This window comes from Limobrevibacterium gyesilva, assembly GCF_025989185.1.
In the GTDB taxonomy this organism is placed as follows: Bacteria; Pseudomonadota; Alphaproteobacteria; order Acetobacterales; family Acetobacteraceae; genus Limobrevibacterium; species Limobrevibacterium gyesilva.
On record NZ_JAPDNT010000005.1, the window covers coordinates 115,344 to 170,231 of the forward strand.

The 54,888-nt window shown below is 68.6% G+C and carries 57 protein-coding genes, 2 tRNA genes and 2 pseudogenes (2 of these 61 running past the window's edge); 35 read left to right on the forward strand and 26 right to left on the reverse strand.

Annotated elements, in window-relative coordinates; genetic code table 11:
- Together OL599_RS09575 and OL599_RS09580 are read right to left on the reverse strand one after the other, a co-directional pair.
- On the reverse strand, positions 1-840 hold the 5' portion of the coding sequence (locus OL599_RS09575) for a DUF2336 domain-containing protein (RefSeq protein ID WP_264713484.1). It extends 381 nt beyond the left edge of the window; only the first 840 of its 1,221 coding nucleotides appear in the window; its start codon is at positions 838-840; its stop codon lies off the left edge, out of view.
- Positions 840-2,270 (reverse strand): sensor domain-containing diguanylate cyclase, encoded by a 1,431-nt coding sequence (locus OL599_RS09580; protein WP_264713485.1) that lies wholly within the window; start codon positions 2,268-2,270, stop codon positions 840-842. Before OL599_RS09580 ends, OL599_RS09575 begins: the two co-directional genes overlap by 1 nt.
- A gap of 256 nt (positions 2,271-2,526) precedes the next feature.
- Between OL599_RS09580 and dapD the strand changes: the two genes are divergently transcribed.
- Genes dapD through OL599_RS09605 form a run of 5 tightly spaced genes read left to right on the forward strand, consistent with a single transcriptional unit; the run spans position 2,527 to position 6,675 of the window.
- A complete protein-coding gene (gene dapD, locus OL599_RS09585) occupies positions 2,527-3,351 on the forward strand; it encodes a 2,3,4,5-tetrahydropyridine-2,6-dicarboxylate N-succinyltransferase (protein ID WP_264713486.1) in 825 nt (274 codons plus the stop codon).
- Entirely contained in the window at positions 3,348-4,490 is a 1,143-nt protein-coding gene (gene dapE, locus OL599_RS09590; RefSeq protein ID WP_264713487.1) for a succinyl-diaminopimelate desuccinylase, read from the forward strand. The genes dapD and dapE overlap by 4 nt, the downstream gene beginning before the upstream one ends.
- On the forward strand, positions 4,487-5,053 hold the full coding sequence (locus tag OL599_RS09595) for a hypothetical protein (protein ID WP_264713488.1): 567 nt from the start codon (positions 4,487-4,489) through the stop codon (positions 5,051-5,053). The genes dapE and OL599_RS09595 overlap by 4 nt, the downstream gene beginning before the upstream one ends.
- Before the next feature lie 8 nt (positions 5,054-5,061).
- A complete protein-coding gene (locus OL599_RS09600; RefSeq protein WP_264713489.1) occupies positions 5,062-5,631 on the forward strand; it encodes a hypothetical protein in 570 nt (189 codons plus the stop codon).
- A 3-nt stretch (positions 5,632-5,634) separates the two neighbouring features.
- Positions 5,635-6,675: a proline racemase family protein gene (locus OL599_RS09605; protein WP_264713490.1), complete on the forward strand. Its 1,041-nt coding sequence runs from the start codon at positions 5,635-5,637 to the stop codon at positions 6,673-6,675.
- Here OL599_RS09605 and truA read toward each other — a convergent pair.
- The 3 genes from truA to def are packed head-to-tail and all read right to left on the reverse strand — an operon-like array spanning position 6,665 to position 8,894.
- Positions 6,665-7,426, reverse strand: coding sequence for a tRNA pseudouridine(38-40) synthase TruA (truA, locus tag OL599_RS09610; RefSeq protein WP_264713491.1), 762 nt, complete (start codon positions 7,424-7,426; stop codon positions 6,665-6,667). The two genes, OL599_RS09605 and truA, sit on opposite strands and share 11 nt — an antisense overlap.
- A complete protein-coding gene (gene fmt, locus OL599_RS09615) occupies positions 7,426-8,331 on the reverse strand; it encodes a methionyl-tRNA formyltransferase (protein ID WP_264713492.1) in 906 nt (301 codons plus the stop codon). The genes truA and fmt overlap by 1 nt, the downstream gene beginning before the upstream one ends.
- 2 nt (positions 8,332-8,333) lie before the next feature.
- On the reverse strand, positions 8,334-8,894 hold the full coding sequence (def, locus tag OL599_RS09620; RefSeq protein ID WP_264713493.1) for a peptide deformylase: 561 nt from the start codon (positions 8,892-8,894) through the stop codon (positions 8,334-8,336).
- A 170-nt stretch (positions 8,895-9,064) separates the two neighbouring features.
- Between def and OL599_RS09625 the strand changes: the two genes are divergently transcribed.
- Both OL599_RS09625 and OL599_RS09630 read left to right on the forward strand, forming a co-directional pair.
- The gene (locus tag OL599_RS09625; RefSeq protein WP_264713494.1) at positions 9,065-9,565 is read left to right on the forward strand and encodes an Hsp20 family protein; all 501 of its coding nucleotides are present in this window, start codon (positions 9,065-9,067) and stop codon (positions 9,563-9,565) included.
- 46 nt (positions 9,566-9,611) lie between these two features.
- Positions 9,612-9,821 (forward strand): DUF1150 domain-containing protein, encoded by a 210-nt coding sequence (locus OL599_RS09630; RefSeq protein ID WP_264713495.1) that lies wholly within the window; start codon positions 9,612-9,614, stop codon positions 9,819-9,821.
- Between the two features lie 182 nt (positions 9,822-10,003).
- Here the strand turns inward: OL599_RS09630 and hpf are convergent, their stop codons facing one another.
- The 8 genes from hpf to OL599_RS09670 all read right to left on the reverse strand — a co-directional run bounded on the left by hpf (position 10,004) and on the right by OL599_RS09670 (position 16,729).
- Positions 10,004-10,594 (reverse strand): ribosome hibernation-promoting factor, HPF/YfiA family, encoded by a 591-nt coding sequence (hpf, locus tag OL599_RS09635; protein WP_264713496.1) that lies wholly within the window; start codon positions 10,592-10,594, stop codon positions 10,004-10,006.
- A 51-nt stretch (positions 10,595-10,645) separates the two neighbouring features.
- The gene (gene rpoN / locus OL599_RS09640) at positions 10,646-12,139 is read right to left on the reverse strand and encodes an RNA polymerase factor sigma-54 (protein ID WP_264713497.1); all 1,494 of its coding nucleotides are present in this window, start codon (positions 12,137-12,139) and stop codon (positions 10,646-10,648) included.
- Positions 12,140-12,341: 202 nt separating this feature from the next.
- Entirely contained in the window at positions 12,342-13,166 is an 825-nt protein-coding gene (gene lptB / locus OL599_RS09645; protein ID WP_264713499.1) for an LPS export ABC transporter ATP-binding protein, read from the reverse strand.
- Positions 13,163-14,140 (reverse strand): LptA/OstA family protein, encoded by a 978-nt coding sequence (locus OL599_RS09650; protein ID WP_264713608.1) that lies wholly within the window; start codon positions 14,138-14,140, stop codon positions 13,163-13,165. The genes lptB and OL599_RS09650 overlap by 4 nt, the downstream gene beginning before the upstream one ends.
- 17 nt (positions 14,141-14,157) lie before the next feature.
- Entirely contained in the window at positions 14,158-14,820 is a 663-nt protein-coding gene (gene lptC, locus OL599_RS09655) for an LPS export ABC transporter periplasmic protein LptC (RefSeq protein WP_264713500.1), read from the reverse strand.
- Positions 14,820-15,803, reverse strand: a complete 984-nt coding sequence (locus tag OL599_RS09660; protein ID WP_264713501.1) for a KpsF/GutQ family sugar-phosphate isomerase — start codon at positions 15,801-15,803, stop codon at positions 14,820-14,822. The genes lptC and OL599_RS09660 overlap by 1 nt, the downstream gene beginning before the upstream one ends.
- Positions 15,804-15,935: 132 nt before the next feature.
- Positions 15,936-16,592 (reverse strand): ribonuclease D, encoded by a 657-nt coding sequence (locus OL599_RS09665; protein WP_264713502.1) that lies wholly within the window; start codon positions 16,590-16,592, stop codon positions 15,936-15,938.
- Positions 16,593-16,642: 50 nt separating this feature from the next.
- A tRNA-Leu gene (locus OL599_RS09670) sits at positions 16,643-16,729 on the reverse strand.
- Positions 16,730-16,862: 133 nt separating this feature from the next.
- On the opposite strand from OL599_RS09670, the gene OL599_RS09675 reads away from it, so the two are divergent.
- The 5 genes from OL599_RS09675 (at position 16,863) to OL599_RS09695 (ending at position 25,322) form a co-directional block, all read left to right on the forward strand.
- Positions 16,863-17,816, forward strand: a complete 954-nt coding sequence (locus OL599_RS09675) for a complex I NDUFA9 subunit family protein (protein WP_264713503.1) — start codon at positions 16,863-16,865, stop codon at positions 17,814-17,816.
- Between the two features lie 197 nt (positions 17,817-18,013).
- Positions 18,014-19,450 (forward strand): NAD(P)-dependent oxidoreductase, encoded by a 1,437-nt coding sequence (locus OL599_RS09680; protein ID WP_264713504.1) that lies wholly within the window; start codon positions 18,014-18,016, stop codon positions 19,448-19,450.
- A 2-nt stretch (positions 19,451-19,452) separates the two neighbouring features.
- Entirely contained in the window at positions 19,453-19,989 is a 537-nt protein-coding gene (locus OL599_RS09685) for a DUF2059 domain-containing protein (protein WP_264713505.1), read from the forward strand.
- A gap of 13 nt (positions 19,990-20,002) precedes the next feature.
- Entirely contained in the window at positions 20,003-24,559 is a 4,557-nt protein-coding gene (gltB, locus tag OL599_RS09690; protein ID WP_264713506.1) for a glutamate synthase large subunit, read from the forward strand.
- A gap of 94 nt (positions 24,560-24,653) precedes the next feature.
- Positions 24,654-25,322 (forward strand): glutathione S-transferase family protein, encoded by a 669-nt coding sequence (locus OL599_RS09695; RefSeq protein ID WP_264713507.1) that lies wholly within the window; start codon positions 24,654-24,656, stop codon positions 25,320-25,322.
- Between the two features lie 217 nt (positions 25,323-25,539).
- Here OL599_RS09695 and OL599_RS09700 read toward each other — a convergent pair whose 3' ends face one another.
- Positions 25,540-26,376 (reverse strand): tetratricopeptide repeat protein, encoded by an 837-nt coding sequence (locus tag OL599_RS09700; RefSeq protein ID WP_264713508.1) that lies wholly within the window; start codon positions 26,374-26,376, stop codon positions 25,540-25,542.
- Between the two features lie 60 nt (positions 26,377-26,436).
- Between OL599_RS09700 and OL599_RS09705 the strand changes: the two genes are divergently transcribed.
- Positions 26,437-27,309, forward strand: a complete 873-nt coding sequence (locus OL599_RS09705; RefSeq protein ID WP_264713509.1) for a Rossmann-fold NAD(P)-binding domain-containing protein — start codon at positions 26,437-26,439, stop codon at positions 27,307-27,309.
- On the opposite strand, the gene OL599_RS09710 is transcribed toward OL599_RS09705, so the two are convergent.
- Positions 27,265-28,020, reverse strand: a complete 756-nt coding sequence (locus tag OL599_RS09710; protein ID WP_264713511.1) for an alpha/beta hydrolase — start codon at positions 28,018-28,020, stop codon at positions 27,265-27,267. The genes OL599_RS09705 and OL599_RS09710 overlap by 45 nt on opposite strands.
- A 44-nt stretch (positions 28,021-28,064) precedes the next feature.
- Between OL599_RS09710 and OL599_RS09715 the strand changes: the two genes are divergently transcribed.
- The 5 genes from OL599_RS09715 (at position 28,065) to OL599_RS09735 (ending at position 33,335) form a co-directional block, all read left to right on the forward strand.
- Positions 28,065-29,228 carry a glycosyltransferase family 4 protein gene (locus OL599_RS09715; RefSeq protein ID WP_264713512.1) on the forward strand — a complete coding sequence of 388 codons (1,164 nt, stop codon included), beginning with the start codon at positions 28,065-28,067 and terminating at the stop codon, positions 29,226-29,228.
- Positions 29,225-30,127, forward strand: coding sequence for a glycosyltransferase family 9 protein (locus tag OL599_RS09720; RefSeq protein WP_264713513.1), 903 nt, complete (start codon positions 29,225-29,227; stop codon positions 30,125-30,127). The genes OL599_RS09715 and OL599_RS09720 overlap by 4 nt, the downstream gene beginning before the upstream one ends.
- 41 nt (positions 30,128-30,168) lie before the next feature.
- Positions 30,169-32,121 (forward strand): threonine--tRNA ligase, encoded by a 1,953-nt coding sequence (gene thrS, locus OL599_RS09725; RefSeq protein ID WP_264713514.1) that lies wholly within the window; start codon positions 30,169-30,171, stop codon positions 32,119-32,121.
- A 115-nt stretch (positions 32,122-32,236) separates the two neighbouring features.
- On the forward strand, positions 32,237-32,758 hold the full coding sequence (infC, locus tag OL599_RS09730; protein WP_264713515.1) for a translation initiation factor IF-3: 522 nt from the start codon (positions 32,237-32,239) through the stop codon (positions 32,756-32,758).
- A gap of 208 nt (positions 32,759-32,966) precedes the next feature.
- Complete coding sequence (locus OL599_RS09735) at positions 32,967-33,335, forward strand: DoxX family protein (protein ID WP_264713516.1); 369 nt, start codon at positions 32,967-32,969, stop codon at positions 33,333-33,335.
- Between the two features lie 67 nt (positions 33,336-33,402).
- Here OL599_RS09735 and OL599_RS09740 read toward each other — a convergent pair whose 3' ends face one another.
- Positions 33,403-33,642, reverse strand: coding sequence for a hypothetical protein (locus OL599_RS09740; protein ID WP_264713517.1), 240 nt, complete (start codon positions 33,640-33,642; stop codon positions 33,403-33,405).
- A 223-nt stretch (positions 33,643-33,865) separates the two neighbouring features.
- On the opposite strand from OL599_RS09740, the gene ffh reads away from it, so the two are divergent.
- From ffh to OL599_RS09785, 9 genes are all read left to right on the forward strand, one after another.
- On the forward strand, positions 33,866-35,233 hold the full coding sequence (ffh, locus tag OL599_RS09745; protein WP_264713518.1) for a signal recognition particle protein: 1,368 nt from the start codon (positions 33,866-33,868) through the stop codon (positions 35,231-35,233).
- Positions 35,234-35,278: 45 nt separating this feature from the next.
- Positions 35,279-35,614 (forward strand): 30S ribosomal protein S16, encoded by a 336-nt coding sequence (rpsP, locus tag OL599_RS09750; RefSeq protein WP_264713519.1) that lies wholly within the window; start codon positions 35,279-35,281, stop codon positions 35,612-35,614.
- Between the two features lie 40 nt (positions 35,615-35,654).
- Positions 35,655-36,170, forward strand: coding sequence for a ribosome maturation factor RimM (gene rimM, locus OL599_RS09755; protein WP_264713609.1), 516 nt, complete (start codon positions 35,655-35,657; stop codon positions 36,168-36,170).
- A complete protein-coding gene (trmD, locus tag OL599_RS09760) occupies positions 36,167-36,907 on the forward strand; it encodes a tRNA (guanosine(37)-N1)-methyltransferase TrmD (protein ID WP_264713520.1) in 741 nt (246 codons plus the stop codon). The genes rimM and trmD overlap by 4 nt, the downstream gene beginning before the upstream one ends.
- A 27-nt stretch (positions 36,908-36,934) precedes the next feature.
- On the forward strand, positions 36,935-37,333 hold the full coding sequence (gene rplS / locus OL599_RS09765; RefSeq protein WP_264713522.1) for a 50S ribosomal protein L19: 399 nt from the start codon (positions 36,935-36,937) through the stop codon (positions 37,331-37,333).
- 22 nt (positions 37,334-37,355) lie between these two features.
- A complete protein-coding gene (gene leuC, locus OL599_RS09770) occupies positions 37,356-38,768 on the forward strand; it encodes a 3-isopropylmalate dehydratase large subunit (protein WP_264713523.1) in 1,413 nt (470 codons plus the stop codon).
- 7 nt (positions 38,769-38,775) lie between these two features.
- Positions 38,776-39,399, forward strand: a complete 624-nt coding sequence (gene leuD / locus OL599_RS09775; protein ID WP_264713524.1) for a 3-isopropylmalate dehydratase small subunit — start codon at positions 38,776-38,778, stop codon at positions 39,397-39,399.
- A 14-nt stretch (positions 39,400-39,413) separates the two neighbouring features.
- Positions 39,414-40,526 (forward strand): 3-isopropylmalate dehydrogenase, encoded by a 1,113-nt coding sequence (gene leuB, locus OL599_RS09780; protein ID WP_264713525.1) that lies wholly within the window; start codon positions 39,414-39,416, stop codon positions 40,524-40,526.
- A gap of 51 nt (positions 40,527-40,577) precedes the next feature.
- Positions 40,578-40,654 (forward strand) — tRNA-Arg (locus OL599_RS09785).
- Positions 40,655-40,948: 294 nt separating this feature from the next.
- Here the strand turns inward: OL599_RS09785 and OL599_RS09790 are convergent.
- Together OL599_RS09790 and OL599_RS26150 are read right to left on the reverse strand one after the other, a co-directional pair.
- A complete protein-coding gene (locus OL599_RS09790) occupies positions 40,949-41,266 on the reverse strand; it encodes a hypothetical protein (protein ID WP_264713526.1) in 318 nt (105 codons plus the stop codon).
- A gap of 38 nt (positions 41,267-41,304) precedes the next feature.
- Positions 41,305-41,526, reverse strand: a complete 222-nt coding sequence (locus OL599_RS26150; protein ID WP_408886928.1) for a transposase — start codon at positions 41,524-41,526, stop codon at positions 41,305-41,307.
- A gap of 353 nt (positions 41,527-41,879) precedes the next feature.
- Between OL599_RS26150 and OL599_RS09795 the strand changes: the two genes are divergently transcribed.
- On the forward strand, positions 41,880-43,709 hold the full coding sequence (locus OL599_RS09795; protein WP_264713527.1) for a PAS domain S-box protein: 1,830 nt from the start codon (positions 41,880-41,882) through the stop codon (positions 43,707-43,709).
- Positions 43,710-43,835: 126 nt separating this feature from the next.
- Positions 43,836-44,003 (forward strand): annotated as a pseudogene (locus OL599_RS09800) (putative zinc-binding metallopeptidase); the annotation flags it as partial.
- A gap of 119 nt (positions 44,004-44,122) precedes the next feature.
- On the opposite strand, the gene OL599_RS09805 reads toward OL599_RS09800, so the two are convergent.
- The 3 genes from OL599_RS09805 to OL599_RS09815 all read right to left on the reverse strand — a co-directional run bounded on the left by OL599_RS09805 (position 44,123) and on the right by OL599_RS09815 (position 45,146).
- Positions 44,123-44,437, reverse strand: a complete 315-nt coding sequence (locus OL599_RS09805; RefSeq protein ID WP_264713528.1) for a hypothetical protein — start codon at positions 44,435-44,437, stop codon at positions 44,123-44,125.
- An 88-nt stretch (positions 44,438-44,525) separates the two neighbouring features.
- Positions 44,526-44,915, reverse strand: a complete 390-nt coding sequence (locus tag OL599_RS09810) for a PRC-barrel domain-containing protein (protein WP_264713529.1) — start codon at positions 44,913-44,915, stop codon at positions 44,526-44,528.
- A 60-nt stretch (positions 44,916-44,975) separates the two neighbouring features.
- Positions 44,976-45,146, reverse strand: a complete 171-nt coding sequence (locus tag OL599_RS09815) for a CsbD family protein (protein WP_264713531.1) — start codon at positions 45,144-45,146, stop codon at positions 44,976-44,978.
- 260 nt (positions 45,147-45,406) lie between these two features.
- On the opposite strand from OL599_RS09815, the gene OL599_RS09820 reads away from it, so the two are divergent.
- A complete protein-coding gene (locus tag OL599_RS09820; RefSeq protein WP_264713532.1) occupies positions 45,407-45,580 on the forward strand; it encodes a hypothetical protein in 174 nt (57 codons plus the stop codon).
- Positions 45,581-45,640: 60 nt separating this feature from the next.
- Here OL599_RS09820 and OL599_RS09825 read toward each other — a convergent pair.
- From OL599_RS09825 to OL599_RS09840, 4 genes and pseudogenes are all read right to left on the reverse strand, one after another.
- Positions 45,641-46,939 (reverse strand): annotated as a pseudogene (locus OL599_RS09825) (NRAMP family divalent metal transporter).
- 67 nt (positions 46,940-47,006) lie between these two features.
- Complete coding sequence (locus OL599_RS09830; protein ID WP_264713533.1) at positions 47,007-47,420, reverse strand: hypothetical protein; 414 nt, start codon at positions 47,418-47,420, stop codon at positions 47,007-47,009.
- 172 nt (positions 47,421-47,592) lie between these two features.
- Positions 47,593-49,536, reverse strand: a complete 1,944-nt coding sequence (locus OL599_RS09835; RefSeq protein WP_264713535.1) for an AsmA family protein — start codon at positions 49,534-49,536, stop codon at positions 47,593-47,595.
- A gap of 303 nt (positions 49,537-49,839) precedes the next feature.
- Positions 49,840-50,013: a DUF3309 family protein gene (locus OL599_RS09840; protein ID WP_264713536.1), complete on the reverse strand. Its 174-nt coding sequence runs from the start codon at positions 50,011-50,013 to the stop codon at positions 49,840-49,842.
- Between the two features lie 167 nt (positions 50,014-50,180).
- On the opposite strand from OL599_RS09840, the gene OL599_RS09845 reads away from it, so the two are divergent.
- Complete coding sequence (locus OL599_RS09845; protein ID WP_264713537.1) at positions 50,181-50,645, forward strand: hypothetical protein; 465 nt, start codon at positions 50,181-50,183, stop codon at positions 50,643-50,645.
- Between the two features lie 113 nt (positions 50,646-50,758).
- Here OL599_RS09845 and OL599_RS09850 read toward each other — a convergent pair whose 3' ends face one another.
- Positions 50,759-51,151, reverse strand: coding sequence for a response regulator (locus tag OL599_RS09850; RefSeq protein ID WP_264713538.1), 393 nt, complete (start codon positions 51,149-51,151; stop codon positions 50,759-50,761).
- Between the two features lie 474 nt (positions 51,152-51,625).
- Here OL599_RS09850 and OL599_RS09855 point away from each other — a divergent pair, with 474 nt between their 5' ends.
- The 4 genes from OL599_RS09855 to OL599_RS09870 all read left to right on the forward strand — a co-directional run.
- Positions 51,626-53,572 (forward strand): AI-2E family transporter, encoded by a 1,947-nt coding sequence (locus OL599_RS09855; protein ID WP_264713539.1) that lies wholly within the window; start codon positions 51,626-51,628, stop codon positions 53,570-53,572.
- Positions 53,573-53,706: 134 nt separating this feature from the next.
- The gene (locus OL599_RS09860) at positions 53,707-54,123 is read left to right on the forward strand and encodes a PRC-barrel domain-containing protein (RefSeq protein ID WP_264713540.1); all 417 of its coding nucleotides are present in this window, start codon (positions 53,707-53,709) and stop codon (positions 54,121-54,123) included.
- Positions 54,124-54,360: 237 nt separating this feature from the next.
- Positions 54,361-54,660, forward strand: a complete 300-nt coding sequence (locus OL599_RS09865) for a hypothetical protein (RefSeq protein ID WP_264713541.1) — start codon at positions 54,361-54,363, stop codon at positions 54,658-54,660.
- Positions 54,661-54,752: 92 nt separating this feature from the next.
- Positions 54,753-54,888, forward strand: partial view of a ferritin-like domain-containing protein gene (locus OL599_RS09870; protein ID WP_264713610.1) — the 5' portion only. Its footprint extends 299 nt past the window's final position; 136 of the gene's 435 nt are visible here — the first part of the coding sequence; it begins with the start codon at positions 54,753-54,755; its stop codon lies beyond the right edge, outside the window.

Consider the following 54,888-nt stretch of genomic DNA (forward strand, 5'->3'; position numbering starts at 1 on the left):
CGCCGCCGTGTCCAACCGTGCGGACAGGCGCCGGCGCAGTTCGGCGGTGAGTGCCGGGTCCAGGTCGCCGCGGCGGGACAACGCGTCGAGGAACTGGGTGGCGACGATCTCGGACAGGGCGCGTGCCGCGCGTGTGGTCAGCACCGGGCGCCGGACCAGCGGGCCGTGCCATTCCGTGGCTTCGGCGGCGCGCGCGATCAGGGCGTCGAGCGTCGCCTCGCGAATCGCCGCCGAGGCGTTGGAGAGCAAGGCTGCGATGGCGCCGGTGTCCGCGGTGGCGGCGACGGCGTCGGCCACGCTCTCCGGCAGGCCCGGCCGGCGAGCGACGGCGGTTGCGGTGACCGGCGAGGGCTGGGCGGCCAGCAACGCCATCAGGTCTTCGGCGGTCAGCAGGGGCGACAGGCGGATCACCGGCTCGCACACCGACACGGCGCTGTCGCGTGCCAGCCGCAGGACCAGCTCGCGCGGCACCTCCGGCATGTCCTTCACCACGTCGGCGATGGCGGCGCGCACCCGTTCCGCCTCGTCCTCCACCAGGCCGGCCAGGGTCGCCAGCGCCTGTTGCTGCAGCCGGTCGCGCTGGGTCGGCGGCAGGCCCGGGATCAGGCTGGCGAGCTTGCGGGCCAGCAGCGTGCGTACGCGCTCGTCGGCATCGAGGGCGAGTAGGCGGTCCACCTGCGACGGTGCCGCGGTGTTCATGGCCACCGCGGCCCGTACTGTCACCGCCGGGTCGCTCGCCAGCGCCAGCAGCAGGTCGGGCGCGGTCTCAGGGTTCGCCCCTAGGCGCACCCGCGCGGCGACATCCGGCGCGGGGCGAGCCGCGCCCGCGATGTCCGCCATCAGATCCGCTCCGCCCGCGACACCCGCCAATGGCCGCGACCCGCCCGCTTGACCTCGTACATCACCTGGTCGGCGCGGTGGATCAGCATTTCGATGTCCTCGCCCTGGCCGGGCCAGCGCGTGGCGATGCCGATCGACATCGACAGCGCTGCGGGATCATGGCCCGCGGTCAGATGCGCCAGCGCCTTCGGCCCTTCGACACGCAGGCTCTCGGCCCGCTCGGCGGCGGTGAACTCGTCGGCGCCGTCCAGCCACAATGCGAACTCGTCGCCGCCCAGCCGCGCCACCAGATCCGACGGGCGCACGGTCTGGCGCAGCAGGTGGCCGGTGATGCACAACGCCTCGTCGCCGGCGTCGTGGCCGCGGCAATCGTTCAGTGCCTTGAAGTTGTCGAGGTCCACGAACATCAGCGTGCCCGGCAACCCGTCCCGTTCCAGGCGGTCGACGCGCCGGGCCATCTCATCGAGGAACGCGCGGCGGTTGAACAGGCCGGTCAGCGGGTCGGTTCGTGCCTGCCGCGCCATTTCGCGCTGGATCGCATCGTGCTCCAGGATGACGCGGATGATCCCCGTGGCCGACGACGCCAGCACCAGCTCGTCGGTGTCCCACAGCCGTCCGCCCGGCTGCCGCCACAGCACGAAGCCGGCCTGCTCGCCGAAGCGGGACCGGCTGGGGCAGACCAGCACCAGGCGGCCGTCCTGGGCGCTGGCCTGGCTGGGCGCGTCGGTCCCGCTCTCCAGCAGCGTCATCGCGGTGTGCAGCACATGCGGCAGCGACGCGCCGATCTCGTGCAGCACCATCGGCGCCACCCCGTCGCCGATCATGTCGACCACGGCGCATCCCTCGGCGCCCAGCGCCGTCACCAGCGCGTCCAGCGCCGCCTGCATCATGCGCGGCGCCAGCACTTCCTGGCGCATGCGCCACAGGATGTGGTCCAGCAACTCGCCGCGCCGCAGCGCCGCGGCGACCTGGGTGTCGTAGCCGTTCTGCTCGGTGACGTCCTGGCCGATGCCGCGGGCGCCGACGATCCGGCCCTCGGAGTCCAGTAGCGGCGCGGCGGCGAAAGTCAGGCACACATGGCCGCCATCCGGCCGTCGCAGCCAGCCGCGCCGCCGGCGGACAGGCGCCGTCGGCCGGAACGGATTGAACCCGGACGCGCCGCCCGCATCGGCCAGCAGCAGATCCGCCGGCTGGCCGAGCAGAGCGGCGGCGCCCCAGCCCAGCGCCGGGTCGGGGGCGATGAACACCAGCCGCCCCTGCGCATCCGTCTCGAAGGCGAAATCGGCGGCCATGGTCACCAGGTCGCGCCAGCGCTGCCGGCTGTCCAGCAGCGCCTCCCGCAGGGCCGCCTCCGGCAGCGGCGCCGGCATCGCCTCGCTCACGCGCGTATCGGCGGGCCCGGCGATCGCAGCGGTGCCAGCAGCCGTCATGGGCGCGACATGAGGGGCGCCTGGGCTGCGCCCGAGCGGTGCACTCGCCTGGTTCATTCCGTCGCCGATCCCGTTGCTGCCGCGTATTCAAGGCCACAGACGTAAATGCCGGGTTATCATCCGCCCCTCCGGTTCGCGCCGCGTGGTGCGGGAGCGAAATGCGCCTGCCGCGAATTGACAGCCATCGCCGCGCTGCGCATGGTCCGGCGCGCGCGCGAGGCTGCGCGGCAGACGCGTGCGTGGAGGCGCGACAGGCATGACAGATCACCCGCTCCGTTCGACTATCGAGGCGCTCTGGGACGCGCGCGACACGGTGAATGCACAGACCGCCGGCGCCCCGCGCGCGGCGGTGGAACAGGCCCTGGCGCTGCTCGAATCCGGCGCCGCCCGCGTGGCCGAGCCCGGCCCCGACGGCTGGAAGGTCAACGAGTGGCTGAAGAAGGCGGTGCTGCTCTCGTTCCGCCTGCAGGACAGCGTGCCCATGCCGGGCGCCGGCGGCGCGCCGGTGTTCGACAAGGTGCCGATGAAGTTCGAGGGCTGGAGCCAGCAGCAATTCCAGGCTGCCGGCTTCCGCGCCGTGCCCGGCGCGGTGGTGCGCCGCTCCGCCTATATCGCCCCGGGCGTGGTGCTGATGCCGTCCTTCGTCAATGTCGGCGCCTATGTCGACAGCAACACCATGATCGACACCTGGTCCACCGTCGGCAGCTGCGCCCAGGTCGGCCGCAACTGCCATATCAGCGGCGGCGTGGGCCTGGGCGGGGTGCTGGAGCCGCTGCAGGCCAACCCCGTCATCATCGAGGACGACTGCTTCATCGGCGCCCGCTCGGAAGTGGCCGAGGGCGTGATCGTCGAGCGCGGCAGCGTGCTGTCGATGGGCGTGTTCATCGGCGCCTCGACCAAGATCGTCGACCGCGCCACCGGCCAGATCCATATCGGCCGCGTGCCCGCCTATTCCGTGGTGGTCCCCGGCACCCTGCCGGGCGCCAATGGCGGGCCGTCGCTGGCCTGCGCCGTCATCGTCAAGCGCGTGGACGAGCGCACCCGCGCCAAGACCTCCATCAACGAACTGCTGCGCGATTGACCGCGCGCGCAACGAACGCCGCGGCCGATCCGGTTCCGCTGGCGCAGGACCTGATCCGCTGCCCGTCCGTGACTCCGGCCGACGCCGGCGCCCAGGACATACTGGTCCGCGCGCTCGAGGCGCTGGGCTTCACCGTCACCCGCCTGCGCTTCGGCGAGATCGAGAACCTGTTCGCCCGCATCGGCACGACCGGGCCGCATGTCTGCTTCGCCGGCCATACCGACGTGGTGCCGGAAGGGGCAGGGGCCTGGAGCGCCCGCCCGTTCGCCGGCGAGATCCGAGACGGCCAGCTCTATGGCCGCGGCGCCTGCGACATGAAAGGCGCCATCGCCGCCTTCGTCGCCGGCTGCGCCGACCATCTCGCGGGCGGGCCTGCGAAGGGCTCGATCAGCCTGCTGATCACCGGCGACGAGGAAGGCCCCGCCACCGACGGTACCGTGAAGGTGCTGGAATGGATGGCGGCGAACGGCCAGATCCCGGATTTCTGCCTGGTCGGCGAGCCCACCAACCCCGCTCGCCTCGGCGACGTCATCAAGATCGGCCGCCGCGGCAGCCTCAACGCGGCGATCACCGTGCACGGCATCCAGGGCCACGCCGCCTATCCGCAGCGCGCCGACAACCCCGTGCACCGCCTGGTGCGGGCGCTGGCGGCACTCACGGCCGCCCCGCTCGACGCCGGCAGCGACTGGTTCGAGCCGTCCACGCTGCAGGTCACCAGCATCGATGTCGGCAACCCCGCCACCAACGTCATTCCCGCCTCTGCCGGCGCGAAGCTGAACATCCGCTTCAACGACCGCCACAGCGGCGCGGCACTCACCGCCTGGCTGCGCGCCACGCTCGCGCAACACGCCGAGCGGTTCGACCTCGACGTCTCGGTCAGCGGCGAGAGCTTCCTGACCACGCCGGGTCCGCTGGTGGACAGGCTCGCAACTGCCGTCGCCGCCGCCACCGGCATCACGCCGAAGCTCGACACCGGCGGTGGCACGTCGGATGCCCGCTTCATCGCGCGCTACTGCCCGGTGGCCGAATTCGGTCTGGTCGGCGCCACCATGCACCAGGTGGACGAGCGGGTGCCGGTGGAGGAACTGCGTGCCCTGGCCGGGGTGTATCGCGCTGTCCTGGACGCGTTCCTGACATGAGCGAGCGTGGCCCGGCTGCCAACGTGCTGCATGGCGTGGTCCGCCTCGCGCTGTTCCGCAGCGACGGCTTCGCCGCCTTCGGCGCCACGCCGCTGGCTTTCCTGAACAGCCTGGCGCCGCTGCTGGCGTTCCCGCTGGTGGGCGGCGCGATGCTGCTGCTGAGCGGGTCCTTGCGCGCGGCCGCGGCGGACCTGCTGGCCAGCATCGTGGCGTTGCTGGCGCCGGCGGTGTTCTCCCACACGCTGGCGGCGCTGTGGAAACGCGAGGCGCTGTGGCTGCGCTACGCCGTCGCCTTCAACTGGTGCCAGGCCGCGATCACGCTGGCGACCGTGCTGCTGGTGGCCTTGGTCGGAACCATCACGATGGGCCGCCCGGAGGGGCTGCAGACGGTGCTGGGATCGGTGGTGGCGCTGCTGTGCTACTGGCTGGTGCTGTGCTGGTTCATGGCGCGGCGCGGGCTGCAGATCTCCGGCCCCAAGGCCGTGCTGTTCGTGCTGGTGATGAATTTCGGCACCGCGGTCCTGGTGGTCGGACCGCGCGTGCTGCTGGCAACGCTGCGATGATCCGTTCCATGAGCGCCGGCCTCCACGTCGCAGTGCTGCTCGCACGCGGCCGGTCGGACGCGCTGGCGCTGCTCGAGTCCGCCGGCGACGAGATGCGGACGGCCGCCCGCAGCTTCTGGGCCGCCGCATTGTGCCTTCCTGCCTTCCTGTTCCTGCATCTGCTCGACTGGGCGCAGCAGGATGCAACCCTGGCCGGCGGCGCCCTGCAGCCCGCGCGCGGCGTGGCGCTGGACCTCATGGGTTATGCGGTGGGCTGGCTCGGCTTCGCGCTGCTCTCGCGCCGGCTCGCCATGATGCTCGGCCGCGAGCAGCATTGGCCGCGCTTCATCACCGCGTGGAACTGGTGCAACCTGATCCAGTACCTGATGCTGGTCGCCGCCGCGTTGCCCTTGCTGCTGGGCCTGCCGGACTGGGTCACGCAGACCGCGTGGCTGGTGGCGATGGGCTGGGCGCTGTGGCTGGAGTGGTTCGCCACCCGCCTGACGCTGGACATTCCGGGCGTCACCGCCGCCGGCCTGGTGGCGCTGGACGTGGCGCTCGGCCTGGTCCTCGTCGGGGTCACGGCGTCGCTGGGGTAGCGGATGCGCACCAGACGCACCATCACCGTGGTCGGCTGCCACGCCGAAGGCGAGATCGGCGACGTCGTCACCGGCGGGCTGATGCCGCCGCCGGGGGCGACGATGTTCGACAAGATGCGCGCCATGCAGCGAGACCACGACGACATCCGCCGCTTCCTGCTGTGCGAGCCGCGCGGCCATGTCGGCCGCCACGTCAACATCCTCACCCCGCCCGCGAACCCGTCCTGCCAGGCCGGCGTGATCATCATGGAGCCGACGGAATACGTCCCGATGTCCGGTTCCAACCTGATCTGCACCGTCACCGTGCTGCTGGAAACCGGCATCGTCGCCATGCAGGAGCCGCAGACGGTGGTGATGGTGGACACCCCCGCCGGCCCGGTGCGCGCCACCGCCACCTGCCGCGACGGCAAATGCGTGTCCGTCGAATTCGAGAACGTGCCGAGCTTCGTCGACCGGCTGGACGCGATGCTGGACGTCGAGGGCTACGGCACCATCGCCGCCGACATCGCCTTCGGCGGCATGTTCTATGCCATCGTCGACGCCACCCGCCTCGGCTTCGCCATCACGCCCGATGAGGCCCGCGACCTCGCCATCCTCGGCGAGCGCATCCGCACCGCCGCCCGCGCCCAGCTCGACGTGGCGCACCCCGAAAATCCCGGAATTGCCGGCGTCTCGATCGTCCAGCTCAACCGCCCGTTCGCCGGCGTGGGTGCCGCCACCCGCAACACCTGCATCGTCGCCCCCGGCCGCTCCGACCGCAGCCCCACGGGCACCGGCACCTGTGCGCGCATGGCGGTGCTGCACGCCCGCGGCCAGATGCGGGTGGGTGATGGCATGGTGCACGAGTCCATCATCGGCTCGCGCTTCGAGGGCCGCATCCTGGCCGAGACTCACATTGCCGGTCGCACGGCGATCCTGCCGGCGATTCGCGGCCGCGCCTGGATCACCGGCCTGCACACCTATCTGCTCGACCCCTCCGACCCCTATCCCGAAGGCTATGTGGTGGCCGACACCTGGGGCGTCTCGGGCGCGATCACTCAGTGAACGGGTCCACCGGATAGCGCACGCCAGTGAGGCTCAGCCCTTCCGGCGGCGCGGTCGGCCCGGCGGCGGCGCGGTTGCAGGCGGCCAGCGCCTGGGCCACCCGTGGCACCGGCCAGGTGCCTTCGCCGACCAGCTTCAGCGTGCCCACCATGTTGCGCACCTGGTGGTGCAGGAAGCTGCGCGCCTCCGCCACCACCTCGATCACCTCGCCGCAGCGGGTCACGTCCAGCCGGTCGAGCGTCCGCCACGGGCTGTTCGCTTGGCAGGCTGCGGCGCGGAACGAGGTGAAGTCGTGCCGCCCCAGCAGCCCCTGCGCCGCCCGGTGCATCGCCGCCGCATCCAGCGGCCGCGGCACGTGCCATACCCGCCCGGCCAGCAGCGCCGGGCGTGCGCGCCGATCGAGGATGCGAAACCGGTAGGCCCGGCCGATCGCGGAGAACCGGGCGTTCCAGCCCGCAGGCGCCACCGCCGCCTGCAGCACCACCACACGATGTGGCTGCATATGGAAATTCAGCGCGGCACACAGCGTCGCCGGCGCCATGTCGCGCGGCAGGTCGATCTGCGCCACCTGCGCCTCGGCATGCACGCCGGCATCGGTGCGCCCTGCCACCACCGATGCCACCGGAGCGCCGCGGTTCAGATGCGCCGCCGCCTCCTCCAGCACCTGCTGCACCGACAGCCCATTCACCTGCCGCTGCCAGCCGACGAAGCCGGCGCCGTCATATTCCAGCATCAACGCATAGAGCGGCATCAGCCCAGCCGCGTGCCCGGCGCAATGCGCCGGCCGCGCAGGAACGCCGCGGCATCCAGCGCCGCGCGGCCCGGCGCCTGCACCCGGGTCAGCCGCAGGGCGCCGGACCCGGCCGCCACCAGCAACCCGTCGTCCAGCACCGTCCCAGGTGCGGCGCTGCCCTCGGCCGGCGCAGCGGCCAGGATCTTCAAGACCTCGCCGTCCAGCGTGGTGAACGTGCCGGGCCAGGGGTTCAGCGCCCGGATCCGGCGATCCAGCGCAGCGGCATCGCGCGTCCAGTCGATCCGGCCGTCCTCGCGGGTGAGCTTCGGCGCATAGGTGGCGCCCTCCGCCGGCTGTGGCGCCGGCGCCGGCGCCTCGGCCAGCGCGCGCAGCACCAGCCTGGCGCCGATTTCGGCCAGCACGTCGTGCAACCCGGCCGCCGTCGTCTGCGCGGTGATCGGCACCGCCTCGCGCAGCAGCATCGGCCCGGTGTCGAGCCCCGCATCCATCTGCATGATGGTGATGCCGGTCTCGGCGTCGCCCGCCAGGATCGCCGCCTGGATCGGCGCCGCCCCGCGCCAGCGCGGCAGCAGGCTCGCATGGATGTTGAGGCAGCCGCGCTTCGGCGCCGCCAGCATCGCCTCCGGCAGGATCAACCCGTACGCCGCCACCACCGCCGCGTCGAGATCGAGCGCCGCGAACGCGGCCTGCGTCGCGGCGTCGCGCCGCAGCCGCGCCGGCGTGCGGACCGCAAGCCCCAGCGCTGCCGCCGCCGCATGCACCGGGCTGGGCCGCACCGCCTGCCCGCGGCCGGCTGGGCGGGGGGGCTGGCAATACACGGCGGCGATGTCGTGCCCGGCCCCGTGCAGCGCCCGCAGCGCCGGCACGGCGAAATCCGGGCTGCCCATGAAAGCAAGGCGCACGCCTATTTTCCGCCCCGGCGATGATCCTGGGTGCGCTGTTCCTTGACCAGCTTGCGCATGATCATGTTGCGCTTCAGCACCGACAGGTGATCGACGAACAGCACCCCGTCCAGATGGTCGATCTCGTGCTGCAGGCAGGCCGCCAGCAGCCCGTCGGCCTCGATCTCCCGCCTGGCGCCGGACTCGTCGAGATAGCGCACTTTCACCCGCGCCGGCCGGGTCACGTCGGCATACTGGCCGGGCAGCGACAGGCAGCCTTCCTCACGCGTCGCCAGCTCGTCGCTGACGGCGACGATGTCGGGGTTCACGAGCACGATCGGCGCCCGCTTGTCGTCGGGCATCAGGTCCACCACGGCGACGCGCAAGCCGAGCCCCACCTGCGGCGCGGCTAGGCCGATGCCCGGCGCCTTGTACATGGTTGCGAACATGCGCGGGAGCAGTTCGCGCACGGCATCGCCGTCGGCCGGCGTCACCAGCCGCGTGCGTGCCCGCAGCACGGGGTGCGGGGCGATCAGGATGGGCATGGTCTCGGCGTCGGCCGAAGGAAGGGTCCCGGTGGTCATGCACGCGATGTAGCTTCCGCCACGGGCACAATCAACGCACGCGGCATGGGAACCTGCTTTGGCCGGCGCAGGCGACCCCTTGCAACCGGCCGTGCCGCTGCCAAAATACGCAGCGTCGGGTTGCCATGACGGGGCCCTGCAAATGCTTCGCTCGAAGGAGGAGGCCCTCGATGACGACCAGGATGTTCACGTCTCCGCTGTTCCTCGGCTTCGACCATCTCGAGCAGATGCTCGAGCGTGCGTCCAAGACCTCGTCGGACGGCTACCCGCCGTACAATATCGAGCAGACCGGCCCCACCGGGCTGCGCATTACTCTGGCCGTTGCCGGGTTCACCATGGACGACCTGCAGATCACCCAGGAAGACAACCAGCTGGTGATCCGTGGCCGGCAGGCGGACGACAGCCAGGGGCGGGTGTTCCTGCATCGCGGCATCGCCGCCCGCCAGTTCCAGCGTACTTTCGTGCTCGCCGAGAATATCGAGGTGCGCGGCGCTTGGCTGGACAACGGCCTGCTGCATATCGACCTGGCCCGCCCGCAGCCGGAAAGCCGGGTCAAGACCATCCGGATCGGCAGCCCGGCCACCGAAGCCCCTGGCAGCCTTCCTGGAAACGGCACGACCAACGGCGCCTTCGGTCAGGTCGTCGACGCCAAGACGGACAGCAACAGCTAGCGGCAATGCGGCTTGTGCAAGCGCATATTCCGCGAGGAGATCGATCATGACCTTCGACATCCACAAGATTTCCACCGACGAATTGGCCAAGCTCGGTGTTTCCCAGATCGCCTATATCAAGCCGGTCGTGGTAGACGGCGCCGCCGCCTTCGCGATCCACGCCGCGGACGGCACGCCGATGGCCGTTGCCGGCGACCGCGAGGTGGCGCTGGCCGCCATCATCCAGCACGAGATGCTGCCAAGCCTGGTGCACTGATCCGGCGCCTGCACAAGCAAGGCCCGGGGACACTCCGGCAATACCGCCAACGCGCCATCGGGCAGGTCGCATGTGCCTGACCGATCGCGCCGCTTGGCAAGACCTTGTTACAGACGTTGCGTACACAATCAGGCCGGGGGACGCCCCCCGGCCTTTCGTTTGATGCCTCCGGTCCAGCCTCGCTAGTTCGAGGCGCCGGGATCGATCCAGCCGATATGGCCGTCGCTGCGGCGATACACCACATTCAGCTCGCCGGTTGCGCTGTTGCGGAACATCATCACCGGCTGGTCGGCCAGGTCCATTCGCATCACCGCGTCGCTGACGGTCAGCAACAGGATCTCGGTCGCGACTTCGGCCACGACGGTGGCGTAGGTGGCGGCCTGCTTGATGCCCCCCGCGACGCCGTCGATGGTTTCTTCCTCCTGGCGCAGGATGTATTGTCGCCCGGCCTGCGGACGTTCCCGCTGGGCCTGGTCGCGGGAATGCTCGTTGACGCGGCGCCGGTAGCGCCGCAGGCGCTTGGCGATATGCTCCGCCGCATCGTCGAAGGCGCTGTTGGCATCGGCCGCCTCGCCCTCGCCACGCAGCATCAGCCCGCGACCGGCGTGCACGTTGATGTCGCAGGTGAAGAAGCTGCGGGCGCGGCTGAAGGTCACGTTGGCCTCCAGCGCGTGGTCGAAATATTTGCCTGCGATCGTGTCAAGTTGCTGGGCAACGCGCGTTCGCAGCGCGTCCGACAGTTCTACCTGCTTGCCCGAAACCGTGATCTGCATGCGCCTTTCCTCAGGTCCATGTTCGGGACCGCCTGCCGGCGAAAGCCCTCGTCAGGCCGGCACGGCCTTCTCCCGTTTGCGCTGCACGGAACTCGGGATGCGCAGCGCATCCCGGTATTTGGCCACGGTCCTGCGGGCAATGTCCACGCCTTCCCTGCGCAGGATTGCCACGATAGCGTCATCGGAAAGTATTTCGTCGGGCAGCTCGGCTTCCACCATCTGGCGGATGCGGTGACGGACCGCTTCAGCACTATGGCTTTCACCCGACGTCCCGGCGATGGCCGTGGTGAAGAAATACTTCAGCTCGAACGTGCCGCGCGGTGTCGCGATGTATTTGTTGGCGGTCACGCGGCTCACCGTGCTCTCATGCAGCTCCACCGCGTCGGCGATGTCGCGCAGAATCAGCGGGCGCAGGAAACCGACGCCGTGGCGGAAGAATGCGTCCTGCTGGCGCACGATCTCGCTGGACACTTTCAGGATCGTCTGCGCCCGCTGCTGCAGCGATTTCACCAGCCAGTTCGCGGTCTGCAGCTTCTCCGCCAGAAACGCCTTGTCCTCGCGCGAGGCGCGCGGCAGCACGCGCGCGGTGAAGCTCTGATTCACCAGCAGGCGCGGCATGGTCTCGGGGTTCAGCTCCAGCAGCCAGCCGCCGTCGGGCGCGGGGCGCATCAGCACGTCGGGCACCACCGGCTGCGGCGGCGTCGCGTCCCAGCTTGCCCCAGGCTTGGGGTCAAGTCGGCGCAGCTCCGCAATCATGTCCTGCAGGTCGGCGGCATCCACCGCGCAGACCGCCAGCAACTGCTTCATGTCGCGCCGCGCCAGCAGATCGAGATGGTCCAGCAGCGCCTGCATGGCCGGGTCCAGCCGGTTCTTCTCGGCCAGTTGCACCGCCAGGCATTCCTTGAGGTCGCGGGCGAACATGCCGGTGGGATCGAAGCGCATCATCCGCGCCCGCACCGCCTCCACCCGCGCGTGTTCGGCCCCCATCGCTGCGGCCAGCGCCTCGGACGTGACCGACAGCCGGCCGGAGGGCTCCAGCAGCGCGATCAGATAGGCGCCGATCAGCCGGTCCACCGGATCATGGAACGAGAGCCGCAGCTGCTCGCTGAGGTGTTCGCGCAGCGTGGTGGCGTTCTCGGCGAAGTCCTCGATGCCGCGGTCGTCGCTGTCGAAGCTTTGCGAGCCGCCGTGCCCGTCGCCCAGGCGCACGCCGTCCGAAGCGCTGCCGGGGTCGTAGGTCTCCGCGTATTCCGGCGAATCGAGCGGGCCGGTGCCCTCGGCCGGCAACATGTCCGAGCGCGCGGCCTCGGCGGCGTCCGCCGGGCCCGGCGTCGCCGGGGCCACCTGGTCGGGCGCCGGCCGTTCGGCGGCCGCGAAATCGCCGGCCTCGTCGCGCTCGAGCAGCGGGTTGCGCTCAAGCTCCTCCTCGACGAAGGCGGCGACTTCCACGTTGGAGAATTGCAGGAGCTTGATGGCCTGACGCAGCTGCGGCGTCATGACCAGCGACTGGGATTGGCGAAGATCCAGACGGGGGCCGATCGCCATCAACGGTTGCTCTGCGGCTGCTTCGAGGGACGGCGAATGCCGGTGTGCCGCAGTGCAGCGCGGACGCAGCCGCATGGCAAGCAAGAATCGTGCTGGACGACCGGCATGGGCCCAAGTCTAGCCGAAAGGGTCTGAACCCCGGGTTAGGAATCGCCGTCCGGTTACGCTTTGCAGCATGGGCCGGGTCGATTCGTGTCGCGTATCAGAGGCTGAAGCGCTCGCCCAGGTAGACGCGGCGGACATCCTCGTTCGCCACCACCTCTGCCGGCCGGCCTTCCATCAGCAGCTGGCCGTCATGCAGGATGTAGGCCCGGTCGATGATCTCCAGCGTCTCGCGCACGTTGTGGTCGGTGATCAGCACGCCGATGCCGCGGTCCTTCAGGTGCGAGACCAGGTCGCGGATCTCGCCCACCGCGATCGGGTCGATGCCGGCCAGCGGCTCGTCCAGCAGGATGTAGCTGGGCTGGGTCGCCAGCGCGCGCGCGATCTCCACGCGCCGGCGCTCGCCGCCGGACAGGGCCAGCGCCGGGGTGCGGCGCAGATGGCCGATGCCGAACTCGGCCAGCAGTTCGTCCAGCATCTGGTCGCGCCGGTCCGGGTCGGGCTCGACCACTTCCAGCGCCGCCATCACGTTCTGCTCCACGTTCAGGCCGCGGAACACGCTGGCCTCCTGCGGCAGGTAGCCGATGCCCAGCCGGGCCCGGCGATACATCGGCAGGCCGGTGATGTCGTGGCCGTCCAGGCTGATCGAGCCGGTGTCCGGCCGCACCAGCCCGACGATCATGTAGAAGGTCGTGGTCTTGCCGGCGCCGTTGGGGCCCAGCAGCCCGACCGCCTCGCCGCGGCGCACCGAAATCGATACGTTCCGCACCACCGGCCGCTTCTTGTAGACCTTGCCGACGCCATGTGCGGCGAGCCCCGCGCCGGCCCGACCCGCTCCCGCCTTGCCCCCCCTCGCGAGCCCCGTGGCCGCCTGGTCCGTGTCCCCCGCGGCCGAGGCGGGGCGCAGCACCCCCAGATCGGTCATGGCCGTGCCCCCGCCTTGGGCGCCGCGGTGCCGCCAGTGGGGGCGCCGGCGGCGGCGTTGGCGTCGTTGGGCATGATCAGCCCCTGCACGCGCTGGCCGGGGTCGGAAATCATGTGTGCGATGCCGGTCTTCATGTTGACGTCGGCGGCGGGGCCGTTGAGCTGGTTCTGGCCGTGGGTGATGCGCACATGGCCGATGATGCGGGCCATCCCGGTGTCCGGCACATAGACGCCGCGGTCGCCACGGACCGTGTCGGTCTGGGTGCGCACCTCGACATTGCCGAACGCCTCCACGCGCTGCAGCTTGCCGGAGGCCGTCAGGGGGTCGGCTTGCCCCGCCTTGGCGTCGTTGGCCTTGGCGGCAACCGGCCTGGCCGGCTCCTGGCCCGCCGAGGTCTCCGGCGGCGTGGTATAGCCCACCAGCGTGTCGGCCGAGACACGGCGGCCATCGGTGGTCACCACCACGGCGTTGCCGCGGCCGACGGCCATGTGCTGCTGCGACCAGTATTCCATGCTGTCGCGCGCGGTCAGCACCTGCTGCGGCGTGGTCAGCTTCAGGTTGCGCCCGGTCAGCACCAGCACCGCCTGGTCGATGTCGTAGACCGCCTTGTCGCCTTGCGCCTCGTCGGTGGGGGAGTAGATGCGGACATTGCCCTCGGCCTCCAGCCGATAGACCTCAGAGCCGCCGGTGTCGGTTTCGGTGGCGCCGGCCGGCTGGGCCTGGGCCGGGGCGGGCGACCCCGCCGCCTTCTTGCGATACAACGCGATCAGCCGGTCGGCCACGACGGTGACGTTGCCCCGCACCGCACGCGCGTCGCCGGTGGCGATGACCTTCTGTTCCTGGTCGCGCCACTCGAAGCCGCCGCTCGCGGTAACCTCGACCGGACCGCCGCTGGACAGGTCGAGCTGCTGCGCGGCGGCGGGGCGCGCGCACAGGACCGGGCCCGCGAGCACGGCCGACAACGCCAGCGCCATGACGGCGAGGCGGGCGGTCACTGCTTGCGTCCGTTCAGCACCAGCCGGCCCGGGCCGGTGAAGTGCACCACCGCGCCGCGGTCGGTCATCGTGAAGCCTTGCGCATCCAGCGTCCCGAACGGGCCCTCGACATGGGTCTTGTCGGCGCTGGCCGCGGCGCCGTCATGGGTGTCGATGGTAACGGCATCGGTGCGCAGCGTGGTGCCGTCGTCGCGATACATGGTCACCTCGCCGGCCAGGTCGAGCTGACCCGCTTTCTGCATGTAGACGCCGGTGCTGGCCTCCACCATCAGCCAGCTTCCGGAATCGAGGCTGATGTCGCCCTTCGGCAGGGTCATGTCCACCCGGTCCTGGCCCACCTGGCGGGCGGTGGCGGCGGTGATGGTATAGGGCTGATGGCGGTTGTCCTCGCCATGGTAGCGCGCCTGGGTGAGCTGGCCGCTGTCGGGCATGGTGCCGCGGCCGTAGAACAGCCTGGCCTGGTCGACCTCGCGCGTCAGTTCGGGCCACACGGCAACCACAACCAGCAGCGCCAGCGCCACCAGCGGCAGCACGCGCTTGGTGAGCCCGACCACCCAGCGGCGCCGGGCGATGGCGCCGGCCGTCGGCGGCGGACGGACGTGCCCGCCCAACAGACGCCCGCCATCGCCACGTCGCGACGGCTGGATCGGCGCTGCCATCACGCGACACCAGCCCGCAGCAGGTCGTGGACATGCAGGATGCCGACCGGGCGGCCGGCGGGATCGACCACGAACAGCGCGGTGATCGGCCGTTCGCGCGCGTTCATCTGGTGCAGCGCCTCGGCGGCCAGCGCGTCGGGGCCGATCGTGCGGGGCGAGGCGGTCATCACCTCGCCGACCCGCCGGGACAGCAGGTCGGGGCCCATGTGGCGCCGCAGGTCGCCGTCGGTCACGATGCCGACCAGCCGCCCATCTGCCGCGGTGACGCCCAGGCAGCCGAACTGCTTCGCGGTCATCAGCAGCAGCGCCGCATCCATTGCCAGTTCCGGGCCGGCCAGCGGCAAGGCGTCGCCGGGATGCATCAGGTCGCGCACCCGGCGCAGCCGCGCGCCCAGCTTGCCGCCGGGATGGAACTGGCGGAAATCGGCGGCGCCGAAGCCGTGGCGGGTCAGCAGGGCGACCGCCAGCGCATCGCCCAGCGCCATCTGCATGGTGGTGCTGGTGGTCGGCGCCAGGCCCAGCGGGCAGGCCTCGCGTGCCGGCGGCAGGATCAGCGCCACGTCGGCGGCCTGCGCCAGCGCACTGCCGTCGCGCCCGGTGATGCCGACCAGCGGCAGCCCGAAGCGGCGGGTATGGGCGATCAGGTCGGCCAGCTCCACGGTCTCGCCGGAATTCGACAGGGCCAGCACCGCGTCGCCTGGCACGATCATGCCGAGGTCGCCGTGCGAGGCCTCGGCCGGGTGGACGAACAGCGCCGGCGTGCCGGTGGAGGCGAGGGTGGCGGCGATCTTGCGGCCGACATGGCCGGACTTGCCCATGCCGGAGACGACCACGCGCCCGCTGGTGCCCGCCAGCAGGTCGACGGCGCGGGCGAAGCCGTCATCGAGGGCATCGGCCAGCGCGCGCAGCCCCGCGGCCTCGGTGGCCAGGACCGTCCGGGCGACGTCGAGGTCGGCGAGCAGGGGGGCGACATTGGCGGTCATGTGCGTGATTCGTTCCGAAGCGACGCGTCGGCGTGCTGTAGGGGGCAGCAGGCCCGGCGGTCAATGAAACCTTGCGGTCAAATAGGCGCAACACTCCCGGCGCGGAATGGGGCCGGAGGCGGGTCAGGCCCCCTAGTGGGCGAAGATGTCGGGCGCTTCCCAGCCGAGCAGGTCGAGCCGGCCGCGTGCGGGCAGGAAGGCGAAGCACTCTTCGGCCAGCTCCAGCCGGCCCTCGCGCAGCAGCAGGGCCTGCAGCTTCGCCCACAGCGCATGCAGGTGCAGCACGTCGGAGGCCGCATAGGCCAGTTGCTCCGAGGACAGCTCCGTGGCGCCCCAGTCCGAGGTCTGCTGCTGCTTGGACAGCTCGACGCCCAGCAATTCGCGGCACAGGTCCTTGAGCCCGTGGCGGTCGGTGAACGTGCGCACCAGCTTGGCGGCGATCTTGGTGCATTTCACCGGCGCCACGCGGATGGCCAGCGCGTGCTGCAGCACGGCCACGTCGAAACGGGCGAAATGCATCAGTTTGGTGGTGGCGGGGTCGGCCATCAGCCGCTTGAGGTTGGGGCAGTCATAGCCCCGCCCGCCCAGCGATTCGGGGATCAGCTGCACCAGATGCGCCTGTCCGTCGCCGGCGGACATCTGCACCAGGCAAAGCCGGTCGCGATGCGGGTCCAGCCCCATGGTCTCGGTATCGACCGCGACGACCGGGCCGAGATCGAGGCCCTCCGGCAGGTCGTGCCGGTGGAGGTGGATGGTTGCATTGGCCATGAACTGCGTAACGTCCGCCATGTGTGTCATGCGCCCCCGCGTGACGGCGCGTCGCGCGCGATGCGCCACAATGGTGCCCAGGAGAAGACTCGAACTTCCACGACCTTGCGGCCACAGGTACCTGAAACCTGCGCGTCTACCAATTCCGCCACCTGGGCATGCGGTGGGCGGGCGATGTAGCCTTCCGCTTGCGTCCCGTCAACTGCCCTGAGCGGACAAAGCGCGTCTTGAGGCGGACAGGCGGCGCGCATATCAAGGGCGCGGATTTTGCAAGTATCGCAGGAGCGAACGATGGCGACGCGCAGCGTGGCGACAGTGTTCGGCGGGTCCGGGTTCATCGGCCGCTATGTGGTCAAGCGGCTGGCCGCGGCGGGGTATGTGGTGCGGGTGGCGGTGCGCCACCCCGAAGGCGCGCTGTTCCTCAAGCCGATGGGCGCGGTCGGGCAGGTGGTGCCGCTGGGCGCGTCGGTGACGGACGCGGCCAGCGTCGCCCGCGCGGTGGAGGACGCGAGCCTGGTGGTGAACCTGGTGGGCATCCTGGCCGAGCGGCGTCCGGGCGATTTCCAGCGCATCCACGCCGATGCCGCCGGCCTGGTGGCGGCGCAGGCCAGCGCCGCCAGTGTGGAGCGGCTGGTGCATATCTCGGCGATCGGGGCCGATCCGGCGAGCCCGAGCCAGTACGCGAAGACCAAGGCCGCGGGCGAGCGCGCCGTGCAGGCCGCGTTCCCCGCGGCGACGATCCTGCGGCCGTCGGTGGTGTTCGGCGCCGAGGACCAGTTCCTCAACCGCTTCGGCGCGATGGCCCAGTACTCCCCGGTGATGCCGGTGATCTGCGGCAACACGAAGTTCCAGCCGGTCCATGTGGGCGACGTGGCCGACGCGGCGATGGCCGCCCTGGCGCGGGCGGACGCGGCAGGGGCCATCTATGAACTGGGCGGACCGAAGGTCTGGACCATGCGCGAGTTGCTGGCGTTCATCCTGAAGCAGACGCGCCGCGACCGCTGGCTGGTGGACGTCCCGCTCGGGCTGGCGCGGTTGCAGGCGGCGGTGCTGGAGCGGCTGCCCGGGAAGCTGCTGACCCGCGACCAGTTGCTATTGCTGGCGCGCGACAACGTGGCGGCGCCGGGCATGCCCGGGCTGGCGGAGTTGCAGATTGCACCGACGCCGTTGGAACTGGTGGCCCCTGGCATTTTGCAACGCTTTCGCCCCGGCGGCGGCGGGCAGGATATGTATGCCATTGTATAGTCCCAAACCGGTCGTAATTTTCGTGCGACTGCATGTGATTGTTCTGAGGTGGAAGCAGAGTTGCTAAAATAACGGCAGTATTGCTGCCATATATGCCCAAAACCTGCTCGCGCCACCCATGTAGCTGACGTATACCGTCCGCATCGGGGACGGCGGCGCAGCGCGTGCCGGCAAAACCGTATCGAAGGAGACGGAAGATGCCGGAGCGCATGCAGCAGTTCGTCCGCATTCCCAAGGAAATGCCCGAGAAGCGTGACGCCGCGGCACGCCGCTTCGATTTCGACGAGATCTATCGCGACTTCGACCCGTCCAAGGCCCGCGAACAGTCCAGCCGGTGCAGCCAGTGCGGCGTGCCGTTCTGCCAGATCCACTGCCCGCTCTCGAACAACATCCCGGACTGGCTGAAGCTGACCGCCGAAGGCAGGCTCGAAGAGGCCTACGAGGTCTGCAGCAGCACCAACAACTTCCCGGAAATCTGCGGTCGCATCTGCCCCCAGGACCGCCTGTGCGAGGGCAACTGCGTCATCGAGAAGAGCTTCGACAGCGTCACCATCGGCGCGGTGGAGCGGTTCATCACCGACAACGCGTTCGAGCAGGGCTGGGTGAAGTCGCCGGCGCCACGCCGCGAGCGGCCGCAATCGGTCGGCATCATCGGCGCCGGGCCGGCCGGCCTCGCCGCGGCCGAGCAGCTGCGCCGCCAGGGCTACCAGGTGCATGTGTACGACCGCAACGATCGCGTCGGCGGCCTGATGATGTACGGCATCCCCGGCTTCAAGCTGGAGAAGCATGTCGTGCTGCGGCGCTGGAAGCTGCTGGAGGAAGGCGGGATCGTCTTCCATCTGAACACCGCGATCGGCCGCGACATCGGCTTCGCGGCGCTGCGCGCCCGCCATGACGCGGTGCTGATCGCCACCGGCGTCTACAAGGCGCACGACATCGGCGGCCCCGGCGCCGGGCTGGCGGGCATCGTGCCGGCGCTCGACTACCTGACCACGTCCAACCGCCACGGCCTCGGCGACGCGGTGCCGGAATTCACCTCCGGCATGCTCGACGCAAAGGACAAGGATGTTGTCGTGATCGGCGGTGGCGACACCGCGATGGACTGCGTGCGCACGGCGGTGCGCCAGGGAGCGGTGTCGGTGAAGTGCCTGTACCGCCGCGACCGCGCCAACATGCCGGGCTCGATGCGCGAGGTGAAGAACGCCGAGGAAGAGGGGGTGGAGTTCGTCTGGCTGTCCGCCCCCGAGGCGTTCCTGGGCGAGGACCACGTGACCGGGGTGCGTGCCGTGCGCATGCATCTGGGCCTGCCGGACGCCTCCGGCCGGCAGTCGGTGGAGCCGATCGAGGCCAGCCACTTCACCGTGCAGGCGGGCCTGGTGATCAAGGCGCTGGGCTTCGACCCGGAGGACCTGCCGGCGGCCTTCGGCGAGCCGGCGCTGGCGGTGTCGCGCCGGGGCACGCTGAAGACCGACCACCGCAGCTTCATGACCAGCCTTCCCGGGGTCTTCGCTTGCGGGGATATCGTACGAGGAGCGTCACTGGTAGTCTGGGCCATCCGCGACGGCCGCGACGCGGCCCAGCAGATGCACGCTTTCGTACAACAGACCACCGCTGCAGCGGTGGCAGCGGAGTAAGCATGATGCGCCGTACCATACCTGCCTTGGCGGCCTTCCTCGCCGTCGGCACCGTCGCCCACGCCCAGACGCCCGCGCCCACGCCCGCGCCCGCACCTGTCGCGCCGGCGGTGCCGGTCACCGAGGAGGGCCGCAAGGAGGCGGCGGCGCTGACCGAAATGATCGGCGTGAACAAGCAGAGCCAGCAACTGATCGCGATCATGCGCGGGCAGATGATCCAGCTGGTCATGCGCGCCGGCAACAAGCCGCAGGACGAAGCGACCAAGATCGTCGACGAGGTCCTGATGCCCGACTTCATGGCGCAGCAGAACGACCTCACCAACCAGATCATCGATGTGTGGGCCACGAACTTCACGGTCGATGACCTGAAGGGGCTGCGCGCCTTCTACAACACCCCGCTGGGCCAGAAGCTGATCGCGACCCTGCCGGCGGTGACCCAGCAGGGCATGAACGCCGGCCAGACCTGGGGACAGCGGATCTATCAGGCGTCGATTCAGAAGCACAAGTCGGAGCTCGAGGCCCGCGGCCTCAAGTTCTGACGGAAAGGATGGCATGACCCAGCGCATCGAGACCGGCCCCGCCGAGACTGGCGGCGAATTCGTGGCTGCCTGGGACGCCAATGCGCGCACCCTGGCGGCCACCTACGACAGCGCGATGGAGCACGACGCCTGTGGCGTCGGATTCATTGCGGCGCTCGACGGCAAGAAGCGCCGCGATGTCGTGCAGGCCGGGATCGATGCGCTGCGGGCGGTGTGGCACCGCGGCGCCGTGGACGCCGACGGCAAGACCGGCGACGGCGCCGGCATCCATATCGAGATCCCGCAGGATTTCTTCGCCGACGCGATCCGCCGCGGCGGCGACCGGCTGCGCCCCGGGATGATCGGCGTGGGCCAGGTGTTCCTGCCGAAGACCGATCTGGCGGCGCAGGAGCGCTGCCGCCAGATCGTCGAGTCCGAGATCCTGGCCTTCGGCTATCAGATCTATGGCTGGCGCCAGGTGCCGATCAACGTCGACTGCATCGGCGAGAAGGCCAACGCGACGCGGCCCGAGATCGAGCAGATCATGCTGTGGAATCCCAAGGGCACCGACGAGGCGGAATTCGAGCGCGACCTGTACGTGATCCGCCGGCGCATCGAGAAGCAGGCGATCGCGGCACAGATCCAGGAGCTGTATTTCTGCTCGCTGTCCTGCCGCTCGATCATCTACAAGGGCATGTTCCTGGCCGAGAGCCTGACGGATTTCTATCCGGACCTGCGCGACGAGCGCTTCGTCTCGCGCTTCGCCATCTACCACCAGCGCTACTCGACCAACACCTTTCCGACCTGGCGGCTGGCGCAGCCCTTCCGCATGCTTGCCCATAACGGCGAGATCAACACGGTCACCGGCAACAGCAACTGGATGCGGTCGCACGAGACCCGGCTGAGCAGCCCCGCGCTCGACCCGTTCATGGACGACATCAAGCCGGTGATCCAGGCCGGCGGCTCCGACACCGCCACCCTGGACAACGTGTTCGAGGTGCTGGTGCGCGCCGGGCGCGACGCGCCGATGACCAAGGCAATGATGATCCCGGCCAGCATCGGCAACGACGCCACCATGCCGCAGGCGCATCGCGACATGTTCCTGTACTGCAACGCGGTGATGGAGCCATGGGACGGCCCGGCCGCCATCGCCGCCACCGACGGGCGCTGGGTGATCGCGGGGCTGGACCGCAACGGCCTGCGCCCGCTGCGCTACACCATCAGCCGGCACGCCATGCTGATCGTGGGCAGCGAAACCGGCATGGTGAAGCTCGACGAAAGCGACATCGTCGAGAAGGGCCGGGTCGGCCCCGGCCAGACCATCGGCGTCGACCTGGACGCCGCACGCTTCTACGCCGACGAGGAATTGAAGGACGTGCTGGCGGCCCGCCAGCCCTTCAGCGAGTGGTCCAAGCGCATCCGCCAGATCGACCACATCATCAAGACCGATGCGCCCGAGCCGGTGCTGTTCGAGGGCGAGGCGCTGCGCCGCCGCCAGCTCACCGTCGGCACCACGCTGGAAGAGCTGGAGATGATCCTGCACCCGATGGTGGAGGATGCGCAGGAGGTCGTGGGCAGCATGGGCGACGACACGCCCATCGCCGTGCTGTCCGAGAAGTACCGCGGCCTGCACCACTATTTCCGCCAGGCCTTCAGCCAGGTGACCAATCCGCCGATCGACAGCCTGCGCGAAACGCGGGTGATGTCGCTGAAGACCCGGCTGGGCAATCTGGGCAACGTGCTGGACGAGGATTCCAGCCAGTTCGACCTGCTGCAGCTGGAGAGCCCGGTGCTGTCCAACGCCGAGTTCGCGGCCATGCGCGAGACCATGGGCGCGTCGGCCTGCGTCGTGGACTGCACCTTCCCGGTGGCGGAAGGCGAGCCCGGCCTGCGGGCCGCGCTGGAGCGCATCCGCCGCGAGGCCGAGGAAGGCGTGCGCGCGGGCTGCACCCATGTGATCCTGACCGACGAGGCGATGGGGCCCGAGCGCGCCGCCATCCCGATGATCCTGGCGACTGCCGGCGTACACACGTATCTGGTGCAGTCGAGCCTGCGCACTTTCACCAGTCTGAACGTGCGCGCCGCCGAATGCCTCGACGTGCACACCTTCGCGGTACTGATCGGCGTGGGCGCGACCACCGTCAATGCCTACCTCGCGCAGGAGAGCATCGCCGACCGCCACCGCCGCGGCCTGTTCGGCGCCATCACGCTGAAGGAGGCGGTGCAGCGCTACAAGAAGGCGGTGGACAAGGGGCTGCTGAAGGTGATGTCCAAGATGGGCATCTCCGTCATCTCGTCCTATCGCGGCGGCACCAATTTCGAGGCGATCGGGCTGTCGCGCGCGCTGGTGGCCGAGTTCTTCCCCGGCATGCAGTCGCGCATTTCCGGCATCGGCCTGTCCGGCATCGCGCGCAAAGTGCTGGACATGCACGAATCCGCCTGGGGAGCGGAAACCGCGACGCTGTCGGTGGGCGGCATCTACAAGCTGCGCCGGCGCGGCGAGGCGCATGCCTTCGACGGCGGGCTGATCCACATGCTGCAGGAAGCCGTCGCCACCGACAGCTTCCAGAGCTATCGCCGCTATGCCGACGGCGTGCGCAAGATGCCGCCGATCGCGCTGCGCGACCTGCTGGACTTCCGCACCGAAGGGCGCAAGCCGATCGCGGTCGAGGAAGTCGAAAGCATCACCGAGATCCGCAAGCGCCTGGTGTCTCCCGGCATCTCGCTGGGCGCGCTCAGCCCCGAGGCGCACGAGACGCTGTCGATCGCCATGAACCGGATCGGCGCGCGCAGCGACAGCGGCGAGGGCGGCGAGGACCCGGAGCGGGCGAAGCCGCGGCCGAACGGCGACAACGCGTCCTCGGCGATCAAGCAGATCGCCTCGGGCCGGTTCGGCGTGACCGCCGAATACCTGAACTCCTGCCGCGAGATCGAGATCAAGGTGGCCCAGGGCGCGAAGCCCGGCGAAGGCGGCCAGCTGCCGGGCTTCAAGGTGACCGGGCTGATCGCCAGGCTGCGCCACTCCACCCCCGGCGTGATGCTGATCAGCCCGCCGCCGCATCACGACATCTATTCGATCGAGGATCTGGCGCAGCTCATCTACGACCTCAAGCAGATCAACCCGGACGCCACCGTCTGCGTGAAGCTGGTGGCGCGCAGCGGCATCGGCACGATCGCGGCCGGCGTGGCGAAGGCGCGCGCGGATGCCATCCTGATCTCCGGCCATTCCGGCGGCACCGGCGCCAGCCCGCAGACCTCGGTGAAATATGCCGGGCTGCCGTGGGAGATGGGGCTGAGCGAGGCGCACCAGGTGCTGATGCTCAACCGCCTGCGCCACAAGGTGCGGCTGCGCACCGACGGCGGCATCAAGACCGGCCGCGACGTGGTGATCGCGGCCATGCTGGGGGCCGAGGAATTCGGCATCGGCACCGCGTCCCTGGTGGCGATGGGCTGCATCATGGTGCGGCAGTGCCACAGCAACACCTGCCCGGTGGGCGTGTGCACGCAGGACGAGAAACTGCGCGAGAAATTCGAGGGATCGCCCGAGAAGGTGATCAACCTGTTCAGCTTCATCGCCGAGGACGTGCGCTACATCCTGGCAAGCCTGGGCGTGCGCAGCCTGGCCGAGGTGATCGGCCGTACCGACCTGCTGCACCAGGTCAGCCGCGGCGCGGAATTCCTCGACGACCTCGACCTCAATCCGCTGCTGGCGCAGGCCGATCCCGGACCTTATGCGCGCTACTGCACGCTGGAAGGCCGCAACGAGGTGCCGGAGACGCTGGACGCGAAGATGATCGCGGACGCCGCGGCGCTGTTCGACCGCGGCGAGAAGATGCAGTTGCAGTACAACATCCGCAACACGCAGCGCGCCATCGGCACCAGGTTCAGCAGCCGCGTGGTGCGCCGCTTCGGCATGACCGGATTGCAGGCGGGGCATCTGACGGTGCGCCTGCGCGGCTCGGCCGGCCAGTCGCTGGGTGCGTTCGCGGTGCAGGGGCTGAAGCTGGAAGTTTTCGGCGACGCCAACGACTATGTGGGCAAGGGGCTGTCGGGCGCCACCATCGTGGTGCGCCCGGCGCCGTCGTCCAACCTGGTCAGCCAGCAGAACACGATCATCGGCAATACCGTGCTGTACGGCGCGACGGCGGGCTTCCTGTTCGCCGCCGGCCAGGCCGGCGAGCGGTTTGCGGTGCGCAACTCCGGCGCCACCGCGGTGGTGGAGGGCTGCGGGTCGAACGGCTGCGAGTACATGACCGGCGGCACTGTGGTGATCCTGGGCAGCGTGGGCGACAATTTCGGTGCCGGCTTCACCGGCGGCATGGCCTTCGTCTACGACCCCGAAGGCACGTTCCATCTGCGGGTGAACCCGGAGTCGCTGTCCTCGCAGCGCGTCGCCTCCAGCCATTGGGAAGGCGTGCTGCGCGGCCTGGTCGCCATGCATGCCGACGAGACCAACAGCCGCTATGCCCGCATGCTGCTGCACGAGTGGGATCGCGCGCTGCCGCGCTTCTGGCAGGTGGTGCCGAAGGACTATGTGCGCTATCTGCCGGCGCCGCTGACCGAGGACGCGCAGGAAGCCATGCGCGCCTGACCGGCCATCCCCTTTCCGTACGCGGGAGGGGGATGCACAGCCGCCAACGCCTCGTGTGTTGGCGCGGCGGAGCGCTGGTGCCATAAGGGCAGGGATGCGATTCGTCTATCATCTGCCGCTGTCGCCTTATTGCCGCAAGGTCCGGCTGGTCCTGGCCGAGAAGCGCCTGCCCTTCGAGCTGCGCGTGGAGAAGGTGTGGGAACGGCACGACGACTATCTGGACCTGAATCCGGCCGGCACCGTGCCGACGTTGCTGGAAGATAACGGTCTGGCCGTGCCGGATTCCGGCGTGATCTGCGAATATCTCGACGAGGCCTATCCCGACATCTCGCTGATGGGGCAGACGCTGGGCGAGCGGGTGGAGATCCGCCGCCTGACGGCGTGGTTCGACGGCAAGTTCGCCGACGAGGTGACGCGCAACCTCAACGGCGAGAAATACCTCAAGCGCATGGCCGGCCGCGGCCAGCCCGATGCCGGTGCGCTGCGGGCCGGCTACGCCAATCTGCGCGGCCATCTGGAGTATATCGGCTGGCTGGCGGAAACCCGGAAATGGCTGGCCGGCAGCACCATCTCGCTGGCCGACTTCGCGGCCGCCGCACACCTGTCCGTGCTGGACTTCACCGGCGACGTGGACTGGAAAATCAGCCCGTCCGCACGCGAATGGTACGCCCGCATGAAATCCCGCCCCAGCTTCCGCCCCCTGCTGGCCGACCGCGTGCCGGGCATGATCCCGCCCGAGCACTATGCGGATCTGGACTTCTAGCGGGAAGGAAGGCAAGGCCAGGGCGCTGCCCTGGACCCGCCAAGGGGCAGAAGCCCCTTGGATCCCAGGACTTAAGTGGTGTTGAGCAGAGGGGGCCGACCGTGCGGTTGCGAACCGCTCCGTAGGCCCCCTCTGCTCAACACCACTGCAAAGTAGCGGGTTCTAAGGGCTCCGCCCTTAGCGGGGTCCAGGGGCAGCGCCCCTGGCCTTGCCTTCCCTACCGCCGGTCCGGCCCCGCATCGAGCAGGGCGATATTCTGCTCGGCAAGGTCGGCGGTGGCGGAGTCGGGGGCGAGGTCGATCGCGCGGGTCCAGTCGGTGCGCGCGCCGGCGCGGTCGTTGTGGCGTTGGCGGAGGATGCCGCGTTCCAGCAGGGCTTCGGGGTTGTCGGGGTCGATCGCGATGGCGTGGTCGATGTCGTTCTGGGCCTGGTCGAGTTTGCCGAGATGGCGCCAGGCCGTTGCGCGGGCGGTGAGGGCGTCGATGCGGCGGGGATCGACGTCGAGCGCGTGGGTCAGGTCGTCGATGGCGTCGTGGTAGCGTTCGAGGTTGCCGGCGGTGACGGCGTGGTCGATCAGCAGGTCGACATCGTCCGGTGACAAGGCCAGGGCGAGGGCGGCGGAGGCGAGGGCGTGGGTCGCGTCTCCGGCCATCAGCCAGGCCTGGGTGGCCTGGGCGTAGATGGTGGCGCGGGCGGCGTCGGCGTCGTGGCTGCTGCCGGCGAGCTCCTGCAGCATGCCGGCGCCTTTGGCGGGATTGCCCAGGGCGATGTTCGACAGCGCCTGGCAGTGCGTGGCGCCGTCGCCGCCGCCTTGCCTTTCCCAGGTGTCGGCGAAGCTGGCGGCGCCGACGGGGTCGGTGGCGAGCATGGCCAGGCACTGCTCGTAGTCCGGGCCCTGGGCGATGCGCGGGGGGACCGGCGGGATCGGGAGCGCCTCGGTCGGGTCGGCCTCCAGCGCGGCATGGCGGCCGGGGAGGGCATACCAGCTGGTTCCGCCGGCTGCCGCCAGGAGCAGCAATCCGGCGCCACCGATCATCGCGGCGTGCGTGTTCATGATGGCGGCAGTGTAATCTGGCCCTGGCGGGCGCGGCAAACCTGGAGGACGGGCCGAGGCATGGTGCGGCATCACTTGATTGTTTTCGGCTGCGGCTACACGGGGGCCGCGGTGGCGCGGGCCGCCGCGGCGGCGGGGTTCGCGGTGACCGTGACCAGCCGCAGGCGGGGATGGGACGGGGCCCCGGAGGGGGTGGGCGTCGTGGATTTCGCCGCGGCAGGCGCGGTGTTGCCGCAGGCGACGCATGTGCTGGCCACGGTGCCGCCGGAGGGCGGGGGCGATCCGGTGCTGGCGGTGCATGGCGCGGCGTTGCGGGCGGCGCCGGCGCTGCATTGGGCCGGGTATCTGTCGACGACGGGTGTGTATGGCGACCGTGGCGGCGGCTGGGTGGACGAGGCGACGCCGGTGGCGCCGGGCTCCGAGCGGTCGCGCCGGCGGGTGGCGGCGGAGCAGGGCTGGGCGGCGCTGGCCGGCCGGGTCGCGGTGGATCTGTTCCGGGTGGCCGGGATCTACGGGCCCGGGCGGTCGGCGCTGGACGATCTGCGGGCGGGGCGGGTGCGGATGGTGGTGAAGCCGGGGCATGCGTTCGGCCGCATCCATCGCGACGACATCGCGGCGGCGGTGCTGGCGGCGATGCGCCAGGATCGGCCGGCGGGGGTGCGGGTGCTGCATCTGGCCGACGACGTGCCGGCCGAGACCGTGGCGGTGGTGACGGAGGCGGCGCGGCTGCTGGGCATGGCGCCGCCGCCGGCGGTGCCGTTCGCGCAGGCGCAAGCGGGGATGAGCGAGATGGCGCGCAGCTTCTGGATGGAGAACCGCAAGGTTTCCAGCGCGCGGACCCAGCAGATGCTGGACCTGCGCTGGCGCTATCCGTCGTATCGCGAGGGGCTACGCGCCATCCTGGCCGAGCAGCGTGGCGACCGTCCGGCGTAGCAGGGCGAGGTCTTGCGGGCGGGACAGGCGGTGGTCGCCGTCCTTGATCAGGGTGACCTGCACGTCGGTGGCGGTGAGCTGCGCGGCGAGGGTCAGCGCCTGTTCCCAGGGGACGTCGGCGTCGAGCTGGCCGTGCAGGAGGCGCACGGGGCAGGTGAGGGGGATCGGTGCGCCCAGCATCAGGTGGCGGCGGCCGTCTTCGATCAGGCCCATGGTGATGGTGTAGGGATCGCCGTATTCGCTGGGGATTTCGAGGCGGCCTTGCCGGGTCAGGGTGTCCTGCTCGGTGGGGCTCATGGCCTGCCACATCAGCCGCTCGGTGAAGTCGGGGGCGGCCGCGATGCCGACCAGGCCGGTGACGCTGCCGGGGCGGGCGAGGGCGGCGAGCAGGGCGATCCAGCCGCCCATGGAGGAGCCGACCAGTAGCAGGGGGCCGTCGGCGACGCGGTCGATGACCGCCAGCGCGTCCTGGGCCCAGCGGCCGATGGTGCCGTCGGTGAAGGCGCCGCCGCTGGCGCCGTGGCCGGAATAGTCGAAGCGCAGCATGGCTTGCCCGGTGGCGGCGCAGAGGGCGGCGAGCTCGGTGGCCTTGGTGCCGGTCATGTCGCTGTTGAAGCCGGGCAGGAACACCACGGTGGGGGAACGCCCAGGCAGGTGCGCCCAGGCGAGTTGCACGCCGTCACCCCGGTCGAGCGTGCCGGTTCGTTCCATGCCGTGTCCTTTCAATCCGTCGGTTGCGTGATATAGCGCGGCGAATGAGCGAATCCCCAGCCGATGTCCATCCGCCAGGACCCTATCCGGTGGTGCTGCAGGTGCTGCCGGCCCTTGGCGGGGGCGGGGTGGAGCGCGGGACGGTGGAGATGGCCTCGGCCATCGCCATCGCCGGCGGGCGGCCGCTGGTGGCGAGCGCGGGCGGGCGCCTTGCGGCGTCAGTGGAACGGGCGGGGGGGCGGAATGTCGTCCTGCCGCTGGACAGCAAGAATCCGTGGCGCATCTGGCGCAACGCGGCGTTGCTGGAGGCGCTGATCCGGCGCGAGCGGGTGGACATCGTGCATGCGCGGTCGCGGGCGCCGGCGTGGTCGGCGTGGCTGGCGGCGCGGCGGGCCGGGGTGCATTTCGTGACCACCTATCACGCGCCGTATGGCGAGGGGTTCCCGCTGAAGCGGCGCTACAACGCGGTGATGGCGAAGGGCGAGCGGGTGATCGCGATCAGCCATTTCATCGCCGGCGTGATCCAGGCGCGGCATGGCGTGGATCCCGGCCGCATCCGGGTGATCCATCGCGGGGTCGATCCCGCGATGTTCGATCCGCAGACGGTGGGCAGCGAGCGGATCCTGCGGCTGGCGCGGAGCTGGCGGGTGCCGGACGGGCAGCCGACGGTGGTGCTGCCGGGGCGGCTGACGCGTTGGAAGGGCCAGGCGGTGCTGATCGAGGCGCTGGCGCGGATGGCAAACCGGGACGTGTGCGCGGTGCTGGTAGGGGCCGATCAGGGGCGGCACCGGTATGCTGCCGAGCTGGTGGCGCTGGCGGAGCGGCTGGGCGTGGGCGCGCGCGTGCGGCTGGTGGGGCATTGCGACGACATGCCGGCGGCGATGATGCTGTCCGACGTGGTGGTCAATGCCTCGACCGAGCCGGAGGGGTTCGGGCGGGTGGTGATCGAGGCGCAGGCGATGGCCCGGCCGGTGGTGGGCACCGACCATGGCGGCGCGGTGGAGACGATCGAGCACGGCGTGACCGGGTGGCGGGCGGCGCCTGGCGATCCGGCGGCGCTGGCGGTGGTGCTGGACCAGGCGCTGGCGATGCCGGCGGCGGAGCGGGCGGCGCTGGGGCGGCGGGCGCGGGCGGCGGTGCAGGCGCATTACACGGTGCAGGCGATGCAGGCGGCGACCATCGACGTGTATCGCGAGGTGCTGGGGTGAAGCGGATCCTGGTGATCCGCCTCGGCGCCCTCGGTGATTTCGTGCTGTCGTTCGGGCCGTTCGCGGCGATCCGGGCGCAGCATCCGGAGGCGGAGATCACGCTGCTGACGACGGCGCCTTTCGCCGGGCTGGCGGGACGGGCGCCGTGGTTCGATCGGGTGGAGGTGGATGCGCGGCCGCAGTGGTGGAACCTGCCGGGCGTGCTGCGGCTGCGGCGGCAGTTGCGCGGGTTCGATTTCGTCTATGACCTGCAAACGTCGGCCCGGTCGTCGAACTATTTCCGCCTTGCCGGGCGGCCGGGGTGGTCGGGCATCGCGCCGGGGTGCTCGCATCCGCATGCCAATCCGCTGCGCGATGGGATGCACACGCTGGAGCGGCAGCGCGAGCAGCTGGCGATGGCCGGGGTCACGGCGTTTCCCGCGCCGGATCTGGCCTGGCTGGGGGGCAAGGCGCCGGAGCTGGCGCGGCCGTATGCACTGTTGGTGCCGGGGGCGGCGCCGCACCGGCCGCGCAAGCGCTGGCCGGCCGAACGCTACGGGGCGCTTGCCGAGGTTCTGGTGGCGCGGGGGGTGACGCCGGTGGTGGTTGGGGCCGCGGCGGAGGCGTCGCTGGCGGCGGCGATCCGGGCGGTCTGCCCGCAGGCCGTGGACCTGACCGGCCGGACGGCGATCGCGGATATCCATGGACTGGCGCGGAATGCGGCGCTGGCCGTGGGCAACGATACCGGGCCGATGCATCTGGCGGCGGCGTCGGGCTGCGCCTGCGTGGTGCTGTTCTCGGCCGACAGCGACCCGGCGTTGACGGCGCCGCGGGGGCCGGACGGGGCATGGCCGACGCTGCTACGCGTTGCCGACCTGTCCGATCTGCCAGTGGAAAGGGTTGCGGAGGCGCTTGCGTAAGGCCATAGAAACCGGCCCTGTTCCACCTGGAGACCATGCCCATGCCGGCCATCACCCTGCCCGACGGATCCGAGCGCCGTTTCGACGGGCCGGTGACGGGCACCGAGGTCGCGGCCGCGATCGGCCCGGGCCTGGCGCGCGCCGCCCTGGCCATGAAGATCGACGGCCAACTGGTGGACCTGTCCACGGTGATCGACCGGGACGCGACGGTGGTGTTCGTCACCCGCCGCGACGAAGACGCGCTGCAAATGATCCGCCACGACAGTGCCCATGTGCTGGCCGAGGCGGTGCAGGAGCTGTTCCCGGGCACGCAGGTGACCATCGGTCCGGCGATCGAGAACGGGTTCTATTACGACTTCGCCCGCAACGAGCCGTTCACGCCGGAGGATTTCCCCGCCATCGAGGCGAAGATGCGCGAGATCGTGGCCCGCGGCGCGCCGTTCGAGCGGCAGGTGTGGGACCGCGATGAGGCGATCGCCTTCTTCGAGCGCAAGGGCGAGAAATACAAGGCGCAGCTGATCCAGGACCTGCCGCGCAGCGAAGTGATCACGCTGTACAAGCAGGGCGACTGGATCGACCTGTGCCGCGGCCCGCATATGCGCAACGCTGGCGATATCGGCAGCGCGTTCAAGCTGATGAAGGTGGCGGGCGCCTATTGGCGGGGCGATCACCGCAACGCCATGCTCTCGCGCATCTACGGCACCGCCTGGCGCGACCAGAAGGAGCTGGATGCCTATCTGAAGCAGCTGGAGGAAGCAGAGCGGCGCGACCACCGGCGTATCGGCAAGGACATGGGGCTGTTCCACCAGCAGGAGGAAGCGGTGGGCAGCGTGTTCTGGCACCCGAAGGGCTGGAAGCTGTACCGCCGGGCCGAGGACTACATGCGCCGCCGCCTGGATGGCGCCGGCTATCAGGAAGTGCGGACGCCGCAGTTGCTGGACCGTACGCTGTGGGAAGCGTCCGGCCATTGGGAGAAGTTCCGCGAGCACATGTTCATCGCCTCGGTCGAGGACGAGGACAAGACGCTGGCGCTGAAGCCGATGAACTGCCCGTGCCACGTGCTGATCTTCCGCCACACCCTGCGGTCGTATCGCGAGCTGCCGCTGCGGCTGGCGGAGTTCGGGTCCTGCCACCGCTACGAGCCAAGCGGCGCGCTGCACGGGATCATGCGGGTGCGCGCCTTCACCCAGGACGACGCGCATATCTTCTGCACGGAGTCGCAGATCGCCGACGAGACGGTGCGGTTCGTGGAGCTGCTGGGGTCGATCTACGCCGATTTCGGCTTCCCCGAGTTCCGCGTGAAGTTCAGCGACCGGCCGGAGACTCGTGCCGGCAGCGACGCGACCTGGGACCGGGCGGAAGGGGCGCTGAAGGAAGCCTGCGCCACCGCCGGGGTGGCGTATGAGCTCAATCCCGGCGAGGGCGCGTTCTATGGCCCCAAGCTGGAATTCGTGCTGCGCGACGCGATCGGGCGCGACTGGCAGTGCGGCACGCTGCAGGTTGATTTCGTGATGCCGGAGCGGCTGGGCGCGGAATACGTGGCCGAGGACGGCAGCCGGCGCCGCCCGGTGATGCTGCATCGTGCCATTCTTGGCAGCTTCGAGCGGTTTCTGGGCATTCTGATCGAGCAATATGCCGGCCGCTTCCCGCTGTGGCTGGCACCGGTGCAGGTGGCGGTGGCCACGATTGTCTCCGATGCCGACGACTATGCGCGCGAAGTGGCGGCCGCGTTCGAGGCGGCCGGGCTGTCGGTGAAGCTCGACCTGGGCCGCGAGAAGATCAACGCCAAGGTGCGCGAGCACAGCCTGCAGCACGTGCCGGTCATCGCCGTGGTCGGCCGCAAGGAGGCGGAGAGCCGCACGGTGGCCTTGCGCCGCCTGGGGGGCGATGCGCAGGACGTGGTATCGCTTGACGAAGCCGTGGCCCGGCTTGCGGACGAGGCGGTGCCACCCGATCTCAAGAAGGCCCGGTCACTGCTGGGCGAGGCCGCTTGAAACAAGCCCGGGAAGTGAGCGAAACTTAACCGTATCGCCCATTTCCCGGGCGACGATCCCGCAACAGACGACGATCCCGCAACAGACACAGGAGACCACAATAGCCAGAGGACCCATGCCCGCTCCCCCGACCCGTGACGGGCCGCGCGTGAACGAGGAGATCCGCGTTCCCCAGGTGCGACTGATCGACCAGGACGGCGAGATGCAAGGCGTGATGAGCGCCCGCGAGGCGATTCAGCGTGCCTACGCCGTCGGCCTCGATCTGCTGGAGATCAGCCCGAACGCCGATCCGCCGGTCGTCAAGATTCTTGACTTCGGCAAGTTCAAGTATGAACAGCAGAAGAAGCGCAACGAAGCCAAGAAGAAGCAAAAAGTCATCGAGATCAAAGAGATCAAGGTCCGCCCGAATATCGATGAGAACGACTATCAGGTCAAGCTGCGCGCCATGAAGACGTTCATCGAGGAAGGCGACAAGGTGAAGGTGACCCTGCGCTTCCGGGGGCGCGAAATGGCGCACCAGGACATCGGCATCAAGGTGCTGGAGCGTATCCGCGCCGACATGGACGCTCAGACCAAGGTCGAGCAGATGCCGCGGATGGAAAACCGCCAGATGGTGATGGTGCTGACGCCGCGTTGATGCGCGGTTGGGCGGGGAAACCCGCCCGTGGGCGGGGAGGTTCCCCGCTCGCCGGCGCGCCGGAAAGTGCCGACGCCTGGCCGCTCCGATCGTTGCGGAACCCCCGCGACGGACGTTAAGCTTCTCCTCGGGCGGGCGACCACGCCACGCGCCGGGGGGAGCAGGAATGTTTGCAAACGAAGCAGTCTGGGCGACGTGGTCGCCGCGGATGTTGAGTGTTCTGCGGATTTTCGTCGCGTTGCTGTTTCTGCAGCACGGCCTGATGAAGTATTTTGGCTTTCCCGCAAATTCGCCGCCGAATTTCACGATGTTCTCGCTGGCCGGGCTGGCGGGGGCGATCGAGATCGTGGGCAGCCTGCTGCTGCTGGCTGGGCTGTATACGCGCCAGGCGGCGTTCATCATGTCCGGTGAAATGGCGGTTGCCTACTTCATGCTCCGGCCGCAGCGCGGCTTCTTCCCGCTGACCAATGGCGGGGAGCTGGAGTCGCTCTACTGCTTCGTTTTCCTCTATCTGGTCTTTGCGGGGCCCGGGCCGTGGAGCATCGACGCGACGCGGAGGAGGGCGGCCATCGCCTGACGCCCTGGCGCGAAGGGGCGCCGGATGGCTGAGGCGCGGGTGGAAGGGCGGTGGGATGCGTGCGGCTTTATTCCGGCCGCAGTTGCTCATAGGCGCGCCGCGCCGCGTCCTCGATCAGCGTGTCGGCCGCCGCATCGAGATGGGTGAAGCCGCAGCTTTCGCATTTCTTGACGGGGATCGTGACCCGGCAGTGGATCACGCCCCGGTCGGTGGTGCGGCGGAAGCGCAACTCTTCGCGCCGGCAGACCACCTTTCCTTGCTTGCAGAAATCGCAGGCGTTGCGTTCGTCCGTGTCGTCTTTCGCCATCCGCGCCTCGTGCCGACCGGCCGGTTCATGGCGATCGGATGCATACGGACGTACCAGTGGCAGCAGGCGCCGGGTGTGATGTAGATCACCCTGCCGATGTGAATTGCGTCATGCCCGCGACCGTTTCTTGACTCCGGGCGCAGGGGCGCTCATAAGCCGCGCCTTGTCCGCCGCTCCGCGAGGGTTCGCGCAGCGGCGCGTCGGCTATTGAGGTGGTATCGAGGTGTTCGAGGCGTTATCCGGCAAGTTGACGGGGGTGTTCGAGCGGCTGCGCCGGCGTGGCGCGCTGAACGAGACCGACGTGATGGAGGCGCTGCGCGAGGTGCGCCTGGCGCTGCTGGATGCCGACGTCGCCCTGCCGGTGGTGAAGGACTTCATCGCCAAGGTGCGCGAGCGCGCGGTCGGCCAGGAAGTGCTGGACTCCGTGTCGCCGGGCCAGCAGGTCGTCAAGATCGTCAACGACGTGATGGTCGAGGCGCTGGGCGGCGCCGGGGCGGTCGGGCTCAACCTCAACGCGCCGGCTCCGATTCCCATCCTGATGGTGGGCCTGCAGGGCTCCGGCAAGACCACGACCTCCGGCAAGATCGCGCTGCGGCTGTCGCAGCGGCTGCGCCGGAAGGTGCTGCTGGCCAGCCTGGACACGCAGCGCCCGGCCGCGCAGTTGCAGTTGCAACAGCTCGCCGAGCGTGCCGGCGTGGGCAGCCTGCCGATCGTGGCGGGCCAGACGCCGCTGCAGATTGCGGCCCGCGCCATGGAGACGGCGCGGCGCGAGGTCTACGATGTGGTCATCCTCGACACCGCCGGCCGCCTGTCCATCGACGCGGCGTTGATGGAGGAGGTGAAGCAGATCCGCTTCGCCACCAACCCCGCCGAGACGCTGCTGGTGGTCGATGCCATGACCGGCCAGGACGCGGTGAACACGGCCAAGGCGTTCAACGACGCCGTGGGCGTTACCGGCATCGTCATGACCCGCATGGACGGCGATGCCCGCGGTGGCGCCGCGCTGTCGATGCGTGCGGTCACAGGCGCGCCGATCAAGCTGACCGGCTCGGGCGAGAAGCTGGATGCGCTGGAGGATTTCCATCCCGAGCGCGTCGCCGGCCGCATCCTGGGCATGGGCGACGTGGTCGGGCTGGTGGAGCGCGCCGCCGAGACCATCGACCAGGCGGAGGCGGAGAAGCTCGCCCGGAAGATGGCGAAGGGGACCTTCGACCTCGAGGATTTCGCGGCCCAGCTCAAGCAGATCACCAAGATGGGCAGCCTCTCCTCGATCCTGGGCATGCTGCCGGGGGCGGCGAAGCTGCAGCAGCAGATCGGGGATGCGAACCTCGATCAGAAGATGCTGAGGCGGCAGGCGGCGATCATCTCGTCGATGACGGCGAAGGAGCGGCGGACGCCCGATATCATCAAGGCGAGCCGCAAGAAGCGCATCGCCGCCGGGTCCGGCACCACGGTGCAGGACGTGAACCGGCTGTTGAAGCAGTTCGACGACATGTCCGGGATGATGAAGCGGATGAACAAGCTCGGGCAGAAGGGCCTAATGCGGCATGGCCTGTCCGCGTTGATGCCGGGAGGCCGGCGGCCTTTCTGACGCTGTTGATTTTCTGAAACGACCAACTGACGGAGTGACTGACCGATGGGTCTCAAGATCCGACTTTCCCGCGCCGGGGCCAAGAAGCGCCCGTACTACCACATCGTGGTGGCCGACAGCCGCAGCCCGCGCGACGGCCGCTTCATCGAGAAGCTGGGCAGCTACAACCCGATGCTGCCGCAGGAGCATGCGGACCGCATCCGCCTGCAGGGCGAGCGCATCATGCACTGGGTGAGCCAGGGCGCGGTGCCGACCGACCGCGTGGCGCGTTTCCTGGGCCATGCCGGCCTGGCGCCGATGCCGGCCTACAACGAGCAGCCCGTGCAGTCCGCGCCGAAGAAGAAGGCGCAGGAGCGCGCCAAGGCCGCCGCAGGCGGCTGAAACCGGGAGCGGATGACCCTTGGCTGACAGGCGCATCCAGATGGGGGTGATCGGACGGCCGCACGGGGTGCGTGGGCTGGTGCATGTGCACAGCTACACGGCCGACCCCGCGGACCTGCCGGCGTACGGCCCGTTCTTCGACGAACGCGGCCGCCGCTTCACCCTGCGCTGGCAAGGCGAAGGGGTCGCCCGCCTCAGCGAGCTGGTCGACGGCAAGCCGGTGCCGGTCAATGACCGCGGCGCCGCCGAGCGGCTGGTGAACACGCGCCTGTATGTCGACCGCGACCGCCTGCCGCCGCCGGAGGAGGAGGAGTTCTACCTCGCCGACCTGGTGGGGCTGGACGCGGTGGGGCCGGACGGGACTGCGCTCGGGCGGGTGGAGGCGGTGCATGACTATGGCGCCGGCGCCAGCCTGGAGATCGGCCGGCTGATCGTGCCGTTCACCCGGGCGTGCGTGCCGGTGGTGGACATCGCGGCCGGCCGGATCACGGTGGTGCCGCCCGAGGAGGTCGTGGTGCCGGCGCCCGCCGAGGCGTCCGCGGAGGCGGTGCGATGAGCTGGCGCGCCACCGTGCTGACGCTGTTCCCCGAGATGTTTCCGGGACCACTGGGCCAGTCGCTGGCTGGGCGGGCGCTGGAGCGCGGGATCTGGTCGCTGGCGGCGCGCGACATCCGTGCGCAGGCCGCCGACCGGCACCGCACGGTGGACGACACGCCGTTCGGCGGTGGCGCCGGGATGGTGATGCGGCCCGACATCGTCGATGCCGCCCTGGCCGAATGCGCGGACGACCGTCCGGCCGTGTTCCTGACGCCGCGTGGCCGCAAGCTGACGCAGGCCACGGTGCGCCGGCTGGCCGAGGGCCCCGGCGTGGTGCTGCTTTGCGGCCGCTACGAGGGCGTGGACCAGCGCGTGATCGAGGCGCGCGGACTGGAGGAGATCAGCATCGGCGACTATGTGCTGTCCGGCGGCGAGCCGGCGGCGATGGTGCTGCTGGATGCCTGTGTGCGGCTGCTGCCTGGGGTGATGGGCGCGGCCGAGAGCGCGGACGAGGAGAGCTTCTCGGCCGGGCTGCTGGAATACCCGCATTACACCCGTCCGGCGGAATGGCAGGGACGGCGCGTGCCGGACGTGCTGCTGTCCGGCAACCACGCCGCCATCGCGGCCTGGCGGCGGGCGGAAGCGGAGCGGATCACCCGGGAACGCCGGCCCGACCTGTGGGCCGGCCATGGACCGGAATTGCGCCAATCAGACGTGCGCGGCGGGGCGGTTGCCACCGTCCCGGCCGCGCCTTAGATCGATCAGGACGAAAGGACCACAACGATGAACATCATCCAGCAATACGAGGCGGAGCAGATTTCCCGCCTTACCGCCGAGCGCGCCGTGCCGGAGTTTCGCCCCGGCGACACGCTGCGGGTGGCCGTAAAGGTGGTCGAGGGTGAGCGTAGCCGTGTGCAGAACTTCGAGGGCGTGTGCATCGCCCGCTCGAACAAGGGGTTGAACAGCAACTTCACCGTGCGCAAGATCAGCTATGGCGAGGGTGTGGAGCGCGTGTTCGCGCTGTATGCGCCAACCATCGCCGAGATCGCGGTGGTCCGCCGCGGCGACGTGCGCCGCGCCAAGCTGTATTACCTGCGTGGCCGCCGCGGCAAGTCCGCGCGCATCGCCGAGCGCGCCCGCGAAACCACCACGACCACCACCGAGACCGCCGCCGCCGAATAACCGGCGGCCGAAGGGGGAAACGATGACCGAAACGAAACCGAGAACGCTGTTCGACAAGGTGTGGGACGCACACGTGGTCGAGCAGCTTCCGGACGGGACCTGCGTTCTGTACATCGACCGTCACCTCGTGCACGAGGTGACGAGCCCGCAGGCCTTCGAGGGGCTTCGGCTGGCCGGCCGCAAGGTGCGCCGGCCCGACGCCACCATCGCGGTCGTCGATCACAACATCCCCACGTCGGACCGGCGCCTGGGCATCGCCGAGGAAGAGAGCCGCATCCAGGTCGAGACGCTGGAGCGCAACGTCGCCGCGTTCGGTGTGCCGTATTTCCCGGTGCTGGATGCGCGCCAGGGCATCGTGCACATCGTCGGGCCGGAGCAGGGCATCAGCCTGCCGGGCATGACGATCGTGTGCGGCGACAGCCACACCTCGACGCATGGCGCGCTGGGCTCGCTGGCGTTCGGCATCGGCACCAGCGAGGTGGAGCATGTGCTCGCCACGCAGACGCTGCTGCAGAAGCCGGCGAAGAACATGCTGGTGCGGGTGGACGGGACGCTGCCGTTCGGCTGCTCGGCGAAGGACATCGTGCTGGCGATCATCGGCAAGATCGGCACCGCCGGCGGCACCGGCCATGTGATCGAGTATGCCGGCGAGGCGATCCGGGCGCTGGACATGGCCGGGCGCATGAGCGTGTGCAACATGAGCATCGAGGCCGGTGCGCGGGCGGGCATGATCGCGCCCGATCAGACCACGTTCGACTATGTCCGCGGCAAGCCCTATGCGCCCAAGGGCGAGGCGCTGGAGCGGGCGATCGCCTATTGGGCCACGCTGCCGTCCGACGCCGGGGCACAGTACGACAAGACGGTGGTGCTGAACGCGGCGGACATCGCGCCGATGGTGACCTGGGGCACCAATCCGGAAGCGGTGGTGCCGGTGACCGGCGTGGTGCCGGATCCGGCGGCCGAGCCGGACGAGGCCAAGCGTGCGCAGATGCAGCGCATGCTGGAGTATATGGACCTGACGGCGGGGCAGAAGCTCGCGGGGGTGCCGGTCGATGTGGTGTTCATCGGCAGTTGCACCAACGGGCGGATCGAAGACCTCCGCATGGCCGCGGCGGTGACGCGCGGGCGCAAGGTGGCTGACGGCGTGCGCGCCATGGTGGTGCCGGGCTCGGGCATCGTCAAGCAACTGGCCGAAGCCGAAGGCCTGGACAAGGTTTTCCTGGAGGCGGGCTTCGAGTGGCGGGAGCCTGGCTGCTCGATGTGCCTGGGCATGAACCCGGACAAGCTGACGCCGGGCCAGCGCTGCGCCAGCACGTCGAACCGCAATTTCGAAGGGCGGCAGGGGCCGGGCGGGCGGACGCATCTGCTGTCACCGGCGATGGCCGCCGCCGCCGCCGTGACCGGGCGGCTGACCGACGTTCGCGACATGGCGTGAGGGCACGATGGACAAGTTCACCACACTGACCGCGGTGGCGGCGCCGCTGCCGATCGCCAATGTCGATACCGACAAGATCATTCCGGCGCGCTTCCTCAAGACGATCAAGCGCACCGGGCTGGGCGTGCATCTGTTCGACACGCTGCGCTATGACTCCGAGGGGCGGGAGCGGCCGGAGTTCGTGCTCAACACCGAGCCGTACCGCAAGGCGCAGGTGCTCATTGCGCACGAGAATTTCGGCTGCGGCTCGTCGCGCGAGCATGCGCCGTGGGCGTTGCTGGATTTCGGCATTCGCTGCGTGATCGCACCGGACTTCGCCGACATCTTCCACAACAACTGCTTCAAGAACGGTATCCTGCCGGTGCGCCTGCCGCGCGCGGTGTGCGATCAGTTGATGGAAGACGCGAGACTTGGCGGCAATGCGCGGGTCACCGTCGATCTGGAGCGCCAGGTGGTGGTGCGGCCGAACGGGGAGGAGATCCACTTCGAGATCGACCCGTTCCGCAAGCACCTGCTGCTGAACGGCCTGGACGACATCGGCCAGACGCTGCAATACGCGCCGAAGATCGATACCTATGAGAGCAGGCAGCGTGAGGAGAAATCCTGGCTGCCCGGCATCACTGTCGCCTGACCACGGGAAGTAGAATGGCCGCCAACAAGAAACTGCTGGTCCTGCCGGGTGACGGCATCGGACCCGAGGTGATGCGTGAGGTCGTGCGCGTCATCGACTGGATGGACCGCAAGCGCCGGGTGAGTTTCGACCTGGTCGAGGATCTGGTGGGCGGGGCCAGCATCGATGCGCGGGGCGCGCCGATCACGCCGGACACGGTGGCGCGGGCGAAGGAAGCCGACGCCGTGCTGTTCGGTTCGGTGGGCGGGCCGAAATGGGAGACGCTCGGGTTTGATATGCGCCCCGAGCTCGCGATCCTGACGTTGCGCCGCGAACTTGGCCTGTTCGCCAATCTGCGTCCGGCGATCGTGCTGGATCCGCTGTTGAACGCGAGCACGCTGAAGCCGGAGATCGTCAAGGGCCTGGACCTGATGATCGTGCGCGAGAGCACGGGGGGAATCTATTTCGGCGAGCCGCGCGGCGTGGAGACGCTGGCGGACGGCAGCAAGCGCGGCTTCAACACCGAGGTCTACAGCACGCCCGAGATCGAGCGCGTGGCGCGGGTGGCGTTCGACCTTGCGCGCAAGCGCCAGAGCCGCGTGTGCAGCGTGGAGAAGGCGAACGTGATGGAAAGCGGGCTGCTGTGGCGGCAGACCGTGACCGCCCTGCAGCAGCGGGAATATCCCGATATCGAGCTGTCGCACATGTATGCTGACAACTGCGCGATGCAGCTGGTGCGCAACCCGCGCCAGTTCGACGTGATCGTGACCACCAATCTGTTCGGCGACCTGCTGTCGGACCTGGCATCCATGCTGACGGGGTCGCTGGGCATGCTGCCGTCGGCGACGCTGGGCGCGCCCGATTCGTCGGGCCGCCGGCATGCGCTGTACGAGCCGATCCATGGCAGCGCGCCGGACATCGCCGGCAAGGGCATCGCCAATCCGCTGGCGCAGATGCTGAGCTTCGCCATGCTGCTGCGGTACTCGTTCGACATGCAGGAGGACGCGGAGATGATCGAGCGGGCCTGCACGAATGTGCTGGCGAGCGGCCTGCGTACCGCCGATGTGATGGCGCCCGGCTGTGCCAAGGTGGGGACCCATGTGATGGGCGAAGCCGTGCTGCGCGAACTGGACAAGCTTGCTGGCTGATATCTGCTCTTGCTCCCGTGCGGCGGTTCGGTTACATCGCGGCACTCGGTTGCGCCCGTAGCTCAATTGGATAGAGCACCAGACTACGAATCTGGGGGTTGGAGGTTCGAGTCCTTCCGGGCGCGCCAGTAATTTCAATCAGTTAGATGGAAACGAGTCCCGCTTCGGCGGGGCCTGCTGTTGCGGCCCACAAGCGGAGCCCGCGAACGGACATTAGTCCCGGATCCGGGTTTGATTGTGCGCTATGCGAGCCTGATCTTGGCCACATGGTGTGGCGCCAGTTGCCGCCGGATGGCCGTTGCATCTGCCGAACCATGGAGTGCGGCCGGCTCACTTCCTGACCGCTTCACGGTGGATGTTGAGCCGGCGAATCGCGGCGCCAGCGGCGCATCCTCAAGTGTGACCGGTTCGTCGTGCTCCGGTCAGCGGGCGGTCCATACATTGCGATTGCCGGCGACGCTCTCATCGCCTTTTGCGAGGGCGTCGGCGCCTGCATACCGCTCACGGAACGTGGCGGCGTCGTACTGGGCTTGCTTCGCTTTTGCAGGGAGGCATTGGTTCGGTAGGTGACCAGTCTCTCGAACCGGGCCGGGCTTGTGAAATCGAGGGCGGAATGTTGCCTGACGGGTGTAGAGGCCGCCGAGGTGGCAGGCGATGGCCTGGTTCGTTTTGAGGCGGGTGTCGAAGACGGTGCGCCAGACGAGCTTGGCTTTCAGGGTCCTGGAGAACGTCTCGACCATAAAATTGTCATAGGTGCTCCCCTTGCCGGACATTGAGATCAGGGTGCCGCCTCCTGACGGAGGATTTCGTTCTCCCGCCGCAGCCGCTTCAACCCGGCTGCCATGTCCGCCTCCGCCTGCCCTCCAGAGGCCACGGCCTGCCGGTCCCGGCTCCGGCTGATCCACCGACCCAGCGTCGACAGCCCGACACCGAGGTCCCCAGCAACATCCGGCTGGGTCCGCCCGTTCGTCAGAGCCAGCCGGACCGCCGCCTCCTCCAAGTCCTCGCAAGCCGGCGTTGCTGTGCTATCGCGTTCCTCTCGCACGCCTCACGGCAATGTTTCGCTGTCTTGCTGGGGCTGACTGAAGCGGGCTGCAAGCGCGATCCCCCTCTGGGATGAGCTTTGAGTTCCACCAACTTCTCCTCGCAACTGCGTGATTACTTATGGAATGCAATAAGAATCCGCGCCAAATCCGTTTCAATTTCGATTGTACCTCTGCCATTAAGGTTGCTAAAGATACGTATACTAGATAGACTTTGATAATGATGCAGGCGCCAAAGGAATTGGCGAACTGTGCTCTGTGCCAGGTTGAGGTCCCGTGACTCGGTGGACCTTCAATGCCGGGGGAGCTTATGAGCAATCTCGTTCGAGCGACCGACGCCGCGCAGTCGGCCCCAAGCCTGCGCAATGAATATGTCTTGAATCAACCGAATCTTGTCTTGGATTTGCTGCCGCTCGGCGTTTGCATTTGCGACCGGGGCGGGGTGATCCTTCGCTATAACCGGAGCGCTGCCGAGCTCTGGGGCCGAGCCCCACGGCCTGGCGAGCTGGTAGAACGAGTCTGGGGCACCTACGGCCTGCGCCGTCCAGACGATGGTGCGATCGGGTCGGCCGGATGCCTGGTGAGCGGTGTCGTGGCTACAGGAACGCCTGTCCGCGATCAGGAGATTGTGATCGAGCGGCCGGATGGCTCATGCATTGTAGCCCGGGTGAATGCCGATGCGCTCAGGGACGGGGCCGGGGCTGTCGTTGGTGTCGTCGTTTGTTTTCGCGACGTCACCGAGCGCCGGCGCCTCCAGGCAGCGTTGCGGGACAACGAACGGCACTCCCAGACGCTGCTCGACGCGCTCCCTGTCGCCGTCTACACGACCGACGCGGCGGGGAGGATCAAGTTCTACAACCAGGCTGCTGTCGATCTCTGGGGGCGTCACCCTGAACCTGGTAGGGACGCGTGGTGCGGGTCCTGGCGCCTTTATTGGCCGGACGGCAGGCCGATGTCGCACGATGAATGCCCCATGGCCGTGGCGCTAAAGGAGGGACGAGCGATCCGAGGCGCGGAGGCCATCGCCGAGCGCCCCGACGGCACGCGTGTCCCGTTCCTCGCATACCCGACACCTATATGGGACGAGACGGGTGCGGTGACCGGCGCCGTCAACACGCTGGTGGATATCACCGAACGCAAGCACGGCGAGGAGCTCTCACAATACTTCGCATTGATTGTCGAATCCTCGAACGACGCGATCGTCGGCAAGGATCTCAACGGCATCATCACCAGCTGGAACCAAGGCGCAGAGCGGCTTTTCGGATATGCCGCAGAGGAGGTGATTGGCCGGCCGATCATGATCGTGATCCCAACGGAGCGCCATGACGAGGAGCAAGAGATTCTCACGCGCATCCGCCGTGGCGAGCGTATCGACCACTATGAGACCGTTCGTCAACGCAAGGACGGAAGCCACGTCGAAATCTCGCTCTCGGTGTCGCCTGTCAGGAATGCGGAGGGCAGGATCATCGGCGCGTCGAAGATTGCCCGAGACATTTCCGAACGCAGGCGTGCGCAACAGCAGCAGAATCTGCTGCTCAGAGAGATGAGCCACCGGGTCAAGAACTTGTTCGCCCTCGCAGGCGGTGTCGTGACACTAAGCGCGCGCTTTGCGCAAACGCCGGGAGAAATGGCAGATGCGGTCCGGAAAAGGCTGAATGCGCTGTCGCAGGCACACGACCTTACGCTGCCTGATCTCAATGACGGAACAGAAAGACCGGAGAAACACACGACGCTGCACGCTCTCGTTCGGACCATCGTTTCGCCTTACAGCGATCCCGAGCAGGATGGCGATGAGCGTATCACCGTCCGAGGACCGGATGTGCCGATCGGCGGCAGCGCGATGACCAGCCTGGCGCTTCTGTTGCACGAGTTTGCGACGAATGCCGTGAAATACGGGGCGCTTTCGACGTCGACTGGACATGTCAGTGTCGATTGGTTCGTCGTTGAGGACGAACTCCGCTTCGCATGGAGGGAGCGCGAAGGGCCGCCTCTCGACGAGCAGGCATACAGTGAAGGCTTCGGCACCTTGCTCGGCCGCGCGACTGTCAAGGGTCAGCTGGGCGGTTCGATCCGTCGCGACTGGGAGCCTGAGGGCCTGACGATACACCTCACTGTTTCCCTGAGCCGCCTCACCCAGTGACTGGTACCACATAGTACGATTCAGATATTGCGAATGCGACACTTTATGGTTGCGGCGCCCTTTCGGCGACCTGTTTGTCACCGATGAAGCCGGCGAGCGCCGTCGGGAACAGCAGATGCCGATGACTTCGACGCGCTGATCGGTCTTTGTTTGCCCATGACGTTCGCGGTCAACAGCAACAGCCGCTGCATGGGCCGGCCTGACCTCTGTCCGTTCATCCTGACGCAAGCCATCATTGCCAAGCTCGGCTTCATCCATGACCTCGTGAAAAAGCGGCGGTTGGCCGACGCGTAGAGGATACGGGAACACAGACGCAAAAAGGCCGGACATATCGTGTCCGGCCTTTCTTCAGCGCGATATGAGCCAGCGTTCCAAAGCCCGGTGTTCAGTGCCGCCAGGTTCGAGGAGTGCGTTTAACGGCGACCGAGCAGCAACCCGACTGCGAAAGCGGCGGCGGCGGCGACCATGACCGAGGTCATGGGTTGGCTTTCGACGTGCTCCAGCACATCCTTGCGGTATCGGTTGCCGCGCTCGATGGCCTGCTCGCCAATATCGCCGGCGGCCGCGGAGACCTTGCGGGCGGCTTCCCGGACCGCGGCGCCCGCCTCCGTGGCGGCGTCGCTGATCCGATGGCTCATGTCGTCCGCCGTGTTCGCGGCAGTGCCGATGGTGTCGCGGGCTTCCTTGCCCACCTGCTTGATTGTGCGGCTGTAATCGGTGTCGGTCATTGGTGTTCTCCATTGTTCTTGAGCGATCATCATCCTTTGTCCGTCGCGAGGGCGGGGGTGCGGCGCCCGCCTTTGCAGGAGATTGCGCTCAGGAGTTGTACTTGAAGTCCGGCAGGCTTTTCAGCATGTCCTTGGTCGCGCCCGGCAGCACCATGCGGTTGTTGCTGACCTGGAGTGAGCTGTAGGGGACCACGACGTATTTCGTCCCCATCCCGAGGAAGCCGCCGACCGAGAGCACGGCGAAGGGAACTTTCTCGTTGGGGGTAACGATCAGGTCATCGATCGTACCGACCGTCTCGTTGGCCTCGTTCACCACGGTGCTGCCCACCACCTTGGACGTGCGGTACCCCGTTGCCAAGGATTGTGGATCGACCTTCATGATGGACACAGTCTGGGGCTTGCCTTGCGCGAATACAGCGGGAGCGGACAGGCAAGCAGCCAAGGTTGCGGCGAGCGTGACATTAAAGGCGCGGTTCATCGCGTTCTCCATAAGAATATCCAACTCCGCGGGAATCGCGGAAGCTCTTTCGAGCTGCGGCTATTTCCGCAGCGCGTCCTTGGCGCGGCCGACGGCGCTTTGTACCTTGCCCTCGACCTTGTCGGCCTTGCCTTCGGTCTGCAGCTTGTCGTCGCCGACGGCCTTGCCGACCGCCTCCTTGACGCTACCCTTCGCCTGTTTGGCAGTGCCGATGATCCGATCCTTGTCCATGACGTATCCTGTTGGTTGCGGTTTTGCCCGTTGGGGCCCGTGTTGAGTGCCGAGATCGCCTCGTGGGCGGGCCAATTGCCGCGCTGGCCGGCAGGCACTCGGTAAGGTGGTAATCAGAGACGAGCCGATTGGTTCCCGGAAATCCGCAAAGATGGACAGCGAACACGGCGTGCAGGGATGGGGCCGCCAGATCCGTGCGAAGAGGGAACCTGGGCGACGTCGCGGCGTTGTGCCTTGTGATCATTGTGCGGGAGGCTGCAATGCGACTGTCGATCTTCGCCGTTCTGCTCCCTGTCTGTCTGGGTGGCTGCCTCAGCTTCACCGGAACGACGCCGGCCAAGGAGACCGTCGTGGTGCCACCGGCCAACACCACCACGGTCGTGCCGGCGCCGGCGACGGTCGTATGTTCCAACGGACTGCGCCCGCCCTGCTGATTGGGTGGATTCGATCGTTCGCCGACGTTCCGGCGGCAGGGCGATGCCCTGCCGCCGTTTCTATGCCAGCAGGGTGACGAACATGGCTTCGGACGCCAGCGCCATCACCAAGGTGGCGAGCCAACCGACTGTCTTCAGCACGGGGGGCAGAGCAAACTGGCCCATCACCGAGCGCCGGCTGGCGAGCAGCATGAGCATCGTCATGACCGGCGTGGCCACCACCCCGTTGACCACGGCGCTCCAGAACAGCGCTTTCACCGGGTCGATCGGTGAGAGGTTGATCAGCACGCCAAAGCCCGTGGCGATGGCGATGGTTCCGTAGAACGCCTTGGCGGCATGCGCCTTCCGCGCCAGGCCGACCGGCCAGCGGAATGTCTCGCCGAGGGCGAACGCAGCCGAGCCTGCCAGCACCGGTAACGCGAGAATGCCGGTGCCGATGATACCGAGGGCGAACAAGGTGAAGGCAAACCGTCCCGCGAGGGGGCGGAGGGCCTCAGCCGCCTCGGCGGAGGTTTGGATGTCGGTGTGGCCGCTGGCGTTCAGGGTGGCCGCCGCGGTCACCATGATGAACAGCGCCATCACATTGGAAAATGCCATCCCGACATAGGTATCGAGGCGAATGCGCTCAAGCTCGAACGGTGCTTGATGTGGCGCCGCGCGCAGCGGCCTGGCCGTGGTGTCTTCCTTGACCTCTTCGACCTCCTGGCTGGCCTGCCAGAAGAACAGGTAGGGGCTGATGGTGGTGCCGAACACCGCAACCACGGCGGTGACGTAGGCGCTCGACCAGGCGATGTGCGGATAGACCAGGTTGAGCGCCACTGCCTCCCAGGGCACGTGGACCACGAAGGCGGTGGCGACATAGGCAAACAGCGAGAGGGTCAGCTATTTCAGGATGGCGGCGTAGCGGGAATAGTGGACGAACACTTCCAACAGCACTGAGAGAACGGCGAACACCCCGACATAGACGAGCGAGGGGCCGCCGATCAGCAGCTTGAGCGCCGCGCCCATGGCGCCGAGGTCGGCGCCGATATTGATGACATTCGCCGTCACGAGCAGCGCAACTGCAGCATGCAGGATCCAGGAAGGGAAATGGCGGCGCAGGTTGCCGGCCAGCCCGCGCCCGGTGACCCGGCCGATCTGCGCACTGATCTGCTGGATCGCGCACATCAGCGGATAGGTGAGCAGCAATGTCCAGGCGAGGCCATATGCAAACTGCGCGCCGGCCTGGGAATAGGTGGCGATCCCGCTGGGATCGTCGTCCGACGCGCCGGTGATCAGACCGGGCCCGATGATATCGCGCAGGAGCGGACGCGCCGGCTGCCTGTCCGGAGTGCCGTGCGCGATCTGTTCTACGGTCATCTGGCGTCTCCCGTCGATTGCAGGGGATCATTCACGGTGGGACTCCGGCGCGGGCTGGAAACGCGCTTTATTGCGGCCCACGAACCAACCCGACGATGAAGCCGGCAATCGCGGCGGTGGCCAGGCCGCGCATGCCGGCGCCGGAGAGCGGTCCGCCCCGAAGCGCCGGGCGCGGGGCGAGCACGAGGGCCGTGCCTGGTGGCCGGCCGGCTTTCGCTGCTTGCCTCGCGGCCAGCAGCAGACCGGCTGTGGCCAGGAGGAAGGGCCCTGCAACCACGAGCGGCGCGCCGACCGGGCCAACCCGCGGCAGGGCGAACATCCAGAGGGCAACCAGCAGGCAATTGACCGTGGCGATTCCGGTCAGGGCGGCACAGGCGCCGAACACGACGGTCATCGCGTAGCGGTGGACGGTGCGTTTCGTATGTTCGATCCCGGCTATGCGGATCAGCGCACCCAGCGACGTCAGGAGCAGCTGCTTCATGTGACGCGAACCTCCATCGGGTGCCGGGCCGGGGCGCGGCCTGTCTTGTGCTTTCGTGTGCAATACGGTCAGGACGTGAGAGAGTTCCCCGTTCGGCTCGTGTCCTTTGTTTTCAGTGGCCTGCTGGCCCCTGCGTCCGCCGCAAGATGCGGCGAACTTCGGGGGCAGGACACTAGCGTGCAGACGGGCGCGCGGGGGGCGGTTTGGTCGCCGTGGGAGCACCGGGGTGCGCCGCACCCTCCCGCACCAGACTGACGCATGCGTTGTCCTCCCCGATGCCGAGCTGGATCGTGGGCAGCAGCGCCGCTGGCGGGAACAGCAGGCCGAGCCCCAGGGCGCCGGCGCCGCGCGCGCCGAGTTCCGCCGCGCCCGGGGCGAAGCGTGGGTCCTTGAGGGTGCCGGTGATGGCGATAGGCGCGGCGAGCGTGCCGATCGTGAAGTGCTTGGCCTGGGTGCGCAGCTGCGCGGCAATGGTTTCGGTGCGCAAGTCGACGCTTCCCTGCACGGTGGTGCGGTGGTCGGTGGTGTCGAGCATCAAGGTGCGGGTTCGCAGCACACCCTTGGTGAGCACGACGTCGCCCACCAGGCAGCGGATCTGTGCGCGGTCTGGAAACCCGAGCGCCGAGAGTGCCGCATTGCCGATCTGCAGCCCCGACAGATCGACGATCAGCTCGCTGACATTGCCGCCCGCCATGAAGAGCGACAGGTGGCCGTTGCCGTGGACAAGGATGTCGCTGAGCGACTTGCCCGTCGAGTCGATCTGCGCCTCTCCGCCCAGCACGCCGCTACCGTGGATGAGGTGGGTCGCGGCCAGCAGCCGCCCGACGTCGAGGCTCTGCAGCTTGATATCGGCCACAGTGTGCATGCTGTCCTGCACCGGCGTCATGTCGATCTGGCCGAGGGCCTGACCGCGGCCGACCCCGACGCGAAAGTCGGTGGCCCTGATATGCCCATCCTCGATGTCGAGGCGGGTCGCGATCGTGTCGAACGGAACCGACCGGCCGACGATGCTGTCGCCGCGATAGGCGATGTGGAAGTCGGCCGAACGGATCTTCGACAGGTCCATCGGCACGTTGGGGATCAGACGCGGGTTGGCGATTGCCTGCGCCACGGCACGCTGCTGGGCCGGGGTCTGGTCGGGTGTGCTCATGCGCCCGGGCTGCGAGCCGATCAAGCCGATGAAATCCTCGAGATCGGCCCGCCGCGACCATACGCTGCCCGTAATGACCGGGCGCGCGGGCCGGGTGTCGACGCTCAGCTCGCCGTTGAGGTCGCTGCTGCCGAGGCGCCCGGCGATGTTGGCGAGATGGAGCAGCCCGCCAGCATAGGCGACGGAGCTGGTCAGGCTGAACGGCGGCGTCGGGGGAGACGCTACGCCCGTAAGCGGATAGAGCGAGGCCATGTCCTGGCCGGAGAGCTCGAGCTTCAGGTCGGCGCCCTGCGGGTGGAACGGGTCGCTTACGGTGCCGACGAGGCTGATTCGAGACTGTCCGCTGGCCAGCCGGATATCGACGGGGTAGGGATTCGCCGGGTCGCGCAGGCTGAGCAGTGCGCCGCCGGTCAGCCGGCCGTTGATCGGCTGGCCTTGATAGGTGCCGGCGACGTCGCCGATGAGGGTTCCCTCGGCACCTCCGTCGGTGCTGATTGCGATCTCGATGTCAGCGCCGAGCGCGGGCGCGAGCACATGGGCGTGGCTGTCGCTGATACGCACCACCCCGATGGCGGGGCGTGGCCAGTGTGTACCTGTGCTGCTGGCGGGCAGGACGAGACTGTCGTTGTTCGCGCCGCTTCTTGTCTGCACGGCGGCGACGTCCATGCCGGCGATGGCAATCTCGGGGATGGTTAGCATCCGGCCATGCAGCAGTGGGTCCAGATCGAGGGCCAGCTGGAGCCGTTCGATGGTGGCGAGATAGGGGACGTCGGCGATCTCGGCGGTGCCCGCGATCCTCACCTGGGTCAGGGTGATGCGGATCGGCGAGGAGAGGCTCACGGCGAGCTGGCCAATGGTGACCTTGCGGCCGAGCGCTGCGGACGCCTCGGCCTCGACAAACGGGCGCAGCCAGCGTGGCGAGGTGGCGACCGCGAGACCGAGCAGCAGCAGGACCGCACCGGCCACGATCGGCCAGCGGCGTCTTCCTGCCCGAATCATCGCGACACCGGTTTGGAGCGGTCCGGCGAATGTCGGGGCCGCAGCGACGAGCGCAACGGGCCGGTTCGAAGGCGCTTAGTAGCAGGGTGGAGGCGAGCCATTTGGGCATACCACGGCTGGCGCGGGGGTCTCGGGAACCACGACTGTCGTCTGGGTCGGCGTAGGCGTTTTCGAGTAGCTGACGCAGCCGCCCAAAAGAAGCGAAGCGAGCGCCAGCAGGACCGCCGTTCTGCGCATTGTCGTCCTCCTATTGCTGCGATCGTGAAACGCCTAGTAGGTGTACCAGCCGAAATTGGGGCCGCCGACGAGCGCCAGAACCAGAAGAACGACCAGCAGGACGCCGATCAGGCCAAGTCCGCCGTTGCCGTAGTATTGTCGGCGATAACCGTAATATCCGCCGCCACTGAAGAGGAGGAAGAGAAGGATTACCAAGAGGAGAAGCATGGCACTCTCCGAAAATGTGGGTCCGTGAGGGCGTAGCGGCCCCTGCTATCCGAAATACAATGCACGCCGAGGATCAAAGTTCCCGGTGCCGGAGATACTGACCGATGCAACCAGGCGTGCCGCGGCGCGTTTGCCCAACGAGCGATCCAGCAGGAGCAGCGCGCATCATGAAGAATGCATTGAACGCCCCCGCGAATGCGTCGGGGAACGCCCCGGAGAGTGCCCGGGCGCCGGAAACGCGCACGAAGGTTGAGCAGCCGCATGCGCATTTCAAGCAGCCAGCGGAGGTGGTGGTCGATCCTTTGCTGTCGAAGGATGAGAAAGTGCACGCGCTGGAGGCGATGGAGCAGTATGCCCGGCAATTGGCGACCGCTTCCGCCGAGGGCATGGGCGGCGGCGAGGACGCCAGGCTGCACGAGGTGCTCGTGGCGAAGGACGCACTCGACCTGCCGCCTTCCGATCTCGCCTTCGCGGTCGTGATGCAGAGTCTCAGGGCCAAGCTGCCGGAGGCCGAGGGGACCGAGGCGCATGCGCCGATCATCCGCGCGATCGAGGCGGTCGAGGCGGCCTCGGCGGCGATCGCGCGCATGGTACAGGCCCCCGCCACGGCATTGGGCGATCCAAAGTCGTGATTCGGCCTGGAGGTCGGCGGCAGCGGGCGAAATCGGTCCCCTGGGCGAGCACCCAGCCAGGCGCTGCCTGGTGCGCTGTCGTGACGGTGACTGCGGGGAGAGAATAGGTCCTGTCAGTCCGGGTGACGGAACGAGGTTTTGATGCCGAGCGCGGCGAGCGCGTCGGACAGCGCTTCGTTGTTGTAGGGCTTGCTGACCACCCGAAGCTGGGAATCGGACGTGAAACGGCCAATGAACTGGGCGCGGTCATGGCCGCTGGCGATAACGATGGGCAAGTCTGGCCAGGTGGCGCGGATTTCCAGGACGAGCTTATCGCCGGGGCGGTCGGGCAGGCCGATATCGATGATGGCGGCATCGAACCGCCAGCCGCCGTCGTGCACCTTGGCCATTGCCTCGGCGGCGCTCGCCGCTTCTTCGACCTGGAAGCCCGCATCGCGCAGAGTATCGACCGCGACCATGCGGATCAGCGGCTCGTCCTCGACGACGAGAATCCGGGGCGATAGCATGGGTCCATCCAGTGCGCCGCAAATCCTAGCCCCGAGCGCCTGTGAGGTGAAGGGCCGGGTGACGATCGTGGCAACGCCCGTAAACCCGCGCAGATGATTTGTGATGGAGCCATTGTCTTTGGTTGTGGAACCTTTCTCGCACCGATCACTTTAGAGGGCGGACCGGCGGCTGATGCCGACGGGACCGCGTGTGCGCGGGCCGCAGAACCGCCGGGTGGAGATCGTGACCCGGTAGCCTCGGGGAGGCGAAGAAATGATGGCGGACGAGCTGATGAGCGGGACCGTTGTCGAGCCCGGCCGGGCGATAATGCCCGGCGTGTTCCGCGCCCTGTCGCGGTGGTGGTGGTCCTGGGAGGTCCCCTTGGGCTCGCGCTGCCTGGGGTGGGTCTGGGCTTCGTGTCCGACTTCTGAATGACCTCTTCGGGAGCGGGTCCGACCGAGCCGGGCACGGGGCAGTCGTCCCTGGCCGGGGAGATGCGGGCGGCCGATGGCCATGGCGGACCGAACGACCTTGGCACATTGACGTCGCTTGCCATCGGCGTGGTGATCGTCGTTGCGCTGTATGTCGGCCGCGACGTGCTGGTGCCGATCGCGCTCGCGATCCTGCTGTCCTTCGTGCTGGCCCCGGTGGTGCGGCTGCTGCGGCGGGCATGGCTGGGCCGGGTGCCGGCGGTGTTCCTGGCGGTGACACTGGCGCTGGGAGTGATCCTGTCGCTGGGCGGGCTGATCGGCATGCAGATGTCGCAGCTGATCCCCGACATTCCCCGCTACGCCAGCACGATCGATCAGAAGATTGCGAGCGTGCGCACGAGGGTGGTGGGGCAGATGTCGGGCATCGTCGACGTGCTCGGCAAGCAGCTGCAACGGGCCAGCGCCCCATCGGCGCAGCCGCCGCCCGGACCGGCGGCGGGTCCGGGGGAAGAAGCGGGCAAGCCGATGCCGGTGGAGATACGCCAGCCTGAACCGACGCCGATCGAGATCGCGGAGCGGATCCTGGCCCCGTTGGTCCCTCCGCTGGCGACTGCCGGCATCGTGTTCATCGTGACGATCTTCATCCTGTTGCAGCAGGCGGATCTGCGCGACCGCTTCATCCGGCTGTTCGGCCTCCAGGACCTGCACCGCACCACGCGCGCGCTGGATGACACGACGCGCCGGCTGAGCCGCTATCTGCTGACGCAGCTCGGGTTGAATGCATTTTTCGGCCTGCTGATCGGGGTCGGGCTGCTGCTGATCGGGGTTCCCAACCCGCTGCTATGGGGAACGCTGGCAGCGCTGTTCCGCTTCGTGCCGTATATCGGCTCGGTGCTGTCGGGCTTGCTGCCGACCGCGCTGGCGGCGGCGATCGATCCGGGTTGGAGTATGGCGATCTACACTGCGGCGCTGTTCGTGGTGACCGAGACGGTGATGGGGCAGTTCGTCGACCCCCTCGCCTACGGGCGCAGCACGGGTCTGTCACCGGTCTCGGTGGTGATCGCGGCGATCTTCTGGACCTGGATGTGGGGTCCCATCGGGCTGATCCTGTCGATGCCGTTGACCGTGTGCCTGGTGGTCCTCGGCCGGCACGTGCAGCGGCTGGAGTTTCTGGATGTGCTGATGGGCGACCGCCCGGCACTGACCCCGGCCGAGAGTTTCTATCAGCGCATCCTCGCCAACGATCCAGACGAAGCGCTGGAATATGCCGAGTTCCTGCTCAAGGACCGGTCGCTCTCGACCTATTACGACGAGGTGGCGATCAAGGGGCTGCAACTTGCGGCGAACGATGCCGAACGCGGCGTGCTGAGCGTGGCCCTGCTCGCCCGCATCCAGGGGGCGATGAGCCGGCTGATCGAGGAACTCGATGGCTTCAGCGACGTGGCGCCCGCCTCCGCCAAACCGCGGAGCGAGGCCACCTCCGGCGTGGACATGCCTGCGCAGGAGGCGCCGCCGAGCCCGGCCGCGTCCGAGCGGATTGAGCCGGAAGAGGGCAAGTTGGTCGGCGCGTGGTCCGGGCCGGCACCCGTGCTATGCATCGCCGGCAGCGGTGCGCTCGATGGCGCGGTGACGGACATGCTGGTGCAGTTGCTTGCCAAGAACGGGCTCGGCGCGCGGGCCGTGCCGTTCGCGGCTGCGTCGCGCGAGGCGATCGGAAGCCTGGATGCGACGGGGGTGGCGATGGTCTGCATCTGCTATCTCGACATCAGCTTCAGCCCCTCGCAACTGCGCTACCTGGTGCGGCGTGTTCGCCAGATCGCGCCGCGGACGCCGGTTCTGGTCGGACTATGGCCGCGGGAGGATGCGCAGGCGAGCGAGGAGCGGCTGCAGGCCGCGGTGGATGCCGATTATTACGTGTCGTCACTGCGCGAGGGGGTGAACGCCTGCCTGGCGCTGGCGCGCGCGGCGCGTCAGGTCAACCTGCCGGGGTGTGTCGTACGCGCCGCATGATCTTTTCTCATCTCGACTCCTGGCGTCGGTCACCGTCGGAAAATACCCAGCGTGGAGCGGGAACCATCAAGCGAGAGCCGCGTTCCCATCGCTGTCGCCCATCTGGGCATTTACCCGAAGGCAGGGAGATCGGCATGTCCGGCACATCGACGGGGTTTTCCAAGCCGGCCGCGGGAGAGTGCGAAGACGGTGGGTTGGCGGTCAGCGAGACGGAGCGGCTGATCGCATCGGACAAGGTAGAGAGCACTGCGGTCTATGATCACAGTGGAAACCATCTTGGCTTCGTGCAGAACGTCATGATCGACAAGTATTCCGGCCAGGTGGCCTATGCGGTGATGAGCTTCGGCGGTTTCCTTGGGCTGGGTGCGCAGTACCACCCGCTGCCGTGGAAGAAGCTTACGTATGACCGTTCGATCGGCGGATACGTGGTGGATCTCACGCGCGAGAAGCTCGAGGGCGCGCCGCATTATGCCGCCGACGAGCAGCCCTGGACCGATCCGCGGTACGGGCGCTCGGTCCATGATTACTACGACGTGCCCTATTACCTGTGACCGCTTCGCAACGTATTGCGGAACCATGCTGGTTGCAGGGTGTTGTTGCTCGATGTTTTACTTTCACGATGGAGGCTTCCATGGGTCGCGGTATCCTTCTTTGGCTGCTTGGCGTTCCGATTCCGATCATCATCCTGCTTGCCTTGCTTTGGCACTGAGACGATGGCGGGTACAACTTCTTTATCGCGTGCGCGTGGCGACCTGCATGGAACCGCCGCGGATGGCGGTCCAGTGGGCGTGAGCCCCTCGCCGCTGCCCTGGACTGCCGTCATCGGCGGCGCAGTGGCGGCGGTCGCAATCACCCTGGTCCTGGTCACGCTGGGGTCTGGTCTGGGGCTGGCCTGGGTGTCGCCGGTGCGTGGCGACAATCCGTCGGCGGCCGGCTTCACGATCACCGCGGCTGCCTGGCTCATCGTGGTGCAATGGGTGGCGGCGGGCCTCGGCGGGTTCATCACCGGACGGCTGCGCACGAAATGGGTCGGCACGCACACCCATGAGGTGTTCTTCCGCGATACCGCGCATGGGCTCCTGACCTAGGCGACCGCGACGCTGGGGAGAGGGCGCGCCGCCATATCGAGGATGGCGGGGTTACCGAAGGCTACAGCGGCGACACCGAAACCGCATGCCGAATTCTCAACGAGGCGCTGGCGACCGAACTTGTCTGCGTTCTTCGTTACAAGCGCCACTACTTCATGGCGCAGGGCCTCCATTCCGAGCCGGTGAAGGAGGAGTTCCTGGAGCATGCGGGGGAAGAACAGGAGCACG

Excerpts from the sequence above, each read along its gene's own strand:
- OL599_RS09580 (WP_264713485.1), bottom strand. The coding sequence starts at position 2,270 with ATGACGGCTGCTGGCACCGCTGCGATCGCCGGGCCCGCCGATACGCGC.
- dapD (WP_264713486.1), top strand. The coding sequence starts at position 2,527 with ATGACAGATCACCCGCTCCGTTCGACTATCGAGGCGCTCTGGGACGCG.
- OL599_RS09595 (WP_264713488.1), top strand. The coding sequence starts at position 4,487 with ATGAGCGAGCGTGGCCCGGCTGCCAACGTGCTGCATGGCGTGGTCCGC.
- OL599_RS09600 (WP_264713489.1), top strand. The coding sequence starts at position 5,062 with ATGAGCGCCGGCCTCCACGTCGCAGTGCTGCTCGCACGCGGCCGGTCG.
- OL599_RS09605 (WP_264713490.1), top strand. The coding sequence starts at position 5,635 with ATGCGCACCAGACGCACCATCACCGTGGTCGGCTGCCACGCCGAAGGC.
- truA (WP_264713491.1), bottom strand. The coding sequence starts at position 7,426 with ATGCCGCTCTATGCGTTGATGCTGGAATATGACGGCGCCGGCTTCGTC.
- def (WP_264713493.1), bottom strand. The coding sequence starts at position 8,894 with ATGACCACCGGGACCCTTCCTTCGGCCGACGCCGAGACCATGCCCATC.
- OL599_RS09625 (WP_264713494.1), top strand. The coding sequence starts at position 9,065 with ATGACGACCAGGATGTTCACGTCTCCGCTGTTCCTCGGCTTCGACCAT.
- OL599_RS09630 (WP_264713495.1), top strand. The coding sequence starts at position 9,612 with ATGACCTTCGACATCCACAAGATTTCCACCGACGAATTGGCCAAGCTC.
- hpf (WP_264713496.1), bottom strand. The coding sequence starts at position 10,594 with ATGCAGATCACGGTTTCGGGCAAGCAGGTAGAACTGTCGGACGCGCTG.
- rpoN (WP_264713497.1), bottom strand. The coding sequence starts at position 12,139 with ATGGCGATCGGCCCCCGTCTGGATCTTCGCCAATCCCAGTCGCTGGTC.
- lptB (WP_264713499.1), bottom strand. The coding sequence starts at position 13,166 with ATGACCGATCTGGGGGTGCTGCGCCCCGCCTCGGCCGCGGGGGACACG.
- OL599_RS09650 (WP_264713608.1), bottom strand. The coding sequence starts at position 14,140 with ATGGCGCTGGCGTTGTCGGCCGTGCTCGCGGGCCCGGTCCTGTGCGCG.
- lptC (WP_264713500.1), bottom strand. The coding sequence starts at position 14,820 with ATGGCAGCGCCGATCCAGCCGTCGCGACGTGGCGATGGCGGGCGTCTG.
- OL599_RS09660 (WP_264713501.1), bottom strand. The coding sequence starts at position 15,803 with ATGACCGCCAATGTCGCCCCCCTGCTCGCCGACCTCGACGTCGCCCGG.
- OL599_RS09665 (WP_264713502.1), bottom strand. The coding sequence starts at position 16,592 with ATGGCGGACGTTACGCAGTTCATGGCCAATGCAACCATCCACCTCCAC.
- OL599_RS09675 (WP_264713503.1), top strand. The coding sequence starts at position 16,863 with ATGGCGACGCGCAGCGTGGCGACAGTGTTCGGCGGGTCCGGGTTCATC.
- OL599_RS09680 (WP_264713504.1), top strand. The coding sequence starts at position 18,014 with ATGCCGGAGCGCATGCAGCAGTTCGTCCGCATTCCCAAGGAAATGCCC.
- OL599_RS09685 (WP_264713505.1), top strand. The coding sequence starts at position 19,453 with ATGATGCGCCGTACCATACCTGCCTTGGCGGCCTTCCTCGCCGTCGGC.
- gltB (WP_264713506.1), top strand. The coding sequence starts at position 20,003 with ATGACCCAGCGCATCGAGACCGGCCCCGCCGAGACTGGCGGCGAATTC.
- OL599_RS09695 (WP_264713507.1), top strand. The coding sequence starts at position 24,654 with ATGCGATTCGTCTATCATCTGCCGCTGTCGCCTTATTGCCGCAAGGTC.
- OL599_RS09700 (WP_264713508.1), bottom strand. The coding sequence starts at position 26,376 with ATGAACACGCACGCCGCGATGATCGGTGGCGCCGGATTGCTGCTCCTG.
- OL599_RS09705 (WP_264713509.1), top strand. The coding sequence starts at position 26,437 with ATGGTGCGGCATCACTTGATTGTTTTCGGCTGCGGCTACACGGGGGCC.
- OL599_RS09710 (WP_264713511.1), bottom strand. The coding sequence starts at position 28,020 with ATGGAACGAACCGGCACGCTCGACCGGGGTGACGGCGTGCAACTCGCC.
- OL599_RS09715 (WP_264713512.1), top strand. The coding sequence starts at position 28,065 with ATGAGCGAATCCCCAGCCGATGTCCATCCGCCAGGACCCTATCCGGTG.
- thrS (WP_264713514.1), top strand. The coding sequence starts at position 30,169 with ATGCCGGCCATCACCCTGCCCGACGGATCCGAGCGCCGTTTCGACGGG.
- infC (WP_264713515.1), top strand. The coding sequence starts at position 32,237 with ATGCCCGCTCCCCCGACCCGTGACGGGCCGCGCGTGAACGAGGAGATC.
- OL599_RS09735 (WP_264713516.1), top strand. The coding sequence starts at position 32,967 with ATGTTGAGTGTTCTGCGGATTTTCGTCGCGTTGCTGTTTCTGCAGCAC.
- OL599_RS09740 (WP_264713517.1), bottom strand. The coding sequence starts at position 33,642 with ATGGCGAAAGACGACACGGACGAACGCAACGCCTGCGATTTCTGCAAG.
- rpsP (WP_264713519.1), top strand. The coding sequence starts at position 35,279 with ATGGGTCTCAAGATCCGACTTTCCCGCGCCGGGGCCAAGAAGCGCCCG.
- rimM (WP_264713609.1), top strand. The coding sequence starts at position 35,655 with ATGGGGGTGATCGGACGGCCGCACGGGGTGCGTGGGCTGGTGCATGTG.
- trmD (WP_264713520.1), top strand. The coding sequence starts at position 36,167 with ATGAGCTGGCGCGCCACCGTGCTGACGCTGTTCCCCGAGATGTTTCCG.
- rplS (WP_264713522.1), top strand. The coding sequence starts at position 36,935 with ATGAACATCATCCAGCAATACGAGGCGGAGCAGATTTCCCGCCTTACC.
- leuC (WP_264713523.1), top strand. The coding sequence starts at position 37,356 with ATGACCGAAACGAAACCGAGAACGCTGTTCGACAAGGTGTGGGACGCA.
- leuD (WP_264713524.1), top strand. The coding sequence starts at position 38,776 with ATGGACAAGTTCACCACACTGACCGCGGTGGCGGCGCCGCTGCCGATC.
- leuB (WP_264713525.1), top strand. The coding sequence starts at position 39,414 with ATGGCCGCCAACAAGAAACTGCTGGTCCTGCCGGGTGACGGCATCGGA.
- OL599_RS09790 (WP_264713526.1), bottom strand. The coding sequence starts at position 41,266 with ATGGTCGAGACGTTCTCCAGGACCCTGAAAGCCAAGCTCGTCTGGCGC.
- OL599_RS09795 (WP_264713527.1), top strand. The coding sequence starts at position 41,880 with ATGAGCAATCTCGTTCGAGCGACCGACGCCGCGCAGTCGGCCCCAAGC.
- OL599_RS09805 (WP_264713528.1), bottom strand. The coding sequence starts at position 44,437 with ATGACCGACACCGATTACAGCCGCACAATCAAGCAGGTGGGCAAGGAA.
- OL599_RS09810 (WP_264713529.1), bottom strand. The coding sequence starts at position 44,915 with ATGAACCGCGCCTTTAATGTCACGCTCGCCGCAACCTTGGCTGCTTGC.
- OL599_RS09815 (WP_264713531.1), bottom strand. The coding sequence starts at position 45,146 with ATGGACAAGGATCGGATCATCGGCACTGCCAAACAGGCGAAGGGTAGC.
- OL599_RS09820 (WP_264713532.1), top strand. The coding sequence starts at position 45,407 with ATGCGACTGTCGATCTTCGCCGTTCTGCTCCCTGTCTGTCTGGGTGGC.
- OL599_RS09830 (WP_264713533.1), bottom strand. The coding sequence starts at position 47,420 with ATGAAGCAGCTGCTCCTGACGTCGCTGGGTGCGCTGATCCGCATAGCC.
- OL599_RS09840 (WP_264713536.1), bottom strand. The coding sequence starts at position 50,013 with ATGCTTCTCCTCTTGGTAATCCTTCTCTTCCTCCTCTTCAGTGGCGGC.
- OL599_RS09845 (WP_264713537.1), top strand. The coding sequence starts at position 50,181 with ATGAAGAATGCATTGAACGCCCCCGCGAATGCGTCGGGGAACGCCCCG.
- OL599_RS09850 (WP_264713538.1), bottom strand. The coding sequence starts at position 51,151 with ATGCTATCGCCCCGGATTCTCGTCGTCGAGGACGAGCCGCTGATCCGC.
- OL599_RS09855 (WP_264713539.1), top strand. The coding sequence starts at position 51,626 with ATGCGGGCGGCCGATGGCCATGGCGGACCGAACGACCTTGGCACATTG.
- OL599_RS09860 (WP_264713540.1), top strand. The coding sequence starts at position 53,707 with ATGTCCGGCACATCGACGGGGTTTTCCAAGCCGGCCGCGGGAGAGTGC.